At 58.5% G+C, this 55,395-nt stretch carries 54 protein-coding genes and 2 pseudogenes (2 of these 56 running past the window's edge); 19 read left to right on the top strand and 37 right to left on the bottom strand.

What is annotated here, in order from left to right; genetic code table 11:
- Nucleotides 1-832, top strand: the 3' portion of a protein-coding gene (locus J8G15_RS08100) for an HD-GYP domain-containing protein (protein ID WP_240538484.1). The gene continues 326 nt to the left of window position 1, outside the view; 832 of the gene's 1,158 nt are visible here — the last part of the coding sequence; the start codon falls outside the window, past its left edge; its stop codon occupies nt 830-832.
- Here the strand turns inward: J8G15_RS08100 and J8G15_RS08095 are convergent.
- Nucleotides 829-1,299 carry an SRPBCC family protein gene (locus J8G15_RS08095; RefSeq protein ID WP_210546985.1) on the bottom strand — a complete coding sequence of 157 codons (471 nt, stop codon included), beginning with the start codon at nt 1,297-1,299 and terminating at the stop codon, nt 829-831. The two genes, J8G15_RS08100 and J8G15_RS08095, sit on opposite strands and share 4 nt — an antisense overlap.
- 85 nt (nt 1,300-1,384) lie before the next feature.
- Here J8G15_RS08095 and J8G15_RS08090 point away from each other — a divergent pair, with 85 nt between their 5' ends.
- Complete coding sequence (locus tag J8G15_RS08090) at nt 1,385-1,924, top strand: Crp/Fnr family transcriptional regulator (RefSeq protein WP_210546984.1); 540 nt, start codon at nt 1,385-1,387, stop codon at nt 1,922-1,924.
- Nucleotides 1,925-1,943: 19 nt separating this feature from the next.
- On the opposite strand, the gene J8G15_RS08085 is transcribed toward J8G15_RS08090, so the two are convergent.
- On the bottom strand, nt 1,944-2,330 hold the full coding sequence (locus J8G15_RS08085; RefSeq protein WP_210546983.1) for a translational machinery protein: 387 nt from the start codon (nt 2,328-2,330) through the stop codon (nt 1,944-1,946).
- 113 nt (nt 2,331-2,443) lie between these two features.
- Between J8G15_RS08085 and J8G15_RS08080 the strand changes: the two genes are divergently transcribed.
- The 4 genes from J8G15_RS08080 (at nt 2,444) to J8G15_RS08065 (ending at nt 6,086) form a co-directional block, all read left to right on the top strand.
- A complete protein-coding gene (locus tag J8G15_RS08080; protein WP_210546982.1) occupies nt 2,444-3,448 on the top strand; it encodes a tRNA-dihydrouridine synthase in 1,005 nt (334 codons plus the stop codon).
- A gap of 99 nt (nt 3,449-3,547) precedes the next feature.
- Nucleotides 3,548-4,654 (top strand): S-(hydroxymethyl)glutathione dehydrogenase/class III alcohol dehydrogenase, encoded by a 1,107-nt coding sequence (locus J8G15_RS08075; RefSeq protein ID WP_210546981.1) that lies wholly within the window; start codon nt 3,548-3,550, stop codon nt 4,652-4,654.
- A gap of 108 nt (nt 4,655-4,762) precedes the next feature.
- Nucleotides 4,763-5,635, top strand: a complete 873-nt coding sequence (gene fghA, locus J8G15_RS08070) for an S-formylglutathione hydrolase (protein WP_210546980.1) — start codon at nt 4,763-4,765, stop codon at nt 5,633-5,635.
- A 34-nt stretch (nt 5,636-5,669) separates the two neighbouring features.
- Entirely contained in the window at nt 5,670-6,086 is a 417-nt protein-coding gene (locus J8G15_RS08065) for a VOC family protein (protein ID WP_210546979.1), read from the top strand.
- Between the two features lie 7 nt (nt 6,087-6,093).
- On the opposite strand, the gene J8G15_RS08060 is transcribed toward J8G15_RS08065, so the two are convergent.
- Nucleotides 6,094-6,870 (bottom strand): hypothetical protein, encoded by a 777-nt coding sequence (locus J8G15_RS08060; RefSeq protein ID WP_210546978.1) that lies wholly within the window; start codon nt 6,868-6,870, stop codon nt 6,094-6,096.
- 113 nt (nt 6,871-6,983) lie between these two features.
- Between J8G15_RS08060 and J8G15_RS08055 the strand changes: the two genes are divergently transcribed.
- Nucleotides 6,984-8,210 (top strand): 6-phosphofructokinase, encoded by a 1,227-nt coding sequence (locus J8G15_RS08055; RefSeq protein WP_210546977.1) that lies wholly within the window; start codon nt 6,984-6,986, stop codon nt 8,208-8,210.
- Between the two features lie 489 nt (nt 8,211-8,699).
- Here the strand turns inward: J8G15_RS08055 and J8G15_RS08050 are convergent, their stop codons facing one another.
- Together J8G15_RS08050 and J8G15_RS08045 are read right to left on the bottom strand one after the other, a co-directional pair.
- Nucleotides 8,700-8,915 (bottom strand): hypothetical protein, encoded by a 216-nt coding sequence (locus J8G15_RS08050; RefSeq protein WP_210546976.1) that lies wholly within the window; start codon nt 8,913-8,915, stop codon nt 8,700-8,702.
- A gap of 330 nt (nt 8,916-9,245) precedes the next feature.
- On the bottom strand, nt 9,246-9,404 hold the full coding sequence (locus tag J8G15_RS08045) for a hypothetical protein (protein WP_210546975.1): 159 nt from the start codon (nt 9,402-9,404) through the stop codon (nt 9,246-9,248).
- Between the two features lie 163 nt (nt 9,405-9,567).
- Between J8G15_RS08045 and J8G15_RS08040 the strand changes: the two genes are divergently transcribed.
- Nucleotides 9,568-10,146: a hypothetical protein gene (locus J8G15_RS08040; protein WP_210546974.1), complete on the top strand. Its 579-nt coding sequence runs from the start codon at nt 9,568-9,570 to the stop codon at nt 10,144-10,146.
- A gap of 433 nt (nt 10,147-10,579) precedes the next feature.
- Here the strand turns inward: J8G15_RS08040 and J8G15_RS08035 are convergent, their stop codons facing one another.
- From J8G15_RS08035 to J8G15_RS07995, 9 genes are all read right to left on the bottom strand, one after another.
- Nucleotides 10,580-11,221, bottom strand: coding sequence for a glutathione S-transferase family protein (locus J8G15_RS08035; protein ID WP_210546973.1), 642 nt, complete (start codon nt 11,219-11,221; stop codon nt 10,580-10,582).
- Between the two features lie 199 nt (nt 11,222-11,420).
- Nucleotides 11,421-12,062, bottom strand: a complete 642-nt coding sequence (gene udk, locus J8G15_RS08030) for a uridine kinase (protein WP_210546972.1) — start codon at nt 12,060-12,062, stop codon at nt 11,421-11,423.
- 319 nt (nt 12,063-12,381) lie between these two features.
- Nucleotides 12,382-12,660 carry a KTSC domain-containing protein gene (locus J8G15_RS08025; protein WP_210546971.1) on the bottom strand — a complete coding sequence of 93 codons (279 nt, stop codon included), beginning with the start codon at nt 12,658-12,660 and terminating at the stop codon, nt 12,382-12,384.
- Between the two features lie 91 nt (nt 12,661-12,751).
- Complete coding sequence (locus tag J8G15_RS08020; RefSeq protein WP_210546970.1) at nt 12,752-13,135, bottom strand: hypothetical protein; 384 nt, start codon at nt 13,133-13,135, stop codon at nt 12,752-12,754.
- Between the two features lie 6 nt (nt 13,136-13,141).
- Entirely contained in the window at nt 13,142-13,780 is a 639-nt protein-coding gene (locus J8G15_RS08015; protein WP_210546969.1) for a transcriptional regulator, read from the bottom strand.
- Between the two features lie 93 nt (nt 13,781-13,873).
- A complete protein-coding gene (locus J8G15_RS08010; RefSeq protein WP_210546968.1) occupies nt 13,874-14,770 on the bottom strand; it encodes a GIY-YIG nuclease family protein in 897 nt (298 codons plus the stop codon).
- 40 nt (nt 14,771-14,810) lie between these two features.
- Complete coding sequence (locus tag J8G15_RS08005; RefSeq protein WP_210546967.1) at nt 14,811-16,142, bottom strand: ATP-binding protein; 1,332 nt, start codon at nt 16,140-16,142, stop codon at nt 14,811-14,813.
- Between the two features lie 177 nt (nt 16,143-16,319).
- Complete coding sequence (locus J8G15_RS08000; RefSeq protein WP_210546966.1) at nt 16,320-18,131, bottom strand: glutamine--tRNA ligase/YqeY domain fusion protein; 1,812 nt, start codon at nt 18,129-18,131, stop codon at nt 16,320-16,322.
- 47 nt (nt 18,132-18,178) lie between these two features.
- Nucleotides 18,179-19,135, bottom strand: coding sequence for a glutaminase (locus tag J8G15_RS07995; protein WP_210546965.1), 957 nt, complete (start codon nt 19,133-19,135; stop codon nt 18,179-18,181).
- A 103-nt stretch (nt 19,136-19,238) separates the two neighbouring features.
- Here J8G15_RS07995 and J8G15_RS07990 point away from each other — a divergent pair, with 103 nt between their 5' ends.
- Nucleotides 19,239-20,522: a DUF2157 domain-containing protein gene (locus J8G15_RS07990; RefSeq protein WP_240538483.1), complete on the top strand. Its 1,284-nt coding sequence runs from the start codon at nt 19,239-19,241 to the stop codon at nt 20,520-20,522.
- Nucleotides 20,523-20,530: 8 nt separating this feature from the next.
- On the opposite strand, the gene J8G15_RS07985 is transcribed toward J8G15_RS07990, so the two are convergent.
- The 6 genes and pseudogenes from J8G15_RS07985 to J8G15_RS22050 all read right to left on the bottom strand — a co-directional run.
- The gene (locus J8G15_RS07985) at nt 20,531-21,118 is read right to left on the bottom strand and encodes an AAA family ATPase (RefSeq protein ID WP_210546964.1); all 588 of its coding nucleotides are present in this window, start codon (nt 21,116-21,118) and stop codon (nt 20,531-20,533) included.
- Between the two features lie 110 nt (nt 21,119-21,228).
- Nucleotides 21,229-22,962 (bottom strand): AraC family transcriptional regulator ligand-binding domain-containing protein, encoded by a 1,734-nt coding sequence (locus J8G15_RS22055; protein WP_370627516.1) that lies wholly within the window; start codon nt 22,960-22,962, stop codon nt 21,229-21,231.
- Nucleotides 22,963-22,990: 28 nt separating this feature from the next.
- Nucleotides 22,991-23,665, bottom strand: a complete 675-nt coding sequence (locus tag J8G15_RS07970) for an SDR family NAD(P)-dependent oxidoreductase (protein ID WP_255555754.1) — start codon at nt 23,663-23,665, stop codon at nt 22,991-22,993.
- Between the two features lie 7 nt (nt 23,666-23,672).
- Nucleotides 23,673-23,864, bottom strand: coding sequence for an SDR family NAD(P)-dependent oxidoreductase (locus J8G15_RS21840; RefSeq protein ID WP_255555753.1), 192 nt, complete (start codon nt 23,862-23,864; stop codon nt 23,673-23,675).
- Between the two features lie 135 nt (nt 23,865-23,999).
- Nucleotides 24,000-24,146: pseudogene (locus J8G15_RS07965) on the bottom strand (LytTR family transcriptional regulator DNA-binding domain-containing protein); the annotation flags it as partial.
- Between the two features lie 56 nt (nt 24,147-24,202).
- A pseudogene (locus J8G15_RS22050) lies at nt 24,203-24,427 on the bottom strand (DUF6622 family protein); the annotation flags it as partial.
- 314 nt (nt 24,428-24,741) lie between these two features.
- On the opposite strand from J8G15_RS22050, the gene J8G15_RS07960 reads away from it, so the two are divergent.
- Nucleotides 24,742-25,575, top strand: coding sequence for an undecaprenyl-diphosphate phosphatase (locus J8G15_RS07960; protein WP_210546962.1), 834 nt, complete (start codon nt 24,742-24,744; stop codon nt 25,573-25,575).
- 19 nt (nt 25,576-25,594) lie between these two features.
- On the opposite strand, the gene J8G15_RS07955 is transcribed toward J8G15_RS07960, so the two are convergent.
- The 4 genes from J8G15_RS07955 to J8G15_RS07940 all read right to left on the bottom strand — a co-directional run bounded on the left by J8G15_RS07955 (nt 25,595) and on the right by J8G15_RS07940 (nt 29,536).
- Nucleotides 25,595-26,923: a diguanylate cyclase domain-containing protein gene (locus J8G15_RS07955; protein WP_210546961.1), complete on the bottom strand. Its 1,329-nt coding sequence runs from the start codon at nt 26,921-26,923 to the stop codon at nt 25,595-25,597.
- A gap of 293 nt (nt 26,924-27,216) precedes the next feature.
- Nucleotides 27,217-27,510, bottom strand: a complete 294-nt coding sequence (locus tag J8G15_RS07950) for a GYD domain-containing protein (protein WP_210546960.1) — start codon at nt 27,508-27,510, stop codon at nt 27,217-27,219.
- A 378-nt stretch (nt 27,511-27,888) separates the two neighbouring features.
- On the bottom strand, nt 27,889-28,704 hold the full coding sequence (locus J8G15_RS07945) for an alpha/beta fold hydrolase (RefSeq protein ID WP_210546959.1): 816 nt from the start codon (nt 28,702-28,704) through the stop codon (nt 27,889-27,891).
- Nucleotides 28,705-28,708: 4 nt separating this feature from the next.
- Complete coding sequence (locus J8G15_RS07940) at nt 28,709-29,536, bottom strand: proteasome-type protease (protein WP_210546958.1); 828 nt, start codon at nt 29,534-29,536, stop codon at nt 28,709-28,711.
- Nucleotides 29,537-29,749: 213 nt separating this feature from the next.
- Between J8G15_RS07940 and J8G15_RS07935 the strand changes: the two genes are divergently transcribed.
- Nucleotides 29,750-30,229 (top strand): VOC family protein, encoded by a 480-nt coding sequence (locus J8G15_RS07935; RefSeq protein WP_210546957.1) that lies wholly within the window; start codon nt 29,750-29,752, stop codon nt 30,227-30,229.
- A 91-nt stretch (nt 30,230-30,320) separates the two neighbouring features.
- On the opposite strand, the gene J8G15_RS07930 is transcribed toward J8G15_RS07935, so the two are convergent.
- Together J8G15_RS07930 and mutS are read right to left on the bottom strand one after the other, a co-directional pair.
- Nucleotides 30,321-30,479 carry a hypothetical protein gene (locus J8G15_RS07930; protein ID WP_210546956.1) on the bottom strand — a complete coding sequence of 53 codons (159 nt, stop codon included), beginning with the start codon at nt 30,477-30,479 and terminating at the stop codon, nt 30,321-30,323.
- A gap of 71 nt (nt 30,480-30,550) precedes the next feature.
- Nucleotides 30,551-33,142: a DNA mismatch repair protein MutS gene (mutS, locus tag J8G15_RS07925; RefSeq protein WP_210546955.1), complete on the bottom strand. Its 2,592-nt coding sequence runs from the start codon at nt 33,140-33,142 to the stop codon at nt 30,551-30,553.
- 231 nt (nt 33,143-33,373) lie between these two features.
- On the opposite strand from mutS, the gene J8G15_RS07920 reads away from it, so the two are divergent.
- Genes J8G15_RS07920 through J8G15_RS07900 form a run of 5 tightly spaced genes read left to right on the top strand, consistent with a single transcriptional unit; the run spans nt 33,374 to nt 37,051 of the window.
- Nucleotides 33,374-34,150, top strand: a complete 777-nt coding sequence (locus J8G15_RS07920; protein WP_210546954.1) for a GntR family transcriptional regulator — start codon at nt 33,374-33,376, stop codon at nt 34,148-34,150.
- On the top strand, nt 34,147-34,947 hold the full coding sequence (locus J8G15_RS07915) for a transporter substrate-binding domain-containing protein (RefSeq protein ID WP_210546953.1): 801 nt from the start codon (nt 34,147-34,149) through the stop codon (nt 34,945-34,947). Before J8G15_RS07920 ends, J8G15_RS07915 begins: the two co-directional genes overlap by 4 nt.
- A 15-nt stretch (nt 34,948-34,962) precedes the next feature.
- Nucleotides 34,963-35,646 carry an amino acid ABC transporter permease gene (locus J8G15_RS07910; protein ID WP_210546952.1) on the top strand — a complete coding sequence of 228 codons (684 nt, stop codon included), beginning with the start codon at nt 34,963-34,965 and terminating at the stop codon, nt 35,644-35,646.
- A 3-nt stretch (nt 35,647-35,649) separates the two neighbouring features.
- Complete coding sequence (locus J8G15_RS07905; RefSeq protein ID WP_210546951.1) at nt 35,650-36,300, top strand: amino acid ABC transporter permease; 651 nt, start codon at nt 35,650-35,652, stop codon at nt 36,298-36,300.
- A complete protein-coding gene (locus tag J8G15_RS07900) occupies nt 36,287-37,051 on the top strand; it encodes an amino acid ABC transporter ATP-binding protein (RefSeq protein WP_210546950.1) in 765 nt (254 codons plus the stop codon). The genes J8G15_RS07905 and J8G15_RS07900 overlap by 14 nt, the downstream gene beginning before the upstream one ends.
- A gap of 71 nt (nt 37,052-37,122) precedes the next feature.
- On the opposite strand, the gene J8G15_RS07895 is transcribed toward J8G15_RS07900, so the two are convergent.
- From J8G15_RS07895 to J8G15_RS07845, 11 genes are all read right to left on the bottom strand, one after another.
- Complete coding sequence (locus J8G15_RS07895) at nt 37,123-38,619, bottom strand: tripartite tricarboxylate transporter permease (protein ID WP_210546949.1); 1,497 nt, start codon at nt 38,617-38,619, stop codon at nt 37,123-37,125.
- A 34-nt stretch (nt 38,620-38,653) separates the two neighbouring features.
- Nucleotides 38,654-39,157 (bottom strand): tripartite tricarboxylate transporter TctB family protein, encoded by a 504-nt coding sequence (locus J8G15_RS07890; protein WP_210546948.1) that lies wholly within the window; start codon nt 39,155-39,157, stop codon nt 38,654-38,656.
- Nucleotides 39,158-39,228: 71 nt separating this feature from the next.
- Nucleotides 39,229-40,209, bottom strand: coding sequence for a tripartite tricarboxylate transporter substrate binding protein (locus tag J8G15_RS07885; protein ID WP_210546947.1), 981 nt, complete (start codon nt 40,207-40,209; stop codon nt 39,229-39,231).
- Between the two features lie 74 nt (nt 40,210-40,283).
- Complete coding sequence (locus J8G15_RS07880; protein ID WP_210546946.1) at nt 40,284-41,378, bottom strand: D-glycerate dehydrogenase; 1,095 nt, start codon at nt 41,376-41,378, stop codon at nt 40,284-40,286.
- The gene (locus tag J8G15_RS07875; RefSeq protein WP_210546945.1) at nt 41,375-42,325 is read right to left on the bottom strand and encodes a sugar kinase; all 951 of its coding nucleotides are present in this window, start codon (nt 42,323-42,325) and stop codon (nt 41,375-41,377) included. Before J8G15_RS07875 ends, J8G15_RS07880 begins: the two co-directional genes overlap by 4 nt.
- Nucleotides 42,318-43,202, bottom strand: coding sequence for a sugar phosphate isomerase/epimerase (locus J8G15_RS07870; RefSeq protein ID WP_240538482.1), 885 nt, complete (start codon nt 43,200-43,202; stop codon nt 42,318-42,320). Before J8G15_RS07870 ends, J8G15_RS07875 begins: the two co-directional genes overlap by 8 nt.
- Nucleotides 43,183-43,977 (bottom strand): amino acid ABC transporter ATP-binding protein, encoded by a 795-nt coding sequence (locus J8G15_RS07865; RefSeq protein ID WP_304621857.1) that lies wholly within the window; start codon nt 43,975-43,977, stop codon nt 43,183-43,185. The genes J8G15_RS07870 and J8G15_RS07865 overlap by 20 nt, the downstream gene beginning before the upstream one ends.
- A 50-nt stretch (nt 43,978-44,027) precedes the next feature.
- Entirely contained in the window at nt 44,028-44,834 is an 807-nt protein-coding gene (locus J8G15_RS07860) for a transporter substrate-binding domain-containing protein (RefSeq protein WP_210546944.1), read from the bottom strand.
- A 43-nt stretch (nt 44,835-44,877) separates the two neighbouring features.
- Nucleotides 44,878-45,531: an amino acid ABC transporter permease gene (locus tag J8G15_RS07855; RefSeq protein ID WP_210546943.1), complete on the bottom strand. Its 654-nt coding sequence runs from the start codon at nt 45,529-45,531 to the stop codon at nt 44,878-44,880.
- Complete coding sequence (locus J8G15_RS07850) at nt 45,531-46,202, bottom strand: amino acid ABC transporter permease (protein ID WP_210546942.1); 672 nt, start codon at nt 46,200-46,202, stop codon at nt 45,531-45,533. Before J8G15_RS07850 ends, J8G15_RS07855 begins: the two co-directional genes overlap by 1 nt.
- Before the next feature lie 130 nt (nt 46,203-46,332).
- The gene (locus J8G15_RS07845) at nt 46,333-47,412 is read right to left on the bottom strand and encodes a LacI family DNA-binding transcriptional regulator (protein WP_210546941.1); all 1,080 of its coding nucleotides are present in this window, start codon (nt 47,410-47,412) and stop codon (nt 46,333-46,335) included.
- Nucleotides 47,413-47,693: 281 nt separating this feature from the next.
- On the opposite strand from J8G15_RS07845, the gene J8G15_RS07840 reads away from it, so the two are divergent.
- From J8G15_RS07840 to J8G15_RS07830, 3 genes are all read left to right on the top strand, one after another.
- Nucleotides 47,694-48,002, top strand: a complete 309-nt coding sequence (locus tag J8G15_RS07840; RefSeq protein ID WP_210546940.1) for a hypothetical protein — start codon at nt 47,694-47,696, stop codon at nt 48,000-48,002.
- A gap of 23 nt (nt 48,003-48,025) precedes the next feature.
- Nucleotides 48,026-50,683 carry a bifunctional diguanylate cyclase/phosphodiesterase gene (locus J8G15_RS07835; protein ID WP_240538481.1) on the top strand — a complete coding sequence of 886 codons (2,658 nt, stop codon included), beginning with the start codon at nt 48,026-48,028 and terminating at the stop codon, nt 50,681-50,683.
- Nucleotides 50,684-51,377: 694 nt separating this feature from the next.
- A protein-coding gene (locus tag J8G15_RS07830; protein WP_210546939.1) for a leukotoxin LktA family filamentous adhesin crosses the window boundary here: on the top strand, nt 51,378-55,395 show its start. The gene runs 10,370 nt beyond the window's last position; the window shows 4,018 of its 14,388 coding nt (coding positions 1-4,018); its start codon is at nt 51,378-51,380; its stop codon lies beyond the right edge, outside the window.

The following is a 55,395-nucleotide window of genomic DNA, read 5'->3' as shown; positions in this document are numbered from 1 at the left end:
CGAATTCGCACGCCAACTCTGTGAGTTGATCGACATCAATGCGGACGTCGCCACTTACCGCATTGTTCGCCAGGACAATGCCAAGCACTTCTACTATGGCTATGCGCATTCGGTGCACACCGCCATCCTGAGCGTTCTCATGGCCCGCTACCTGAAATGGGAAGACGGCCCCATGATGAGCCTGGTCAAGGCCGCGCTCACGATGAACCTGAGCATTCTTGATCTTCAGGGTCAAATGGCCGGCCAGGACGGTCCAATGAAGGATTCACAACGCGCCGCGATTCAAAAACACCCCGGTGAGGCCGTGGAGCTGCTGGAAAAAGCGGGCGTAACGGATACCGACTGGTTGACCGCCGTTGCCCAACACCATGAACGCCAGGATGGAACGGGTTACCCTCTGCAAAGCACCGAGATTGGGGATTTGGCCGTCGCCTTGCGGGTGGCTGATGTGTTGATGGCCAAAATCAGCCCGCGGGCGCTGCGGGCAGCGCTCTCACCGCAAGAGGCCATTCGGGAGCTGTACCGTGAAGACAAAGGCGGGCCAATTTCAACCGCCGTGATCAAGGTGCTTGGCATCTTCCCGCCGGGTGATTTTGTCAAGTTGGCGTCGGGGGAGTTGGGCATTGTGGTGGAGCGCACCGCCAATGCCCGTGCGCCCATTGTGGCGGCCATCACCAACACGAGCGGGCAACTGGTGTCCACAACCCTGCGCCGCGACACCAGTGCGGCCGCCTATGCCATTGTTGGCAACGCGTCAGACAAGGCTTTGCTCAAGCGCTTGCCGCCTGAGCGGCTGTACGGCTACGCGCTGTCCCCCACCGCTGTCGTTTAGACCTCGCCGCCAAATTGTTTGGTCAGGTTGGTGAGGTATTGCTCCACCATTTTTTCAAATTCGACCTCCACCACCGGGGCTACCACCATTTTCATGAGGCCGGGCAGGGGGATGGACAGATCGCCGTTGATCTGCAAAACAATCTTGGTTGAGGTTTTCTTGTCCTCAATCTTCCAGTGGCCTGACACCAGCGCATTGCCTTCGCCTTTGACGGGCGTCCAGACGACGCTGCCTTTGGCGCGGTTGGCGACGTATTTGGAGGCGTAAATGGTTTGCAGATTGATCTGGGCAATGCCAATTTTCTCCATCTCCCAGCGGTAAACGCCGTCGCCCAGGTCCACCAGCTCATCCACCTTGGGGAAGTAGCTGGCAGAGGCTGGCACGTCGGACAGCAGGTCAAAGACCTCTTTTGCTTTGGCCTTGACTTCCAGCTCGTAGCCAAGGTCGATGCTCACATTGATAGCCATGGGGCTCCTCCAGGTGGTGTTGAGAGACGCTTCTTCAGCGCAAAGTATAGGGTCCACATGGCACTTGCTGTTTAATAGGGCCACCATGAAAGTTGACCCCGCCATTGCCCAGTTTCAGGCCGAAAATGTTCGAGCCCAAACGATTGTTCGTCCCGCCGAAAAGAAGATGGGCCCCGCAACGGTGCTTAAAATCCGCGAGAAAGTGCCCCTCTTTCGGGACATGCCCATGGAATTGTTGATGCGAACACTGGCCATTTGTGAGCAAGTCACGGTGGAGGCCGGGAGCGACGTGTTCAAAGAGGGCGACATGGGTGACTCCTTCTTTGTCCTGATCTCCGGCGAGGTCATTGTTGGAAAAGAGCGGGGCGACAAGCTCATCGAGTTGGCCCGTTTGGGAGTGGGCGACTGTTTTGGTGAAATGGCCCTGGTCGGAAAGCATGTGCGCACCGCAACGGTTCGCGCCAACCGCGACGCCGTTGCCATGCGCTTTTACCGTGACGCCGTGGACGCAGAAGTTGAAAGCGCCCACATGATTTACCGCAACATGGCCCGGATCCTGGCCATGCGCCTGGAAGAGGCCAGTGCCACCATGGCGGACCTGCTGGCCCAAAATAGCCGGAGCTGAGCCCAGCTGCTCGCTGGGGTCAGGTGAGCATGCGGTCCTTGGCCACAAAATACTTGCGGGCGTAGGCCACCACTTGAGCGTCGCTTGGGTGGTCCACTGTTTCCACCCCCACAACGCGCTCCACCATCGCGTGGTCATGGGTATGAATGTGCTTGATCAAATTGAGTTTGGCATGGGCCGGGCCGACGACCAGAATTTCTTGGGTACCCTTCAGGGCATCGACGATCGCGTGATAATAATGCTGGTCTTCGGCTGAGCGGCCTGATCCGATGACGCCACTCTTGGAATGCAGATTGACGTGCTTCTTGGCGGGGTGGATGACCGACTTTTCCACATCCTCTGCTGTGAAATGCATCACATGGGCTTCAGAGTGATCCAGCCAGACAACCGCGTGATAGTGAGACATTGATTTCCTTTTTTGCTGATTAAGTTTTCAGCTTATGCCTTTGGGGATGCGCAGGGTTGATCCATGTCAATGCCGTATGGATCACGGTCTGCCGCCTCCCGGAACCCAGTTTTATGACCATTCTTCTTGCCCCGATGGAGGGGCTGCTGGACTTTGTGCTGCGTGACATTCTGACCCGGGTGGGCGGGGTGGACCGCTGCGTGTCCGAGTTCATTCGGGTCACCAACACCTTGCTGCCGGACCGGGTGTTTGAGCGCGTGATTCCTGAGCTGCTGCAAGGCGGGCGCACCTTGTCTGGCGTGCCGGTGCGGGGCCAATTGCTGGGCTCTGATCCGGTTTGCCTTGCTGAAAACGCCGCCTGCCTGGCCGCACTGGGGCCAGACGGCATTGATTTGAACTTTGGCTGTCCCGCCAAAGTGGTGAACCGCCATGGCGGCGGTGCGGCCTTGCTGGACGACCCGGAACTGCTGTTTCGCATCGTCTCCGCCGTGCGTCGCGCCGTGCCGGCGCATATGCCGGTGTCGGCCAAGATGCGCTTGGGCTTTAACGACGACACCCGCGCCGAGGAGTGCGCGCAAGCGATTGAAGCCGGTGGCGCCAATGAGTTGGTAGTGCATGCCCGCACCAAGGCCGACGCCTACCGCCCGCCCGCCTACTGGGAGCGCATTGCTGACATTCGCGCGCAGGTGCGCCTGCCCTTGGTGGCCAATGGCGACATTTGGACCGTGGAAGACGCGCTGCGCTGCCGCGAGGTGTCGGGCTGCCACAGTCTCATGCTGGGCCGGGGCATCGTGGTCGACCCCGGCTTGGCGCGCGGCATTCTGGCCGCCACACAGCCGCGTGGTGCCGCAAGCGATGAGCCCGCCAGCGTCGAAGTCACCTGGGAGATGCTGCAACCCCTGATTGCCGACTTTTGGCACATCGTCTGCGCCAGCCTGGACCGGCGCCAGCAAGCCGGACGTCTGAAGCAGTGGCTCAATTTTTTGCGCCGGCGCCACTCAGAGGCCGACACGGCCTTCATGGCGGTGCGTACGCTGGACGACCCGGTGGTCGTGACCCAGTGGTTGTTGGCACACGGCGTGCCGGTGCATCAACCCACAGCGGTGCGCGGGCATTGAGATTGCCATTAAAGTTGGACTGTTCTGTCGGTTGACACCGAGATTGACGCAGCCAAAGCGTCAATCTCCTGATTTTTAAACTAGCAAAGAGACTTCCCCATGCAAACCAAAGCAGCAGTCGCCTGGAAAGCAGGCCAACCCCTGACCATTGAAACCGTGGACCTGCAAGGCCCCAAGTTTGGCGAGGTGCTGGTCGAGATCAAAGCCAGCGGTATTTGCCACACCGATTACTACACCTTGTCGGGCGCTGACCCCGAAGGCATCTTCCCCGCCATCCTGGGCCATGAAGGCGCCGGCATTGTGGTGGACGTGGGCCCGGGCGTGACCACGCTGAAAAAAGGCGACCACGTTATTCCGCTTTACACCCCCGAGTGCCGCACCTGCAAGTTTTGCCTCTCCCGCAAAACCAACCTCTGTCAGCTCATTCGCGGCACCCAAGGCAAGGGCTTGATGCCTGATGCCACCAGCCGCTTCAGCCTGAACGGCGACCCCATCTTTCATTACATGGGCACCAGCACCTTCAGCAACTACACCGTGGCGCCCGAGATCTCGCTGGCCAAAATCCGCAAGGACGCGCCGTTTGACAAGGTCTGCTACATCGGCTGCGGCGTGACCACCGGCATTGGCGCCGTCATCTTCACCGCCAAGGTCGAAGCCGGCGCCAACGTGGTCGTGTTCGGTTTGGGCGGCATTGGCCTGAACGTGATTCAGGGCGCCAAGATGGTCGGCGCCGACAAGATCATTGGGGTGGACATCAACCCCGCCCGCCAAGAGATGGCGCGCAAGTTCGGCATGACCCACTTCATCAACCCCAAAGAGGTCGAGAACGTGGTGGACAGCATTGTTCAGCTCACCGACGGCGGCGCCGACTACAGCTTTGAGTGCATTGGCAACACCCAGGTCATGCGCCAGGCGCTGGAATGCACGCACAAGGGCTGGGGCCGCAGCATCATCATTGGCGTGGCCGAAGCCGGCGCCGAGATCAGCACCCGCCCGTTCCAGCTCGTGACCGGGCGCAAGTGGGAAGGCTCCGCTTTTGGCGGCGCACGCGGCCGCACCGACGTGCCCAAAATTGTGGACTGGTACATGGACGGCAAGATCAACATTGACGACCTCATCACCCACACCATGCCGCTGGAAGACATCAATAAAGGGTTCGAGCTGATGAAAAGCGGCGAGTCGATTCGCGGCGTTATTTTGTTCTAACTGGTTTTATATGCCAAATAGGGCTCTGGCTCCCGCAATAGCTGCGCAAGCAGCTATTGCATTGATAGTAGATTGATTGTGAATTGTTTGAGAGATGAAGCCAGCCGTATGACCTCCAACACCCCCAACCTGGCCCCCGGCCTTGAGTTGCTCAGCGAACACGCCTGCTTTGGCGGCGTGCAGCGCTTTTATCAGCACGCCTCCCGCGAGATTGGTCTGCCCATGCGTTTCTCGGTCTACCTGCCCCCGCAAGCCGCGCAGGGGCCGGTGCCGGCGCTGATGTTTCTGGCCGGGCTCACCTGCACCGAGGAAACCTTCATGGCCAAGGCCGGTGCACAGCGCCTGGCGTCCGAGCTGGGGATGGCCCTGATTGCGCCCGACACCAGTCCACGCGGCGCGGGCGTGGCCGGCGAGGCTGAGAGCTGGGACTTTGGCGTGGGGGCTGGGTTTTACCTGGACGCCACGCAGGTGCCCTGGGCCCAAAACTACCGCATGGAAAGCTACCTCACCGCCGAGTTGCTGCCGCTCTTGGGGCAATCCTTGCCGGTGGACTTGGCGCGGCTGGGCGTTTTTGGCCACTCCATGGGCGGCCACGGTGCGCTCACGCTGGCGCTCAAGTACCCGGCACTGTTCAAGTCGGTGTCGGCCTTTGCGCCCATCTGCGCACCCAGCCAATGCCCCTGGGGCGAAAAAGCCTTCACCGGCTATCTCGGTGCTGACCGCACCACCTGGGCCGCCCACGATGCCATCGCCCTCATGGCCGCCCAGATGAAGGCGCCATTCCCAGCCGGCATCCTGATCGATCAAGGTCTGGGCGACAAGTTTTTACCCACGCAATTGCATCCCGGCTTACTGGAAGCCGCCTGTGCCCAGGTCGGCCAGCCTTTGACGCTGCGTCAGCACGCCGGGTATGACCATGGGTACTACTTCATCTTGACCTTCATGGCCGATCATTTGAAGTTTCACGCCGCGCAACTCTGACCAGTACCACAAGCGTTTTTCAAGAGGTCCGCCCATGCAACAACAACTCGGTTTGGTGACCCTCGTCGTCGGTGACTATGACGAAGCGCTGGCTTTTTATGTGGGCAAGCTGGGCTTTGCGCTGGTCGAAGACATCGCCATGCCCGCGCAAAAAAAGCGCTGGGTGGTCGTGTCGCCACCCGGCTCGGTGGGCGCGGGGTTGCTGCTGGCGCAGGCCAAAGGCGAAGAGCAAGACCGCTTTGTGGGCAACCAGGCCGGCGGGCGAGTCATGTTCATCCTCTACACCGACGATTTTTGGCGCGACCATGCCACTTATGCAGCCCAGGGTGTGAAGTTTCAGGAAACCCCGCGCGACGAGCCCTATGGCATCGTCGCTGTGTTTGCCGACCTCTACGGCAACCTCTGGGACTTGATTCAGCGGCGCCAACCGCCCGCCACTAAGGCCCAATGAGGCCAAGTTAGGCGCCTGCGCGCAACTCTTCCAGCTTGGCCTTTAACGCGGCGTTCTCGGTCTTCAACTCTTCTACCTGCTGGCGCAAGCGGGCAATCGTGCCCTCGGTGGACTCGGCGGTGGTGCGGGCCACGGCTTGGGCGTTGCGCACCTGGCGGGCGGCTTGTTGCAGCTCTTTCTTGCCACCGGCGGCCGCCGCGACTTGCTCTTCAGCGGGCAGGGACGCCACGGTGGCGGCGGCGTTGATGGAAATAGTGCCGGCCTTCACCGCGTCCACCAGTTCGGGCGTGGCTGACTTTTGAATCTTTTCAATCTGCTGAATGGTGGCACTACTCACCCGTGCCGCTTTGGCCATGGCCTCACGCGTCACCATCGGCTCCAGGCCGTCTTCCCAGGGCTGCAGCTCAGCCACGGGTTCGTCGCCCACGGCGGCACGCGGTGGCTCTTTGGGCGTTTGCGCGCGTGTGTTCAGAATGTCTTTTTTGCGCAGGGCCAGCACCCCGCGCTGAAAGTCCGACACGCTGCGACGGCCCAGGTGCTGGTCAATCATCCACAGGTGCACGTCGTCCAGCGTTTTGAATTTGGTGTTTTGCACCGTGTTGAAGGCAATGCCGTGCTTCTGGCAAATGCCGTAGCGGTTGTGCCCGTCCACCAGCACCTCGCCCCACAGCACCAGCGCGTCGCGGCAGCCCTCGGCCAAAATGCTGCGCTCCAGCGCGGCGTGTTCGTCGGCGGTCAGCGGGTCGATATAGGCAAGCAGGTCGTCGTTGACGGTGATATTCATGAGGGGCGTTGTCAAATTTGGGAAAAGGGCGCCATTCTAAGAGAGGCCCCAAAACGCCCGGTGCAAAATGACACGGTAGCCCTTCAGATGACCTTATTCACAAGGAGACACGCATGCCATCCGGAAAAATTCTTGTTGCCCAAGGCGGCGGCCCCACCGCCGTCATCAACCAGTCCCTGGTGGGCGTGGCGCTGGAGGCCAGGCGCTTTGGCAACATTGAGCGCATTTACGGCGCCCGCCACGGCGTGCGCGGCATTGTCAACGAAGACTTTGTCGACCTCACCCAGGAGACCCATCACAACCTGGAAATGGTGGCCAATACCCCGTCTTCCGCGCTGGGCTCCACCCGCGACAAGCCCGACCTGCCTTATTGCCAGGAAATTTTCAAAGTGTTGCAGGCGCATGAGATTGAGCACTTTTTCTACATTGGCGGCAACGACTCGTCCGACACCGTGCGCATCGTCAGCCAGGAAGCCGCCAAGGCCGGCTACCCGCTGCGCTGCATCCACATTCCCAAAACCATTGACAACGACTTGGTGGGCAACGACCACACCCCCGGTTTTCCCTCGGCTGCCCGCTTTGTGGCGCAGGCCTTTGCTGGGGCCAATCTGGATAACGCCGCCTTGCCCGGCGTTTACGTGGGCGTGGTCATGGGCCGCCATGCCGGGTTTTTAACCGCCGCCTCGGCCTTGGGGAAAAAGTTTCCCGACGACGGCCCCCACCTCATCTACCTGCCCGAGCGCACCTTTGTGCTGGAGCAATTTTTGGCCGATGTGAAAGCCATCTATGAGCGCTATGGCCGCTGCGTCATCGCCGTGTCTGAGGGCATTCACGACGCCTCTGGCACCCCCATGGCCGCCTTGCTGGCCAAAGACCTGGAGCATGACGACCACGGCAACGTGCAACTCTCAGGCAACGGTGCGCTGGCCGACTTGCTTTGCCAGGAGATCAAGTCCAAGCTCAACATCAAGCGCGTGCGCGGCGACACCTTTGGCTACCTGCAGCGCTCCTTCATCGGCTGCGTGTCTGATGTGGACCAGCGCGAAGCTCGCGAGGTCGGCGAAAAAGCCGTGCAATTCGCCCTGTGGGGCGCCACCAGCGGCTCGGTCGCCATCAAACGCACCGGCTTTTACTCGGTGGACTACGAATTGCTGCCCTTGGAGGCCGTGGCCGGCAAAACCCGCGTTATGGAAGACGAGTTCATCTCCAGCAGCGGCACCGACGTGACCGACGCCTTTCGCATGTACCTGCGCCCCTTGCTCGGCTCCGGCATGCCAGACGCCTTCAGGCTGCGCCACAACCCGGTGGAAAAGGTGCTGCGTCCCGGCACGGCTCGGTAGGCGCCTCGAATTTCATGGCGACGGCCCAAGCCTGTGCAGCCAGACGGCCGCCTTACCACACCAGGAAGCCGCTGAATTCGGCGGACAGGGGTCTGCTTAATATTTAAGCGCACCCGGCAAAGCCAACAAGCACGCGGCTTGGGCGGCTTGTGAACATGCTTATCCACAGGTCCGCCCACAGGGGACGGGGGTAAGTATTTTTATGAAGTTTTGCCCTGACTGGCGGGCGATGTTGCCAAAATCGGGTTGTAGCGAACGTTGCGCATGCGGTAGTAGCTATCAAAACCGCAGCACTTCTGGCTACCACCTGGCGCCAACTGTCAAACAGCTGTGCTGCTTGAGGGGTGGTGGTCATGCAGGGATCGACTGGGGAGGAACCCCGTGCTCAATGTGCCTGTGCGGTACAAGACCAGAGCAAGAGGTAGGGTGAAAGCCGTGCGGCGCGGGCGGTTGCTTGCTTGCATCGCGAGGCGACGCAGGGCCAATGCGCTAGCCGTTCAGTGTGATCTGCTTGCTCTCCACATAGTCGTTGTACTGGGTTATTGGAATCGCCGCCAAACCGGGGGTGCCGTTCTCTTCCGTCCAACTGAGTGTCGCGCTGTCGATGCTCAGGTCCACCTCCACCGGGCCAGGTGGAATCTCGATCGGTGCGCCGTCTCCGGGGGTGTAGGTGACGTGGTCTTTGATGGTGGCTTGAAGGGTCATTTTTTGGCTCCTAAAACTCCATCCTAAGTCCTATGGCCGCGTTGATCTGTGCGGTAGCACCCTAAACCGTTTCATTTGGAAAGGTTAATACCCAATAGGCCTGTAGCCCTTATTCTTTATGTTCGGGCTGCTTCTAAAAAAACAGCAATATTTGACGGTCGCGCCATCTTGTCTGACGCTTGTTGGAGGTCAAAGCCCAAAAAGAGGTCACCAGGGGCATCAACATGCCAGGCCAGAAGCACTTTTTTTGACCCGCAGTCGCTCATCGACCTCCAGAAGACCCTCATATCCAGCCAGGTTGCGGACGCTTTGGGCGCCAAACACGTCGGCTTACCCCACTGCCGACAGACCCGTCAACTCACGTTGCACCGCCCCTGTGTTGGACTGCGCCAGGGCGGTCACCTTATTGGCGAAAAAGCTGCGGTCGGACGCCCCAAACAACACCGTTGGCGCGCGCTGGCGCAACTTGGGAAAAAGCGCATCGGCCATGCGGGTGGCGGCGCAGGCACAACCCGGTGGGAAAAGTGTTGTGGCTGGGCTGCAGCGCTAGTTGCTGCTCCGTTCGGGTGAACTTGTTACAACTCAAGCAGCCCGGTACCCCGGTTCGCCACTAGACTGAGCGGCGTTCCCGCTTTAACCCCATGGAGATTTCATGCGACCCACTGCCCATGTATTGATCAAGGCCCTTGCCTCAGTTGCCCTGCTCACCAGTCTGGGCGTCCAGGCCCAGACGGCCGTCACGGTGGAGGCAACGGTCACGGCCGCGCCAACCATCACCGCGCCGGCCCCCAAGCCTGCCACGAAAACCTCGAAGCAAGACTTTGCCACCCAGATCGCGCTGGCTGACTTGAACAAGCAAGGCATCACCAACCCCACCAAAGCCGAGTTGGCCGCAGCCGTTCAATCCATTGACGCAAAGCGCACCAGCGGCATGGGCTGGGGCGCAATTGCCAACTCACTGGGCCTCAAACTGGGCCCCATCGTGAGCGCGGCCAACCGCACCAAGCACGCCGATGACCCCAAACGCGTCGAAATGGCAGAAAGCCGCACAACCAAAACCATGGCTCGCGCTGAAGCCAAAGCCAGCCGCGAGCGCACCGAGCGCAGCGAAACCATGAGTGGCAAGGGCAGCAATAGCAATAGCAATAGCAATTCCGGCGGCAATGGTGGTGGCAATGGAGGCGGAAACGGCGGCGGCAATGGCGGTGGTGGCGGAGGCGGCAAGAAGTAACGCCAGCAATTGACTTTTCAGCGCCCGCGACGCCCCACGCCGTCGCGGCGCAACTGGATTGGCCCAGCGCAGCGCCACCCAAAATCCCCCCGTTTGACTTGGTTTGCACCCACGCCGCGTGCAGTCGCGATTTATATGAGTAATTCGCCTCTGGCCCCCGTTCAGTAGGCGTATGAAGCTACGGTAAACATAGCAATATCGCACGTCCCGGTCTAGTGGTGTCAATGAAAATCCTGCGGCCACAATTGCTCGTGCGCCGGTCGGGAAAATGGGCTGGCCTTCATTGAGTGCTTTGATGACGCCAATTCGCGCATGACACCCAGTCAAGTGGGCGAGCGCTGCGGCATGACCCGCACCGATGCCCGCACCATGCGCAACATGATTGGAGCCGGTCGCCCGCCCGCCAGTCGGGGAGGTTGCAGGCGCCGCGGCCTCAGTTCGTGGCAGGGCGGCGCAGCGGCACCGCAAACCCACGCGCCACCGCTGGGCGCGCCATCATCGCCAGATACCAGCGGTGCATCTGCGGAAAATCAGCCAGATCGATCTGGTGCCGATGGGGGCGCCAGGCACAGCCCAGAATTGCAAAATCGGCGATCGACAACTCGTCCGCGAAAAACTCCCGGCCCTGAAGTCGTCGTTCCACCACCCCATACAGGCGCCGGGTCTCGGCCATGTAACGCTCAAGCCCATAGCGGCGGTCCACCTCGTTCTCCAGTGCCAGAGAATGGTGTACCTGCCCAGGTATCGAGCCGAAGTCGCCCATCTGGAACATCAACCACTCCAGGGTGGCAATTCGCTTGCGCGCGTCGCGTGGCAGAAATTTGCCCGACTTCTCGGCCAAAAAAATCAGGGTGGCGCCAGACTCGAAAACGCTGATTGGCTCGCCGTCCGGTCCCAGCGGGTCAACGATGGCCGGGATCTTGTTGTTGGGGCTGATCTTCAGAAACTCCGGCGCGTTCTGCTCGCCTTTGCCAATGTCGACCACCTGAACGTCGTAAGGCAAACCCATCTCTTCAAGGGCCACGCTGATCTTGCGGCCATTGGGCGTGTCGAATGCATACAACTGGATGTTCATGGTGCGTGTGGCGCCTCAGGCAAGGCGCAGGAGTTGGGTTGAAGCCATGCCGGCAATGTAGCAGTACAGCAGCACAGGCGCCGGCATCTTTCCCTTGGGCCCACGTCGAACGGATGCATTTTCTTAAGCGAAATTGGCTTCTGGCGCTAGTGCAGCCTGAGAAACCAGCTGCTAAAAGCGTAGCAAGTTGGTCGTGGCGTCAGGCGGGCTTTAGGTCGCGAATCAGGCTGCTGACTTTGGTGGTGATGATGTCAACCGCCGGGCCGTTGGCCCCGTGCGGCAAGATCACATCGGCGTTGCGCCGGGTGGGCTCAATGAACTGCTTGTGCATGGGGCGCACGGTTTCAAGGTACTGCTGAATCACGCTGTCGGCACTGCGGCCGCGCTCGGCCATGTCGCGTTGCAGGCGGCGAATAAAGCGCACGTCAGAGGCGGTGTCCACAAAAATCTTCAGCGACATCATCTTGCGTAAATCAGCGTCAAACAGCGCAAACAGTCCCTCAATCACGATCACCGGCGCAGGCTTCACCGTGATGGTCTGGCTGGAGCGGTTGTCCGCTGCAAAGTCGTACATCGGCATCTCAATGGGCTGGCCGCTGCGCAGTGTGCGCACATGCTGCACCATCAGCGGCCAGTCAAACGCCTTGGGGTGGTCGTAATTGGTCAGGCGGCGCTCCTCGGGCGACAGGTGCGTCTGGTCCAGGTAGTAGTCATCCTGCATCACGATCGCCACCATCTCCGGCCCCACCGAAGCTAGCACCTCGCGCGTCACCGTGGACTTGCCGCTGCCACTGCCCCCGGCGACACCGATCACGAAGGGTTTGTTTTGGGTGGTGGGCATGCAGTTTCCGTATCCAGGCTAAAAAAGGCGCGATCTTACAAGCCAGAGGGGCAGCGCCAGTCTTCAGTTTGACGGAGTGCTGACTAAATGCAAACCTGCTGCCTTAGCTTCGCCCGCCGTTCGCCGCGACTGGCGGCACATGAGACCCCAAATGGGGTTGGATAACGCCCAAAGGGGGTAGGGTCGTGAATTACAAGAGAAATAGGCCTATAGCCCCCGCAATACCTGAGCAAGAAGCTACTAAAAGCGTAGCAGTTTCAAGTCCGAAACACCCATCGCAGGCAGCACCCACATGGCCGCAAACCGTCGGTCGGCTGGTTTAAGCGTCCGGTCCAAACAAGTCATTGAGGGTTTTGGTGCCTGCGGGCACGGCGACAGAAGTCATGGGCCGGCCCTTGGGGTATTCCTCGGCAATGCGGTCTTCCCAGTAAGTCGTTGGGTTGGGCGCGCTGCACAGGCGGCGAAACACCTCTTGCGGCACCTGCTTGTAAGCCAGCGTGCTCTTGTTGTCCCAATGCAAGTCCAGCTGCTGAGACTCGGCGTTGTAGTCAGCCAGGCGGATGCGCCCGCTGGTGAATGTTTTGCTGAGCAGGGTCATGGTTCCCTTTGGTTGGAGATCAAGGAGGTGCCGGCGGGTGAGGGGATAAACGGTGTCGCCTGCACATCCGGCGCAAAACAGCCAGCGCTCGCTAAGGCTGTATCGCCTTGGCAACCGCTGCCGTAGCCTCAATCAGATCGTTGACCAAGCGCTCATCGACATCCAGAAGGCCTTCGTACTCGCCAAGGTTGCGGGTGTTGTGGCATTTGTCCAGCACACGCCACACCTCGGGGCCCAAGCCCAGCGTGTGCGGCAAGACCTGAAACACGATATAGCGGTGGGCAGCGCGGTAGCCCATGCGCCTCAGAGCCGCCAAGCACAAGGCATGCGCCGCGTTGTAGGCTAGGTCGAAACGGCTCTCTAATGCCAGCGTGGTGTTGCGAGCATCGTGCAAGCGGGCTGTGCCGGTGCGCAGCAGGCCTGCCAGTTCATTCGCGTCTGGCGCCTCTGGTTTGAGGGACTTGCCGGGCCGCACAGGTTGTCAAGCGCTGGGTGCATGGAGTTGTTCCTCGTTGCCGATGAGCCAAATTTTGGGCTGTGACAGGACGCGGGTGATGAAAGCGCTGTCTAGGGCAATGCGCTTGTCCCATTCGGCAGGCGCGTAAAGCGTGGGGTTGACCTTTCGGCCCAGCGCCAAAGTGGCACTTTCCAATGCACCAAACAGCTCGCCATAGCCCAGGCTGGAGCTGACGACCATCAGGTCCACATCGCTTTGGGCCGTGTCTTGCTGCCGCGCAACCGAGCCGTAGACAAAGGCCAAGTCAATCTGCCCGGCCAGCGGTGCAAGGCCGGCGCGCAGGGCGTCAGCCAGGCCAACCGTCTTGAGCACCAAGCCGCGCAACTCGGCAAACACCGGCGCGCCGGCATTGGCCTGGTAATGCTTCTGGTTGCCCTGCCGGGTCACCGTCAGCAAACCCGCCTCGGACAGACCGGCCAACTCCCGCTGCACCGCGCCCGAGCCAGATTGGGCCAAGGCGATGACCTCTGTGGCGTAAAAACTGCGATCTGGCGCGCCAAACAGCACCGCCAGCACGCGTTGGCGCACTTTGGGGAACAGCGCATCCGCCAGTGACGTTGATGCGGGGGGAGAGATTGAAATACCCATATTGGGTTTGATCATACCCTTATTGGGTATTTTTGAGAAATTTCTTAATGAAATAGGCCTCTATCCCTTGTAGGATATGCGCAGGCAGCTATGAAAAGCGGAGCATACTCAGCTGAGGTCTGCCACCGAGCTAACCACTTGCCGCTTCACTTCATCCATCGTCTTTCCATTCGCGGCCTTCCACTCTGTCCAGCCGTTGGCGGGGCGGCCCATCAGGATGCAGGCGGCGCTGCTGGGGCTGGCAAACAGGTGGTCGCGGGTGAATTCAAGCATGCTGCCCACGGGGGACATGATTCCCTCGGAAACCAATTGCTTGCGCAGCCGCTCATTGGATGTGCCTCGAATGGAGGGCGTCACCTCTGCGCGGCCTTGTGAGCCTTTAAGCACTACAAAGCCTTCACTGGTGTACTCGCCCACGCCATCTGCGTCTGAGCTTTTGCAATAGAACAACTCTTTGGGTCCTGCCGAGGCCGTTGTATTGCTCAAGGGTTCAAAAATGGGCTGACCCAGTGTGGCCAGCAGGGTGGCAGCAGTTTCGTGAATCTCGTGGCAGTCTGCCTCCAGCGGGGCTGGTGTGTGGGGCCGGGCGCCCGTGTTGCCGTTCTCCAGGCTGTAGCGCCCGGCCTTGGTTGCCTCACCAATGGCGAACCACTCCAAAAACAGCGCATGCGTTTGCGTCAGGCTGTTGGTGATTGACACCACCACCAGCGCCCGGTTCCAGAAATCCTTGCCTCTGTCGTTCTCTTGGTTGTGCTGAGACAACCGTTTGCCCACGTTGCCGGACTGTCCGATGTAGGTGCGCGGCAGTCCCGCTTCAGACAATTCGCCGATCAAAAAGTACAAACTCACCTGTTGCGCTTCGGGCATCTTCAGGAAGTCTTGCAACTGGCTGCGCGGAATTTCGATCACACGAACAATGCGCGTCGTGATCTCGGCGACGCGAACACCGCGCGGATCGCCAGCGGGGAGGTAGATTTGGATGGTTTTGGGGCGGAGCTTTTTCAAAAATACTACTCAGAGATCAATGGGAAACTGTTGAAGATATTCAAACCGCTCTCTGAACGCCGCGCTTTTGGAGTTCCTTTTCCAAAAGTCTAACTAAGGTTGGAAAATCCAAGTCGATATTTTCAATATCAATTTGTGAGTTATCAACTTTATGAAAAATAGTCATTGCATATGCATGATAAAGTGGATTTGAAAATGCATAGAGGCCTGAATTTTGACTATGACGAATCACTTCGCCTGATGTTGGTAGTGTTAGAGTGCTCAACATACGACGCAGACTAGAGTCAGTGTAAGTTGGAATTTCTCGCTTTATTTTTTGAAGTAACTCAAATCTACTTGCTCCTGAATCTGAGTAATCACTAAGTAGTTGAATAATATTTTTTGCAATATTATGCTTTGAATTTCTATTTGGTTTTAATGCTTTTTCAAATCGACTTCTAATGCTGTCTGATGTTTCTTCGACGTAAGTTTCAACAGCTTTTTTAATATCATCATTGGATATTTTAACAACGGTTGAACCGGTTTCCATAATCCCACTGGCGTGGCAGGCATTTAGACAGAGTTGATGGCATGCAGCTGGCAGGCCTGCAGAGTATTTTGCGATCAGTTTTTTTATTTTATCTGAGAATTCAATATTTAGTCTTGTTTCTCCGGTTGAGATTATTTTGAGAATTTCATCATGTTCCATTAGATGAATTTCAATTTCAGAAACGGGATTTCGCATTTCATCGTCGTATTCGACGACTTGTCGTGCAGTTTGGACTGCTCCCAAAGTAATTATTTTTAGTAGAGGGTATTCAGCTCCGCAATCCATGAAAATTTTCATGACTTGGGAGAGTTTTTTCTTTTCTGGATCATCCACCTTATGAAAATCTTCGATGACCCAGTATAGACCTTTTACCCCAAGCAACTTCGCAAGCGCATGCGCTGTAAGTTGAGGCTGAACCAATCTTTGAGATTTTGTTTCTTGATCGGTTCCTTTAGAACTGTTTATGCTAGCCTTGATCGTCTGAAATGATGCTTCAATTGCATAATCCTCTGAGCTTTTCTTAGTAGTTGTTACCTCAACTTCATAAAATGGAGCTAGCTGAGAGAATGCATCCTGAAGTAGCAAATCCACAGTCATGCCTTTCATGCAGCGACTAGTGAGGTGATTCTCATAAACCTCATTTAGTTTATTTAGAAGAAGCGTCGTTTTTCCCGAACCACTGTGACCGTAAACAACAATTTGTTTTCCTCTTGTTTTTAGGGCGTTCACCAATTTATCGTTTGTTCTCTCATCACGGGGCACATAGCAGGCGATGGCTGGAGAGGAGGGTGTGAAAACCTCATCCACTTGAAATATTTTCTTTTCTTCGAGCGCTTCATTCATTTTTTTTTAATCCCTTGTATGTGGTTTTCGAATTTAGCGGCTAATCGCCGTGGGCGAGCGTTGACAGAGGTGGGAGTGTCCAGTCCCTCCAGACTGGCGTCCGCATGATTCAGTTTTTCAGCGCCTTTAGGGCAGGAAAGAATTGCAACACAAGGCGGCGCAGGTTGGGTTTTACGATCACTTCCCCCAACTATCCTTCAAACCTACCGAAAAGTTAAACACCGGCTTCTTCGTCGTGTGGTCCACACCGTCAGCCACAAAGTAGCCGTGGCGTTCGAACTGGAACTTCTGGTCGGCGCGGGCACGGCCCAGGGACGGCTCGATCTTGGCTTGCACCACTTTGAGGCTGTTGGGGTTCAGGGCTTCGATGAAGTCTTTGCCGCCGGCGTCGGGCTGGGGGTCGAGGAAGAGGCGGTCGTACAGGCGCACTTCTGCGTCCAGCGCGTCGGCCACGCCTACCCAGGTGATCACGCCTTTGACTTTGACGGAGTCGCTGCCGGGTGTGCCGCTCTTGGTGTCGGGGATGAGGGTGGCCAGCACTTCGGTGACGTTGCCGTCGGCGTCTTTATTGGCGCCGGTGCACTCAATGACGTGGCCGTATTTCAGGCGCACTTTGTTGCCAGGGAAAAGTCGGAAGAAGCCTTTGGGCGGGGTTTCTTCGTAGTCGCTGCGCTCAATCCAGACTGCTTTTCCGATAGAGAAGGTGCGCGTGCCCAGCTCGGGGTGGTGGGGGTGAATGGGGGCGGTGCATTCGTCTTGCACATCCGCGCCCATGACCTCGTCCCAATTGGTAAGCACCAACTTGATGGGGTCCAGCACAGCCATGGCGCGGGTGGCGCTACCGTCCAGGGTTTCGCGCAGGCAGCCTTCCAGGGTGCTGTAGTCGATCCAGCTGTCGCTTTTGGTGACGCCAATGCGGTCGGCAAACAGTTGCAGGCTTTCAGGGGTGTAGCCCCGGCGGCGCAAGCCAACTATTGTGGGCATGCGGGGGTCGTCCCAGCCGTTGACTTTTTGGTCGTACACCAGTTGGGCGAGTTTGCGTTTGCTGGTTATGACGTAGGTGAGGTTGAGGCGGGCAAATTCATATTGCCGGGGCGCGGGGCCGGCCAGCAGGCCGCCGTCAATGAGGCGGGCGAGCAGCCAGTCGTAAAAGGGGCGCTGGTCTTCAAACTCTAGTGTGCACAGGCTGTGGGTGATTTGCTCCAACGCGTCCTCAATGGGGTGCGCAAAGGTGTACATGGGGTAGATGCACCATTTGTCGCCGGTGGCGTGGTGGGTGGCGCGGCGAATGCGGTAGATGGCGGGGTCGCGCAGGTTGATGTTGGGCGAGGCCATGTCAATCTTGGCGCGCAGCACCATGGAGCCGTCTTCGAGGCGGCCGTCGCGCATTTGGCGAAAGCGGGTCAGGTGGTGCTCGATGCTGAGGGCGCGAAACGGGCTGTCGGTGCCGGGTTTGCTGAAGTCGCCGCGGTTGACGCGCATTTGGTCAGCGGTTTGTTCGTCCACGTAGGCGTGGCCGGCTTCAATGAGATATTCCGCGGCGCGGTACATGAAGTCAAAGTAGTCGCTGGCCTGGTAGGGCGGGGCGGTGGGTGAGCCGTTCCAGTCAAAGCCGAGCCAGCGCACAGAGTTTTGAATGGTGTTGACGTACTCCAAGTCTTCTTTTTCCGGGTTGGTGTCGTCAAAGCGCAGGTGGCACACGCCGCCGTAGTCGCGCGCCAGGCCAAAGTTGATGCAGATGCTTTTGGCGTGGCCAATGTGCAGGTAGCCGTTGGGCTCGGGCGGAAAGCGGGTGCGAATTTTGGCGGGGTCGGGCTGGCCGGTGGCCTGGTGGGCGGCGTCGCCGGGGGTGCCGGCCCAGCGGCGCTGGGCGTAGGTGCCTTTTTCCAGGTCAGATTCGATGATCTGGCGCAGAAAGTTGCTGGGCTTGACGGTTTCAGACGCTGCATTGGCGGCTGGCTTGGAGTTGGCGGGGGTGGGGTGGCTCATTTTGGTGATTTTAGACCTCGAACCTCCCTATTTCAGGAGCGCGCGGGTCAGGCGTGGTGCAGGCCGGTGAGCTGTACCAGCCGCTCAAGCGCAAAGCTGCCCAACACGGAGTTTCCGGTGCTGTCCAGCTCGGGGGACCACACGGCCACGGTGCCTACGTGGGGCACGATGGCCACGATGCCGCCGCCGACCCCGGTTTTGACGGGCAGGCCAATGCGGTAGGCGAAGTCACCGGCGGCGTCATAGGCGCCGCAGGTGAGCATGAGGGCGTTGACGCGGCGCGCGGCGCTGGGCGAAAGGTACTCTTCGCCGGGGTGGCCGTGGCGGGTGATGTCTTGGCCGTCGTTGGCTAGAAACATGGTGGCCTGGGCGAGCTGCGTGCAGGTCATTTCAATGGCGCACTGGCGGCAGTAGTTTTCCAACACGAGTTCGGGGGCGTTGTTGAAGTTGCCGTAGCTTTTCATGAAAAACGCCATGGCGATGTTGCGGTGGCCGGTGTCGATCTCTGATTTGGCGACCTTGCTGTTCCAGCCTAAGTGGGGGTTGTCGGTGAGGCGGCGCAACTCGCTCAGCAAGGCGTTGGGCATGGAGGTGTAGCGGCTGGTGAGGATGTCGGCAATGACCAGGGCGCCGGAGTTGATAAAGGGATTGCGGGGCTTGCCGTTTTCGGGTTCCAACTGAACCAGCGAGTTGTAGCGGGCGCCTGACGGATCACGGCCCACGCGTTCCCACAGGTCGTCCCCCACAAGTTTGAGCGCCATCACAAAGGTGAAGAGCTTGGTGACGCTTTGGGTGGAGAACGGCGTGAATGCATCGCCCGCCGAGTAGGTGCTGCCGTCAATCAGTGCCACGCTGATGCCAAACTGGTGCGCCGGCACCTGGGCCAATTCGGGAATGTAGCTGGCGACTTTGCCGCGCCCATACAGTGCCTGGGCTTCGGTGTGGATTTGCTTCAGTATTTTGGGAAGTTCGGCGGGCTGAATGGGGGAGGTGCGTTCTTGCATGACGCGGATTTTAGAGGCCCGTTTGTTCTTTGCCTTGTCATGGCTTTGCGGTATCGTTGCGGCCAGTCGTTTGACGACTGAATAATAAGAAAGATTCATTTCTATGAGCAAAGACAACCCGGACACGATGCCGCTGAATGCGGCCACCCGCTGGGCAGACACGGATCAGGACGATGTGTTTGCCCCGGCGGTGCGGGTCACCTTGAGCTGGAAAGATGTAGAAGAAGCGGTGGAGCAGGGGGCGGTGATGCCTTCCATGGCGCACACGCTGTGGGCCTACTGGGCCACGCCGGGCAGCCCAACGCGGGTGGTGGCCGCCGTCCGTGAGCAAGTGCCTTTTGAAGCGGTTCCCGTGCCGAAGCCCGTGGCACGCCGGGTGGCCCCCGTGGCGGCTGCGCCCAGTGGCCCGCGCTTTAGTTTTACCAACACGCTGTATTACTTTGGTGGCATGTTGGCCATTGGCGCCATGTCGCTGTTCATGACCTTGGGCTGGGAGAGTTTTGGCGCCTGGGGCCTGCTGGCCATCAGCGCGGCTTATTTGCTGGCCTGCCTGAAGGTGGCCGACCATTTGAAGGAGCGCCAGTTGCCGGTGCCTGCGGGCATTTTGGCCACGTTGGCAGTGGTGCTGGTGCCGCTGGTGGTGTGGTGTGGGCAGCAGCTGATGGGGCTGTGGCCACCGGGTGGGCCGGAGAGCTATTCGGCGTATCACACACACATCAACTGGCGCTGGATCACGCTTGAATTTGCCGCGCTGGCGGCCGGCGTGGTGATGTTGGGGCGCTACCGTTTGCCGTTCATGGTGATGCCGGTGGCGGTGACGCTTTGGTACATGAGCATGGACCTGGCCAGCGCGTTGATGCAAAACGACGGTTTCAGCTGGGAGTTTTCCCGGGATGTGTCGCTGGTGTTTGGTTTGGCGACCTGTGCCATGGCCGTGTGGGTGGATTTACGCTGCCGGGCGGCCACCGAGCCGGACTGGCGCCAGGACTTTGCGTTTTGGCTGTATCTGTTTGGCGCCCTGATGTTCTGGGGGGGCTTGAGCTTGCGGGACTCTGGCTCGGAGTGGGGCAAGTTGGCCTACGCGGCCATCAATGTGGTGTTGGTGTTTGTGGGCGCGGCCATTGGGCGGCGGGTGTTCACCGTGCTGGGCGCTTTTGGGGTGGCGGGTTACCTGGGCTATTTGTCGCACCGGGTGTTTCAGGACAGTCTGCTGTTTCCGTTTGCGCTCACGCTGCTGGGGCTGGGCGTGGTGGCTTTGGGTATTTGGTGGCAGCGCCACGAAGACGCCATTCATGCCAGCTTGAGTGCCTGGGTGCCCGCCGGGCTGCGGGGTGAGGCAGCGCAGACCGAGTTCGACACCGAGCCACCGGTGAAAGTGCCGGGCTGAGCCGGTAATCAGTTCAAAGTGTTGGCAAAGGCGGTGATGGCTTCAAAGTCCGGAGTCAGCACCGTGTAGGGAATGTCTTCTTCGTCCAGCATGTTCTGGATGGAGCGGTCAATTTGGCGCGCTTCGTCTTCGGACTGAAAGCGCCCGGCCTGCATATATTTCTTCTCGCCGCGCTGCGTCAGCACATTCACATTGTTGTGTTGCTTGTGCCATTCCAGAATTTTGAGCCGGGTTTTGGCAATGTCGCAAATGTTGTCGGGGTAGTGGGCGTTGTAGTGCAGCAGTTGGGGCAGCGGGCACTCGGTCACCAAATACTGCACCTGCCCGTCCAGCACCTCTAACATTTCGTTTTGCCGCTGGGCAATCTGGTACTGGTTTTTAAGCGCCTCATGGTCTTTGTGCCAGACCAGGGTTTTGGCGTAGTCGGGCAAAAACTCCACCGTTTTGTGGCGCAGATTCAGGTTCAGGATGATGGCAGACGAGTACAGCGTTTTGTCGCAGCCCGGTCCGCCAATGATGTTGATGACCTGTGTGGGGTATAGACGCATCTTGTTTTCCGGCGCGTGTTGGGCCGCGGTGGTGTACATCATGGACATGGCAGGTCTCACTCTCTGATTGGTTTTGACATTGGGCGGGGCCGACGGCTTTAGCGCACATTACCAGATCAACCCGCGCAGCGGCAACTATTGCGCCGGTGTGCACCGGTTCAGGATGCAATGCCAGTGCGCTGCAACACGTCGCTCACCAGTTCCAGCCGAACCAGGGGGTTGTCCAACGCCATCATTTGCTGGCGGATCAGTGGGGGCATGGGCAGCAGCTCGCACCAGCGGTTGGCGACCCAGGCGCAGTCGTCCAGCTGGTAGGGCGTGGTCACCGGCGGCGGCTCTGACGCGCCTTGCCGTGCGTTCAAAGAGTCGAGTACGTTGCCAAGTGCGGTGGCGACGTTTTGCAAATCTGGCGGAATGGGCACAGCCATGTCCGGGGCGATCAAGGTGACGTTGGCCGTCCACAGGCCGTGTTTGAGTTGCTCGCGGTGGGTGATCTGAAAGCGCTGCTGGCCGGTGCAGCGAATCACCATCAGCCCGGCTTGGGGCTCGGTGAATTCGGTAATGGTGGCCAGAGTGCCAATACCGTGAAAGGCCTCTTGCACAAAACCATCGCCGCCCTGCGAGCCGTGGTCGGGCTGGCGCACTTCGGCGCCTTGCGTCAAGGTGACCACCCCAAACGGCGCGCCAGTGCTGTGGCACTTGCCAATCATGCTGAGGTAACGCATCTCAAAAATGCGCAGTGGCAGCAAGCCACCAGGGAACAGCGTGGTGCCCAGCGGAAACAGGGGAAGCAAGTCGAGAGTGAGGGGTTCAGACATGGTCGTGCCAATAGTGGTCATTAAAACCATCTTCCCATGAACCCGAGCATCCGAGCTTGGGGCCGGGTTTTTTAGTGGCCGGGGTGCAGGCGCGCGCGTGGCCTCAGGGGTGGCCCCCGTCCATTGTTGACAGGCCCTGAAAAACGACTTGGGGTCTTCAAAACCCAGCAAAAAAGAGATTTCCGCGCCCGACAAGGCCGAGTGGGCGAGGTAGTGGCTGGCGAGCTTCTCCCGCGTCTGATTGAGCAGACCCTGAAAACTCTGCCCCTCGTCTTGCAGGCGGCGCTGCAGTGTGCGTGTGCTCACCCCCAGCTGACGGGCCATGGCGGCCATGCTGGCGCCGCCGCTGGGCAGGCGCTCCAGCAGGGCGGCGTTGACGCGCTCGCTCATCGAGGCGCCCAGGCTGAGTTCGTTGAGCCGTTTTTGCAATTCGGGCTCAAAGAATTGCCACATTTTTTCATCCGCTGTGAGAAACGGGCGGGCTGCGTCGGCGGCCGAAAACACCAGTTGGTACTGGGGCGCCCGGCGCACCGGCACGTCGAAATAGGCGGTGTAGGCCTCTGTTGGCTGCAACGCGACGGGGCTGCTGATGTCCAGCGGCTGCACGCGGGTGCGGGTGGCCAGCCGGGCGAGTTGCACAAAAAACACCAGTTCTGCGCCGATGAGCGAGGCGGGCGGGGTGTCGGCTTGTGCCAACCACTCTATTTGCATGGATGTGTGATCGGGCTGGATGTCGATGGTGAGCGCCACTGGGCAGGTGAGCGCCTTGTAGCGGGCAATGCGCTGCAGGGCGGTGTTCAGGTTTGGGCTGCACAGGGCCGCAAAAATGGGCGGATCAAACGCCTCAACCGAAATCCCCGAACCCAGCCGAATGGGCAGGGTGGGCTCACCGGACTCGTCTTGCAGGGCGCGCCAAAGCCGAAAGTACTCGGCCGTGCTGAGGTTGGCCTGGGGGCGGACGAATAAGTCGCCCGGCAGCTCGGCGCGCCGCAACACGTCGGACGGATCGAGCCCAAAGTCGCTGAGCAGCACCCGCCAACCAGGGTTGACGGCAAAGGCGTTGGCGTGGTTCATGGGTGGCTCCGGTGGTGGGTTGATGGGGTCAGGTGGTTTGCCCGGCTTTTTTGGCAGCGCTTTGCGCGGCAGATTGAACGGCCGTGCGCACCAATGCCTCCCACGCAAAGGTGGGCAGCAGCCAATGCAGAAAGATGAGCGCTTTGGCGTCCATGGGCGTGGCGTAGCGGCGTCGGGGGTTGGCGCAGTTCACGGCGCGGGAGACCGCGTTGGCGACCACGTCCGGGCTGGCGGCGTTGGCGTAGTTGCCCAGCAATGCCGCCATGGGCTGGATGAGTGCGCTGTAAACCGAGCCCTTGGAGTTGGCCAGCAGGTTGCGCGCGGAGATGCCTGACCATTCGCTCTCGATGGCGCCGGGCTGAACCACCACCACGTTGACGCCAAAGGGTTTAACCTCAACCCGCATGGCGTCTGACAGGACTTCAACGGCGTATTTGGTGGCGTGGTACCAGCCGCCCACAGGCATCCAGATGCGTCCGCCCATGGAGCTGATGTTCACAATGGTGCCGCTTTTGGCTTGGCGCATGGTAGGTAAAACCAGCTGGGACAGGCGAGCCAGGCCGAACACGTTGACCTCAAACTGGCGGCGGGCCTCGTCCAGCGGCACGTCTTCGATGGTGCCGTAAGAGCCATAACCGGCGTTGTTCACCAAAGCATCCAGGCGGCCTTCAGCCTTGAGCAGTGCGTCAATGGCGTCTTGCATGCTGGACTCAACCCGTGACATCCAGAGCCAGCACTTTGGCACCCTCAGCGGCGATGTCGGCCATTTGCTCGGTGCGGCGGGCGGCGCCGTAAACTGTCCAGCCGTCTTTGAGCAAGCGGCGCACGGTGGCTTTGCCAATGCCGGCGGAAGCGCCGGTGACCAGGGCAACTTTGCGGGAAGAGGGAGGGGATGAGTTCATGGCGTGGCTTTCTGTGGACTGGAATGGTGCCCAGTTTAGAGAGCAAATCACGCCGTGGAACTAGCCAAACGCGCCAATCTAAAAGCCAAACACGCCAACCGGGCCAATCGAGCTGGTCTGGGGACGCCGTTCGATTTACATCGCTTTGAAGCGGTGGGCGTAAAGCCGGCTAACCGGCAGTTTGTCAGCGCGGCCCCGCAGGGTGAGGCTGAGTTTGCCGGTGTCGTCTCGCGTGACCGATTCCACGGCCAGGGCTTGCACCACGGTGCCCCGGTGGATTTGGTGCAAAAAATGCCCAGAATCAGCCCCATGGGCAGCCAACTGCCGGCCAAGTCAAATCGTTGGCTGGCGGCGTCATAGCGGGTCGAGTCGGGCAAGGCCTGGCCCATCACCAGCGCCATCGCGATCAGACCCGCTATGGCCCGAGCGCCAAGCACCAGCGGCTGCAGTCCGAAAGCGTGGATGGTGCCCTGCAGTGACAAGCCCACCATGACGAGTGGAAGAAGGGCCACTTTGCCCAGGGATGCGATACGGCGCTTGCTTTGGCTGTGGCCCAGCCACACCAGGGCAAGGAGCAAAAACCAAACCTAGAAGGGCGTGTGGCTGGCGATTTGAGTGAGCATGGCGAGCGCTTTCTAAATTTTAGGGTTGTCGTGGTTGGTTCCAGCCACGCCGGCCACAGGTCAACGGGGTGTTGGGCCAAGTAGCGATGGCTGAACTTTGCTCTTCCAACGGAATGCTGGCGAGCGGCATGCGACGAGATGCCGAGTGAGCGGTGTGAAGGGCTTGTGTAAAGCGCGAGTGGCGGGCTGAAGGCCCGCCAAGCCGGGGCGATAATTGCCGCCAATCAACATTGACAACATCAGGGAGTGATCACTTGGATATCGTTTTGCTGCTTAAAGCCGCCATCATGGGCATCGTCGAAGGGTTGACGGAGTTTTTGCCCATCTCGTCCACCGGACACTTGATTCTGGCCGGCTCACTGCTGGGGTTTGACGATGACAAGGCCAAGGTGTTTGACATTGCCATTCAAACCGGCGCCATCTTCGCAGTCATCTTGGTTTACTGGCAAAAGATTCGCGACACCGTGGTGGCGCTGCCAACGGAAAAGCAGGCCCAGCGCTTTGCCCTTAACGTGCTGATTGCGTTCTTTCCGGCGGTGATTTTGGGGCTGGCGTTTGGCAAAGCCATCAAAGCCAATTTGTTCACCCCTGAGGTGGTGGCCAGCGCCTTTATTTTGGGCGGCTTCATCATTTTGTGGGCCGAGCGCCGCCAGGCCAACAACCCCAATGTGACCCGCGTGCACAGCGTGGATGCCATGACGCCCATGGACGCCCTCAAGGTCGGCTTGGCGCAGTGCCTGGCCATGATCCCGGGCACCAGCCGCAGTGGTGCCACCATCATCGGTGGCATGCTGCTGGGCCTGTCGCGCAAGGCGGCCACCGACTTTTCGTTTTTTCTGGCCATTCCCACGCTGATTGGCGCCGGGGTCTATAGCCTGTACAAAGACCGCGCCTTGCTGGCCATAAGCGACGTGCCCATGTTTGCCGTGGGGCTGGTGTTCTCGTTCATCAGCGCGTGGATTTGTATTCGGTGGTTGTTGGCTTACATTGCCACCCACAGCTTTGCCGGGTTTGCCTATTACCGCATTGCCTTTGGCGTGGTGGTGCTGGCCACCAGTTGGAGCGGCCTGGTCACCTGGGCCGCCTGACCGGCTGTGTCAGGCGCTCTCAGGGCGGGCTGAAAACAACGACTTGATCGCTGCCGGCGCGCTTGGCGCGGTACATGGCGCTGTCGGCCAGCGACAAGAGCTGGTCCGCATCGCTGGCATGGTCAGGAAAGAGCGCCACGCCGCCGCTGCACGAGATGTTGACCTCGTGACCATCAATCAGCATTGGCATTGCCAAATCTGCCCGCACTTTCAGGGCGACTGTGATGGCATCCTGCTCACTGTCTACCAGCGGCAGAAGCAGCACGAACTCATCGCCACCAATGCGAGCCACCGAATCTGATTCGCGCACGGACTGGCGCATCCGGGCGGCGGCCTCTTGTAACACCCGGTCGCCCATCAGGTGGCCATAGCGGTCGTTCACGGGTTTGAATTTGTCCAGATCAATAAACACCAGCGCCAGGCGCGTCAATTGCCGCCGCGCCGTGGCCAAGGCCTGTTGGAGGCTGTCTCTGAACAAGGCCCGATTGGGCAAACCCGTGAGTGGGTCGTGTTGGGACAAATGTTGCAGCATTTTGGCACTGGCAATCAAGGCGTTTTGGGTGCGCACTAGCTCACTCACGTCATCAACCACCATGACCAAGCCGCTGATATGCCCATCGTGGGTTTTGCGGGGTGCCAAGGTCACCTGGAGGTGCTGGGTGGTGCCGTCGATGCCCTGGTGGTCTTTCTGGAAGCGCACCACTTCGTCAGTCAAGGCTTGTGTGGCGTGCTGCAATATCAGTGCTTGGGCGGGCATGGGGTAAAGCTGGCTGACATGCGCGCCTTTCAAGCTGGCGGTCGAACATGCAAAGGTGTTGGCCAGGGTGAGGTTGGCATACTGGATCTCCAATTGCCCGTTGAGCACGGCCAGTCCGCAGGGCAGGTTTTCGGCGATGACCGCGTTTTGAGAACGACCCTCCTGAATCTGCAGCTCCAGGCGCTTTCGTTCGGAAATGTCTTCCACCACGGAAATGAAATAGTCCGGGTCGCCCGCGGGGGTGCGAATCAGTGACACGGTTAACTGGGCCCAAACAATTTTCCCGGACTTGTGAAGATAGCGTTTCCCCATCGAGTAGCGCTGAATTTCACCGGCAAGCATGCGCTGCACATTGGTCAAATCCTCGCCCAAGTCGTCGGGGTGGGTCAGTTCTTGAAAGGTGAGTTGTTTGAGCTCACTCGCGGCGTAGCCCAAAGTTTCGGACAGCATGTTGTTGATGCGCAGCCATTGACCTTGGGGGCTGACGTGGGCCAGTCCGACTGCGGCATTCTCAAACGTGTCACGAAACAAGCGGCCCTCGGTGGCCAATGGCATTTCCGGGGGCGCAGCTTCAGTGGATTCACATGGCATAGGCACACTCCGTATGACTGCAGGTGTAGACGCCCATCATAAGGAGAACTGACCCAGGCCCCCATGATTGGCTGATAAATATCAACCAGGACGGAAACAGTTCACCCTAAAACTGCGCCCATTTATTACAAATTATTCACCCTGGAAAAGTCCGGAGCGAAGACACGAAAAGTGCAGGTGTGGGCCATTGCTCGTCAAATGAACCCCGAGGCAGCTTTGGCAGCCAAGTACTTGGCTGGCATCGCTGTTGGATTGACCTTTTTTCTTGGCCCTCACTGCTTGAGTTCAGGTCGTCAACCCAGTTTCGCAAGAATGGTGTTCATCGCGGTTTTGTCAAACGCGCGCAAGGTTTGCATTCGGACGTTGCCACCCGCAGCAATGGCCAAACCCAGGGCGGTAGCCGACTCTTCATCAGGCGCCTCAATGATGGCAATCAAGTCGAACTGGCCTTGCGTCCAGTAGAGGTGAGTCATTTTTGATCCGAATTTGGATGCCGCCTCCATTGCCATGTCCGCCCGTTTGGTGCTGTCTTTGATGGTGCGGATGCCCTGATCGGTAAAGGTGCAGAGCGTAATGAACGTAAGCATGATTGATCTCCTCGAAAAATGAGTAGACGGGTCTTTCAGAAACCAAGGGGTTGAACAAACCCGGGCGGTGCCGGTTGTTGAATACAACCCGCGATGTCAGGCTACGCCTGTTCATGGCCTCGATCAACCCTCAGTGCTGCGTGGTGTTGATTGTTCACGCGAAGGAAGAAACATCCAGTTTCACATTGGCGAAAACGGGCCCCAACCCAAGCAGGTGCTTGGTCGCGCGCCGACGTTTTCTGCCCTAGAGGCGAACAGAACCGCGGCAAATTTGCCTGCGGTTGGTGGCTCTTGGCGTCGCTTTGGAACGGCTGAACGGGCGATGGAAAGCAAGACGTGTTCGGCTTTGCATCCCGATTGCGGGCCGGTGGCGTGGGGTTACGCCGCCATGTTCAGCAGTGCGGCTTCGATCGCAGCAGCCGTGGCCTGTGGCTTTTCCATGGGGAACAGGTGAGTGCCGTCCAGCATCATCAGGCGGTTTTTACAGACCTTTTCCGTGAGTGCCATGCCGACTTGTTTGATTTCGGCGCTTTGCAGCCCGCCGATGAAGGCCACCGGACATTTGATGGGGTGGCGCCTGAACAGGGCGTCCATGTTGTGGGGCAGCCCGTTGTAGATGGCCGTTTCGATCTCTCGGTTAAAGCTTAAAACTCGGCTATTTTCACCGTTTGATGGCTCGTCGCGGGTGCCAAGGTCCACGTAGTCTTGCAGCACCTGCGGGTCCCATTTGGTAAAAGATTTTTTGTGCTGGAAGTGGGCCATGACCGCCGCCTTGTCGGCCCAGCTGTTGCGACGTTTGCGGCTGACCGAGGCGGGCGAAAACGTTTGATACAGCGGTGTCGTTTTGGCCGCACCCAAGGCGGTGGCGCGCCAGCCGCCAATGAGGGGCGCATCCAGCAACACCACGCCGCGCACCAGTTCAGGTGCCTTGGATGCCACCATGGCGCTCAAAAATCCGCCCAAAGAGTGGCCGGCCAGATAAACGGGGCCTCCGGCCTGATCGGCTTGCACCTCGATGAAGTCCACCAGGTGCTGCACCAGGTGGGGCCAGTTGTTCGTCACCGGGTAGCGGGGGGCATGGCCGAGTTGATCGATGGCGCTGACCGCAAAGCCTCGTGTTTTCAGGGCCTTGAAAAGGACACGATAGGTACTTGCGCCAAAACTGTTGGCGTGCGAGAAGACAAGAGGTGTCATGCGCTTAGATCAACTTTTCCTGGGGATTGCTTATTTTCTTGAGCGGCAAATGGCGGCTCAGGGGCGCCATCAGGGGAATATCGGTTTGGCCACCGTCCCATAGCGGGTCCTCAAGGCTGTCAAAGACTTCGCGCAGCTTCTGTCCCCAGGTGTTGTGCAGCATCTTGAAATAGGGGTTGTCTTCGTCGATGCACACCACTTTGTCGGTCTGAAAGCGGTTGGCCTCGTAGATGACCATGTCCAGCGGCAGGCCCACCGACAGGTTGGACTTGAGCGTGGAGTCCATGGACACCAATGCGCATTTGGCCGCTTCATTGAGCGGTGTTTTGGGGGTAATGACCCGGTCCAGCACCGGCTTGCCGTATTTGGACTCGCCGACCTGAAAGTACGGGGTCTCTGGCGTGGCTTCAATGAAGTTGCCGGCGGAGTAGACCTGAAACAAGCGCATGCCTTCACCCTTGATCTGTCCACCAAACAGCATGGATACATTGAAGTCCACGCCCGCTTGCTTGAGTGAGGCGGCGTCGCGCTCAAACACACGGCGAACGGCCGCACCCAGAATGCGGGTGGCGTCAAACATGCTCTTGGCATTCCAGATCGTCAGGGCTTCGCCGCTGTCCTGATCCTTGATCTGCTCCACCTGAAGAATCTCGCGAATCGACTGGGAAATGCTGAGGTTGCCCGCTGAGAGCAAGACCATGAAGCGGTCATTGGCCTTCTCGTAAACAATCATCTTGCGAAAGGTGCTGATTTGGTCCAAACCCGCGTTGGTGCGGGAGTCCGACAGGAAAACCAGTCCGGCATTGAGTTTGATGGCGACGCAGTAGGTCATTTTCTGGTCCGATAGGGGAAACCCTGAAGTGTATCGAGCCAGAGCTGCAATCCACCGCGAGAGATTGACGGCTTCATGACGGAGTTGGGAGTCCTCCCGGTCCGCCACCGCCCGAGCGCTGGCCCGTCTTTACGGATACGATTTTTCGGTCGCGCATCGCCTGAGGCGAGCGCCCGCCAATGTGCTTGTTCATCAATTCTCTGGAGAAGCAAGATGCCTGCCAAAAACACGATTTGTCTCTTGTACGACGGCACCGCATTGGACGCCGCTAATTTTTACGCTGTCACCTTTTCGGACAGCTTGGTGCATGCGGTTCATCGCGCGCCCGGCGACTATCCGGCAGGGAAGCAGGGCGATGTCCTGATGGTTGAGCTCACCGTGATGGGAATCCCTTGCCTTGCCCTGAACGGGGGGCCGGAATTCAAGCACAACGAGGCTTTCTCGTTTCAGGTTGCCACCGATAGCCAGGCCGAAACCGACACACTCTGGAGTGCCATTGTTGACAACGGCGGCCAGACAAGCTCATGCGGTTGGTGCAAGGATAAGTGGGGGCTGTCGTGGCAGATCACGCCCCGCGCCTTGATGGCCGCGATTGCCGACCCGGATCGTGCGGCGGCCAAGCGCGCCTTCGACGTCATGATGGACATGACGAAGATTGACATTGCGGCAATTGAAGCGGCTCGGCGCAGCTGACGGCCCGGTGTCCAGCCACTGGGGCAATTTCTTGATCCATGAGAAAGCCCCTTGATAGGGGCTTTCTAGCGTGCACCAGCGCGGGCTGGGTTTAGGATTTTTCGTCAGCTTTCGGTGCTGGCGTGGCTTGCTTCAGATTGAACTTTTGCGCTGCCAACGCCAGTTTCTTTTTGCGCTCTTCGTTGAGCCGTTGCAATTCTGCCTGCGTGCTTTTTCCCTTGTGGGGGTCTTTACCAAAGATATTGGCCATCGTGGGTTCCTTTAGAGATTCAAATTAAATGCCGGTGGGCGGAGTGTCGCCCATGGCGGTGTCTGCGAGTATCAGGCCTTGCTTGCCAAGGCTTTCAGTTGGTAGAGCGCGTCCAGCGCTTCACGCGGGCTCATTTCATCAGGTTTTAGGGCTGCCATGGCTGTATCCAGTGCAGAAGTAGCTATGGTTTCAGTAGCGGATGGTGCGGCGAACAAATCCACCTGCGCGTTGTGTTCAGAGGCTTGCGCCTCCAGCGTGGCCAGGGTGTGGCGGGCGTGGTTGAGCACGGCAGCCGGCATACCTGCCAAGCGGGCGACCTGAATGCCGTAGCTGCGGCTGGCCGGTCCGGGTTGAATTTCATGCAGAAACACAATGTCGCGCCCCGACTCGGCCGCACTCACATGCACATTCACCGCCGCGTGGTGGGTAGCCGGAAACTCAGTGAGTTCAAAGTAGTGCGTGGCGAACAGCGTGTAGGCCTGGGTTTTATTGTGCAACTGGGTGGCAATGGCCGATGCCAGTGCCAGGCCGTCAAAGGTACTGGTGCCACGGCCAATCTCGTCCATCAGCACCAGTGAATGCGGGGTGGCTGAGTGCAAGATCTGCGCGCCTTCCAGCATTTCCAGCATAAAGGTGGACTGGGCGTTGGCCAGGTCGTCTGCCGCGCCAATGCGGGTGTGAATGGCGTCAATGGGGCCAAGGCGGCAGGCGCTGGCCGGTACATAGCTGCCCATGCTGGCCAGCAGCACGATGACGGCAATTTGCCGCATATAGGTGGATTTACCGCCCATGTTCGGGCCGGTGATGATTTGCATGCGCTGCTTGGGGCCCATGCGCGTGTCATTGGCAATGAAGGCGCCATTGCTCAGCTCGGCCAGTCGCGCTTGCACCACCGGGTGGCGGCCCTGGGTGATGTCCAGGCAGGGCTCTTTGGTGAACTGCGGCGCGTGCCAGTCGAGGGTGAGGGCGCGCTCGGTCAGGGCGCATAGCGCGTCCAGCGTGGCCAGGGCGCGGGCCAAGCGGGTGAGGGCGGGCACAAAGGGCTGCAACTGGTCCAGCACCTGTTCAAACAAATACTTTTCGCGCGCCAGGGCGCGCTCCTGTGCGCTCAAGGCTTTGTCTTCAAAGGCCTTGAGTTCAGGGGTGATGAAGCGCTCGGCGTTTTTCAGGGTCTGGCGGCGGCGGTAGTCATCGGGCACCTTGTCCACCTGACCTTGGGTCACCTCAATGAAAAAGCCGTGCACTTTGTTGAACTGAACGCGTAAGTTGGCGATACCGCTGCGGGCTTTTTCGCGGCCCTCTAGGTCCAACAAAAACTCATCGCAATTGGTTTGAATGGCGCGCAGCTCGTCCAAATCCGCATCGAAGCCATTGGCAATCACCCCGCCGTCGCGCACCAGCACTGAGGGTTCCAGGTCAATGGCGTCGCGTAACAACTCGCCACAACCGGCCGGGGGCAGCAGGTGATCTGATATTTGAGCCAAATAGCCCTCTAGCGCTTGTACGACGGGCGCGATTCGCTCTGTTTTTTGTAGCGTGATTTGCAAGGCGACCAGTTCACGCGGTCGCACCTGGCGCAGCGCAATACGGGCCGTGATGCGCTCCACATCGGTGCTGCCTTTGAGGTGCTCGCGCAGCATAGTCCAAGGGCCTTTTTGCAGGGCGGCAATGGCATCCAGGCGCTGCTGGGCTTCACGGCGGTCACGTCGGGGGCTGAGCAGCCAGTTCTTCAACAGGCGGCTGCCCATGCCGGTCATGCAGGTGTCCAGCAGCGAAAACAGGGTGGGTTTGTCCTCGCCGCGCAGGGTCTGGGTGAGCTCCAGATTGCGCCGGGTGGTTTGGGGCAGGTCAATCAGTTCGTCGTTGCGTTGCACGCGCAGGCTGTGCACATGGGTCAGTGCCCGGCCTTGGGTATGTTCGGCGTAACCGAGCAAGGCGGCGGCGGCTGCATGGGCCTGGGGCAACTCTTGGGCCTGCCAGGGCGCCAGACTGGCGGCCTGTAACTGGGCCAGCAACTGGCGCTCGCCCAAGCCAGTGTCAAACTGCCAGTCGGGCCGCACGGTGATGGACAGGGCGCCGTTGACCGGCGCCTTGCGCAAGCGGGCCTCAAACGCGGGTGTGGCACCGGCGCTGAAAATCAGTTCGCCGGGGTTGATGCGGGCAATCCACTCGCCAATTTGATCAGGCGAGCACTCGGCCAGATGTACTTCACCCTGCGTCACACTGACCCAGGCCAGTCCGCAGGTATTGCGCGGGCCTTGGTGCACGGCTAGCAAGAGCGACTCGGTCTTGTCGTTCAACAGCTCCAAATCGGTCAGGGTGCCCGGTGTGACCACGCGCACGACCTTGCGCTCCACCGGGCCTTTGCCGGTGACCTCGCCCACCTGCTCGCAAATCGCCACCGACTCACCCAGCTTGATCAGCCGCGCCAGGTAAGTCTCAATGGAGTGAAACGGCACGCCGGCCATGACCACCGGCTGCCCGCCAGATTGCCCACGCTGCGTGAGCGTGATGTTGAGAAGGCGCGCCGCCTTCTCTGCGTCGGCATAAAACAGCTCGTAAAAATCACCCATGCGGTAGAGCAGCAAAGTGTCAGGATGGTCGGCTTTGAGGCCGAGGTACTGCTGCATCATGGGAGAGTGCTGGCTGGCCTTGTCGATCATGGGAAGGAGTCCGTCGCTTTCAAATACAGGTCAAAAAATCGCCTGAAAGTAAGCCTCCCAGGTACCACCTCTCGATTGGCAGGGCACCTATTGTCACTTGTTCGTCGTCGCCCTTTGGCGCCTGGGCTATGCATTGATTGAGAGGGTTGCCCGCCAATCGGGCATGTTCGTCCTATTTCGGTGCATATGTCTTGTATACAAGTGGCACAAATTCTGCATGGTGTGCTCACCATGACCAACGCCGCCGAGATCAGCCAACGCATTACACAAGCCGTGATGGCGCAGCAACTTCAGCCAGGAGGGCGACTGGGAGAGCAGCAGCTCGCCATGTTGTTTGATTGCAGCCGAACGGTGGTTCGGGAGGCGCTGATGCATTTGTCGGCGCGCGGCATTGTGACCGTGAGCAGCCGGCGCGGCTGGTACGTGATTGAACCCTCGTTGCCAGAGGCGAGGGAGGCATTTGAAGCACGCCGTGTGATTGAGTTGGGACTGATCCGGTGCGCGCCAAAACTGAGCGCGGCGGCGGTCAAAAAGCTCAAATCACACGTGCGCCGCGAGCAGGTCGCAGTGAAAGGTGATGACGTTGGCTTGCGAAGCTTTTTGCTGGGAGAATTTCATGTGTGTCTGGCGGAGTGTCTGGGCAATCAGTTGCTGGCAGACACCTTGCGTGATTTCACCGCACGAACCACGCTGATTGCCATGCTTTTTCAGTCCACCCATGACGCCACCAAATCCTGCCAGGAGCATGGGGCCATCGTCGCCGCGCTGGAAGCCAGTGACTTGGTGCTGGCAGAGCGACTGATGCAAGAGCACATCGGCAACGTCCAGTCCGCACTGAAGCTACAGGCCCCCAGCGAAGATCCGCTGGCTGGCTTGAGAAACGCCTTGCGCCCCATGGTGTCACGTGCACCTAAACGGGGAGTTAAAACTGCGGCACAAGACTTGCATACAAGTTCATACCCGGAATCCACCGAATCTTCGTCAATCTACTTAGGAGCTTTGTTATGACATTTTTCACCACCACCAAACGCCAATTCACACTCAGCCTCGCTGCAGCCGCTTTGTTGTCCGCGACCGGCGCGTATGCCCAAACTGCATTGGACGACATCATGAGTGCCAAGGTGATCAAGGTCGCCGTGCAGACGGACTCAGCCCCCTATGGCTATGTTGGAACTGACTTGAAGCCTATTGGCCTAGACATCGACATGGCGAACTACATTGGCAAAAAAATGGGTGTGGCTGTTGAGTTGGTACCCGTGATCAGTGCCAGTCGCATTCCCGCCCTGCAGACCCGAAAAGCCGATTTGGTCATTGCCACTTTGGGCAAAAATGCAGAACGCCAAAAAGTCATTGACTTCACTTCCGCCTATTCACCGTTTTTTCAGGCGGTTTTTGGCCCTAAAAACCTGAGCGCCAAAACCTTTGCTGATCTGGCCGGTAAAACAGTGGGCGTGACGCGAGGCGCCATGGAAGACCAGGAATTGGGCAAGGTCGCTCCATCGACGACCGATACCAAGCGGTTTGAAGACAACAACGCCACCATCGCAGCCTTCGTGGCCGGGCAGGTGCAGTTCGTGGCCTTGGGCGCATCGGTTGCCGGCAACATGATGGCCAAGAACCCACAGTTGTCCAGCGAGTACAAATTGTTGTTGAAAGACAGCCCGAACTTCATTGGCGTGGCCAAGGGCGAGGACAAGCTGCGCACTCGTGTCAACGACATTCTGGCTGAGGCAAAGAAGTCTGGCGAACTTGACGCGATGTCCAGCAAATGGCTGGGCCGCTCCGCTGGCGACCTGCCGCTGTAAGCGAAGCTTCACGCTGTGAGAATACAACTGGATTTTGGAGCCGTGCTGGCGGAGTGGCCCTTGCTGCTCACCGGCGTCGGGTGGACTTTGGCCCTGACCCTGGCCGCCGTGCTGGTTGGCACGACGTTGGGTCTGGCCTGTGCATGGGTTCGCGGTCGGGGTTTTGGTGAGGCCTTGGCGCCACGCTGGCTCTCCGCTATGGTTGGGGCTTATGTTGAGGTGATCCGCAACACGCCGTTCATCATCCAGTTGTTCTTTATTTTTTTTGGACTGCCCGCAGCGGGATTCAGGCTTTCGGCGGAATCGGCTTCGTTCATCGCCATGGTCGTGAACCTCGGTGCTTATGCCGCTGAAATCATTCGCGCCGGGTTGGAGGCTACGCCCAAAGGGCAAATTGAGGCGGCGGTGTCGCTGGCGCTAACACGGTTGCAAATCTTTATTCGGGTGGTAGTTCCCCCAGCGATGAAGAAGGTTTGGCCCGGCCTGGTCAGCCAGATCATCATTGTCATGTTGGGGTCGTCGGTCTGTGGACAAATTTCCACGGAAGAACTGAGCTATGCGGCGGACCTGATTCAAAGCCGAAACTTCCGGTCCTTTGAGGCCTTCATCGTCATTGGTGTGATCTATTTGGTGCTGTCCATGGGGTTGAGATATGCCTTGAATTGGTTGGGCCCGAAGTTTTTGTTTGGAGGGCGGTAGACCATGGTTGACTTCACTTTGTGGGACATTGTGCGCAATCTAGTGTTGGCGCTGCGGTGGACGGTGGGTTTGTCACTAATTGCCTTTGTGGGGGGGGGCTTGGTGGGACTCTTTTTGTTGATGCTGAGACTGGGCAAGCGGCCCTGGGTTGGGAGACTGGTCGCCGCCTACGTCCAGATATTTCAAGGAATACCGCTGTTGGTGCAGCTCTTTTTGGCGTACTACGGTTTGGGATTGTTTGGTATCAATACCTCCCCTTGGGTTGCAGCAGGTGCAGGTCTGACGCTCTATGCGAGTGCGTTTTTGACAGAGATTTGGCGAGGATGTGTGGCGGCCGTGCCCAAAGGGCAGTGGGAGGCGTCTCAGAGTTTGGCCATGAACTTCGGCGAGCAATTGCGATACATCATCTTGCCCCAGGCCCTGAAGATCGCGATCCCGCCAACGGTCGGTTTTTTGGTCCAGGTGATCAAAGGAACGGCCTTGGCGTCGGTGATTGGATTCATGGAGTTGACCAAAGTGGGCAAGACCATTGCCAATGCGACCTTCAATCCGTTTTTGGTTTTTTCCTGCGTGGCAGTGATGTATTTTTTGCTGTGCTACCCGGTCAGTCTCTACGCGAAATCCCTTGAGAGGAAAGTCAATGTCCCGTCCTGAGCCCTCCGTGGCGCGCGCGCCTGTTGTTCAAATCAAGGGGCTGCGAAAGTCCTATGGTGCCAACGAAGTTCTCAAAGGCATCGACCTGGACGTCGAACCTGGTGAAGTCATCGCAATCATCGGGAAAAGTGGCTCTGGCAAAAGCACCTTGTTGAGGTGCATCAATGGCCTCGAGGAGTTTCAAGGTGGCAGTTTGACGGTCGACGGCCGCCCCTTGAATTACAAAGATCCCAAAGCCATGCGTGAATTGCGCCAACACGTCGGCATGATTTTTCAGGGTTTCAATCTCTTTCCACATCTGACAGTGGGAAAGAATGTCATGCTGGCGCCAAGCTTGGTGAAAAAGCAAGAAGGGGAGGCCGGGCAGGCCCAAGCGCGCAAGTTGTTGGAACGCGTTGGCCTGAGTGAAAAGTTTGACGCCTATGCCGACGAGTTGTCAGGCGGGCAGCAGCAACGTGTTGCCATTGCCAGAGCGCTGGCAATGGAGCCTGCCGTCTTGTTGTGTGATGAGATCACCAGCGCGCTCGATCCCGAACTGGTAGGGGAGGTGTTGCGTGTCGTGGAGAGTTTGGCAGATGAAGGGATGACCTTGTTGATGGTGACCCACGAAATGAATTTTGCCCGCAAGGTTGCCGATCGGGTGATTTTCATGCATCAGGGTTTGGTGCATGAAATGAACACTCCTGATGTCTTGTTTTCGAACCCCACAACTCCGGAGTTGAAACAATTTCTGTCTTCACTTAGCGACTAGGCGTCAGTAAGCGGCGATCAGCATTAGTGTGCCAGGCCGTGCTGTTGCAGGGGCCGGCACTGTCACTATTGCTAGTTCTCCCTTGGCTTGCCTGACTGACGGATGCCTTTAATCAGCGGCACGAGGAGGGTAATGGCCGCCACCAGCAAAAGGCCGGTTGTGATGGGACGGGTGTACAGGAAGTCATAGCTGCCGCTGGAGAGCGCCAGGGAGCGGCGGAAGCTGCTCTCGGCCATGGGGCCCATGATCAGGGCAAGCACCATGGGTGACGCCGGAAAGTTGGACCGTTGCATGAAATAGCCGATGACGCCAGCGACCAGCATGATGCCAACATCGAACATGCTGTTGTTCAAGGCGTAGGTGCCCACAATACACAGCACCATGATGGTTGGCGTCATGATCGACTTTGGGGTTTGCAGAATTCGACCAATAAATCTAAAGCTGGAAAAACCCAAAATCAGCATGACCACGTAACAAAACAACATGCCGGCAAACAGGGTGTAGACCATGTCGCCGTGTTCCTTGAACAGCAGGGGACCCGGTTGCAGGCCTTGTAGCGTCAACGCGCCCAACATGACTGCGGTGACGGCGTCGCCTGGAATACCCAAGGTCAGCATGGGCAACAAGGCGCCGCCCGTGCAGGCGCTGGCACCGGATTCGCAAGCGGCCACGGCTTCCAACTCGCCTTTGCCGTAGTTTTCGGGTGTTTTGCTAAAGCGCTTGCCTTCGCTGTAGGCAACAAACGCCGCAATGTCCGCGCCCGCGCCGGGGATGGCGCCAATGGTCGCGCCCAAGCCAGCCGAGCGCATGACCGTGCCAAAAAGCCGCCTGCAATCTTTGAGTGAGGGAATCATCTCGGTGATGATTGTTTTTTGGGTGCTTAACAGGTTCCCTTCGGCCATGGATTTGAAGGCCTCGGAAGCGGCAAACAGGCCAATCATCACAGGAATGAAGGGCACGGTCATCAGTTCATTGAAACCGCCTGTGAAACGGGGAAAGCCACCCATCGGGTCCAAGCCCACGGTAGAAAGCAACAAGCCCAGAAAACCGGCGATCAACCCTTTGAGCAATGACTCGCCCGCGATGCTGGCAATGATGCTGAGGCCAAAAACAGCCAGTGCAAAGGTTTCCGGTGCGCTGAACTCCAGTGCAAATCCGGCCAGCACGGGTGCCAGGAAGACCAGCAAAATAATGCTGAGGAAGCCACCAATAAAGGACGAGATGGTGGCTGTTCCCAAGGCGAGGCCGGCTTTGCCTTGCAGCGTTAGTGCATAGCCGTCCATGGCGGTGGCCGCCGCAGCGGGCGTACCCGGAATATTGAGCATGATGGCGGTGATGGAGCCGCCATAAATTCCGCCAAAGAAAACGCCGGAGATCATCAGCAAGCCGGGCACGGGGTCCATGCCAAAGGTGAAGGGCAGCAAGATCGCGACCCCCATGGTGGCGGTGAGGCCGGGCAGGGCGCCAATCACGATGCCCAGGGCGACGCCCAGCACAGACAGCAGCAGCGACAACGGTTGGTTTAGCAGGGCGCCGAACCCTGAAAACAACATATTCAGTTCTTGCATGGATCAATTTCCGAAAAGGGTGCGCGATGGGCGCCTATTCAAACCAAGCGCCCTTGGGCAGGGGAACACCCAAACCGAGGGAGAAAACAGCGTAGAGAACGCCCGCGATGGTGATTGCCAAAACCAGGTTGAGCCACCAGTTGAGTCGCCCCAGCAAACGCATCATGAGGGTCAAAAAGAGGGTCACTGAGAGGCCATAGCCTGCGATGGGAATCAACCAGGTGCAGCCGATGCTCAGAAGCACGCCTAAAAAAGAGCGCAGGGGGCGGGTGTCCGCTGCCTGGTCGGCGGTTGTGCTCGATATGGCGGCACGGAACTTTTGCCAAAACAGCAAAACGCACAGCAGAATCAAAATGCCGGCGTAGATCAATGGAAAACGGGCGGAGCCGATATCGGTCGCCAGTGAGGTGCTGGGAAATTGGCGAGACACGGCGATGGCCGTGCACGCGATCACGGTCAGCAGAACAGTGATGACGAGATCAGCGAAGCGATCAGCGGGCGAGATGCGAGCTGATGGTTGTTTGTCAGTCGGTTGCATGACTTACTTCTTTGTTTTTGAAAGAGAGAACGCGCACCGGTGCCCAATGCACGGTGTGCGCGTCAATGTCATTACTTGGCCATGCCCAATTTGGTCATCAAGGTTTTGAAGCTGACGTTGTCGGTGTCAATCGTCTTTTGGAAGGCGGCTGCGTCTTGGTAAGCGTATGTCATGTTCATCTTGATCAAGGCCGCTTTGTAGTCGGCGTCTTCAACGACCTTTGCCGCAGCAGCGCGAAGAGTGTCTTGTGCTTCTTTGGGTGCTTTCTTGGTGACGACAATGCCGCGCCAAGTGCCAACACTCAGGTCAATGCCTTTTTCTTTCAAGGTCGGGACCTTGTCAAATGAGGGTAAGCGTTGATCCGACATGACTGCGAGGATCTTGACTTTTCCAGAGGCGACATGGTTGGAGACCTCAGCGGCACTCACGGTCACCATTTCAATGTGTCCACCCAGCAAGGCGGCGATGGCAGGGTTCGCGCCGTCATAAGGAATGTGGCTGAACTTGACGCCGGTTTTGTCGCTCAGAGCCTCTGCGGCCAGATGCCAGATGGCGCCAGTGCCGGAGTTGCCGATGCGAATCTTGCCGGGATTGGCTTTGGCATAGGCCATGAGCTCTTCAATGGATTTCCAAGGCGCATCGGCACTCACGGAGATGGCGCTGGGTTCAGCGCTCAGGCGGGCAATGGGCGCAAAGTCTTCGGCCTTGAAGGACGCCAGACCCATGTGTGGCAGCATGGTCAGTTCGACCGTGCCCATGCCAATTTTGTAACCATCGGGGCGGCCGATGGTCATTTCCGAAAAGCCAAGCGCACCGCCTGCACCTGGTTTATTGATGACACCCATGGATGTCGGCAAGTACTTTTTGGCGATATCTGCAAAAGTGCGTGCCAGCAAGTCCGTTCCGCCGCCGGGAGAGTAAGGAACGATGAGTTCGAGCGGCTTGGTGGGGTATTCGGCATGGGCTGAGACGCCGACCAGTGTGGCCGACAGCACCGTCGTGACGCAGAGAATGCTCTTAACGAGGCGCGGTAGAAATTGAACAGTTGTCATGGATGTCTCCTGGTACCTAAAAGTTATCGTGAAAAACGGTTGCATGCTGCAGATAGCGCGGCAAAAAGGCCGCCTCAAAGGTGTTTCAAGGGTTCGTCTGTGGGCTCCTTGTCAAATAAAAGTGGGGGTAGTTGATTCTTGCCCTGGCGTTGCCTTAGGCTTTTCATCGAGGGCGCCATGTCAACCGCTGCCAGCGGTGGTTTTCCGGCCAATGCCAGCAAAAGATTGGTGGTGGCCATGACGGCCATGGCGTGACGGGTTTCAAAAGTCGCCGATCCCACATGGGGCAGTGCCGTGACTTTGGGATGGGTTCTGAGCTGTGAGTCGAGTGGCAAGGGTTCTGTGGCAAAGACATCCAGTCCCGCTGCACGCAACGCACCGGAGTTCAATGCGTCAAGCAGCGCGTGCTCGTCCACGATGGGGCCGCGAGCACCGTTGATGAAAATGGCGCCAGGTTTCATGAGCGCAAACGCCCGGGCACCTATCAAGCCACGGGTGTGCTCAGACAAGGGCAGCATCAGCACCACGATGTCGGCTTGACGCAGCAGGTCGTCCAGCGGCGTTTGGATGGCTTTTCCAAGCAGGTCGGGGCAGTCCTTTTCCAACGCGACGGGTCGACGCGCGTGGTACAGCACCGGCATGCCAAAGCCCAATGTGGCGCGCGTGGCAAGGGCTTGCCCGATGCGGCCAAAGCCCACAATGCCCAGTGTCTTGCCGTGCACGTCCCAGCCAAACAAGTTCTCTTCGATGTTGCGAACCCATCGACCCTCTCTGACATGGTTGGCGAGTTCAACAATTCGCCGACTGGTGGCCATGATCAACGCGAACAAGGTGTCCGCGGTGGTTTCAGTTAAGACACCGGGTGTGTGACACAAGGCAATGCCTCGGGCTTGGAGTGCGGCCTGGTCGTAGTTGTCAATGCCCACAGAGATGCTGGAAATGACTTTAAGGCGAGGCGCTTTTGACAGCACGGTGTCGTCAATGGGGTAGCTTGCGCCAATGAGGGCGTCCGCCGTGCCCAACGCTTGGTGAAAGGCGTCGGACTGATCGGCCTGGCGAGGGTTGGCAACTGTCACATCGTGCTCCGCTTCAATTCGCGCCAGCTGGTCAGGCGGCAATGGCCGAAAGACCAGCACGTGCTGTCGCCGGGTCGGGGCGGTGATGCTCATGCGGGCAACTGCGCAGCGTCAAGTTCAGCCCGTGTGGGCAAGCCCTCGCTGTCACCCAAAACCTGTACCGCCCGTGCGCCGATCCAGGCGCCGCGCTGGGCGGCGGCTCGGGGTGACAAGCCCTCGAGCAGCGCGCTGATCACGCCCACCGCGAAGCCATCTCCGGCGCCAACGGTGTCCACCACCGTGGCCACGGGAAACCCCGCCACATAGCCTGACTCCTGGCGGCTTTGAAAATACGCGCCCTTGCTGCCCAGTTTGACGATCACAAGTTTGGCGCCCAAATTCAGATAGAACTGGGCTATGCCTTCTGGCGTGGACTCACCCGTGAGAATGAGACCTTCCTCAAGCCCAGGCAGTACCCAGTCTGCGTGGCTGGCCAATTCGTTGATGGTGTCGCGCATAACCTCGGTCGACGGCCACAAACCCGGGCGCAAATTGGGGTCGTACGACACGGTACGACCGCCGGTACGCATCAGCTCCATGGCCAGGCGAGCGGCGGGCAGTGTCGTAGGCGAGAGGGCTGGGAATATGCCGGTGGCATGAAGGTGACGTGCGCCTAGCAACCACGGTGTATCAACGTCCGCCACACCCATGTGGCTGGCGGCAGACTCCTTGCGATGCGACTCCACAAAGGGGTCGCTGCCATCGTTGACGCGGGTCTTGAACTGGAAGCCAGTACGCTGAAGTGGGTCAAAAACGACGTGGGAGCAATCGATGCCCTCACCCTGCATGGCGGCAATCAAGTACTGGCCCATGGAGTCGGTGCCAAGCCTGCTGGCCCAACCGACGCGAAGCCCCAGTCGGGCCAGGCCGATGGCGACGTTGGTCTCAGCGCCAGCCGTTCGTTTGTGCAAGGTGTCGGCTTTTTCAAGTGGGCCGGCTTCGTGGGCGACCATGAGCAACATCGCTTCGCCAAAGGTGACGACGTCTAATGAATCAGGCATGGTGAGTAATTTCTGGAAGTGTCAAAGCCACTGGCGCGGGGCCATGCAGCGTGGCTGCAATGTGCCGAAGCTGTGCAATTTCGTCACGAGTGACTTGAAGCAGGTCATCGCCGATGAGGGGGTATTCAATGGCCCAAGGCGTGCCCTGGGGCAGTGCGCGGAGCACCGCACGCCACGGCGCGCTGGAGTCCGACAGGGGCACTGCCACCCACTGGCGTGGCAGGCGTTGCACGCCTTTGCAGTGAATGTAGGCCACGTAGCAGGACAAGGACTGGGCGGCCAATAGAGGGCATTCACCCGCCCAATGCCAGTTGCCCACGTCGAACGTCATGCCGGGTTTAAAGGGGCTGGCGCGGGAGGCGACAAAAAAGTGCTGCAAAGCGGGCAGGCTGCCGGCGGCGACGGTGTGATCGTTCTCGATCACCACATCAAAGGGCAAGCCCTTGAGCATGGCATGCACGGTATCAAGGGTGCTGCGGGAGCTGGGTTTGAAGCCGCCAATCGACATTTTGAGTCGGGTAGCGCCCAAGGTCAGAGTCGCCTGGATGGCGCGATTCAATGCGTTGCTGTCCAGCTCGCCGATGGGGTCCCAAAGGGGAAGGGCACAAGAGTAAACCAGCGCCTTCTGTTCTTCGCAGGCCAGTTGCCGAATGGCCGCCAGCTCATGCAGCTCGTCAACGATCAACTCGCTTCTGACTTCGACCCCATCGGCGCCCGCATCAAAACTGAGTTGGGAAAACCAAAGTTGGCCGTGTCGTCGCACCTCGGCGGCGCCAAATGACGACAGGGAGATGAGCACTGTCAGTGCCCGAATCGGCTCAGGCAGGGCAGGAGGCGCCAGGTCGGGGGTGAGCCGGTCAATGAGCGTACTGAGCATTCAAGACCTGACCGAGGAAGTTACGCGTCATTTCGTTCTGCGGATTGGCAAAGAACTGCTGAGGTGGGGCTTCTTCTATGATTTTTCCGTTGGCCATGAAGATCACACGATCCGCCACGCTGCGGGCAAATCCCATTTCATGGGTCACGCACAACATGGTCATCCCGTCTTCTGCCAGTCCAATCATGGTGTCCAGCACCTCTTTGACCATCTCAGGGTCCAGCGCCGAGGTGGGCTCGTCGAACAGCATGATTTTGGGCGTCATGCACAGGGCCCGTGCAATGGCCACACGTTGTTGCTGGCCGCCTGACAGTTGGCTGGGGTACTTGTGCGCTTGCTCGGGAATGCGAACGCGGGTGAGGTACTTCATGGCGGTCGTCTCAGCTTCTTCCTTGTTCAGGCCTCGTGAGCGCATGGGTGCCAGCATGCAGTTCTGCAAAATGGTCATGTGCGGGAACAGGTTGAATTGCTGAAAGACCATGCCGACCTCCTGACGCACGGAGTCGACGTTGCGCCCTCCGGCGGTGAGGTCGATGCCATCGACCTCAATCCGGCCTTTTTGCACGATTTCCAGCCGGTTGATGCAGCGAATCAGGGTTGACTTCCCCGAGCCGGAAGGCCCGCACACCACAATGCGCTCTCCAGCCTTCACGCTGAGGTTGATGTTGGTCAGCACCTGAAACTGGCCATACCATTTGTCCACCGCTTCGATGCGGATGATAGGGGCGGCTGTGTCAGCGCGGGGCAGGCGTGAAGAAGGTTCTGGAGAGTGCATGGTGTCAAACGTGGTGGTGCATGGGGCTGAAGAAACCGCTGTAGCGGCAGTTACTGCATGGCGGGCAGGTCAGTCTCCAGCCATTTGCGGTACAACTTGTTGAGTTCGCCGTTGGCGGTGTTGCGCGCCACAAAGCTGTCCACTGTTTTCAGTAAATCGTCCTGGCCGGGGCGCATGGCAACCGCCATGACCTGCTGGCGCAACAGGAATTTGTTTTCAAAGGTGTTGGCTGGGGCGCGCTTGTCGATTTGGGCGGCAACCGTGGTAGAGCAGCCGATGGCGTCAACCTGGCCGGACATCAATGCTTGCATGGCAGAGGCGTCGTCGTCAAAGCGGCGGATTTCAGTACCTTCGGGTGCGACTTTGGTCAGAGCAACGTCTTGGGTGCTGGCGCGGGCCACACCGACACGCTTGCCTTTGAGGTCGTCTGCTGATTTGATGGCTGCCTTTTTGTCGCCGTACACGACGATGCTGGCTGCTGCGTAGGGCTTGGAGAACTGAACCTGCTTGGCGCGCTCTGGCGTGATAGCCAATGAGGCCACCAGCAAATCCACTTTATTGGTCAACAGAAAAGGAATTCGGTTGGGACCTGTGACAGGCACTAAATTCACTTTGACGCCGAGGTCTTTTGCCATCAAGCGGGCCACGTCAGCGTCGTAGCCGTCGGGTTGATTGCTGGAATTCATTGTGCCGTAGGGAGGGAAGTCCACCAGCAAACCGACGGTCAGCTCGCCTTTTTTCTTGATGTCATCGGTGGATTGGGCGTGGGCCGCTGGCAGCCAGGTGCCCAGGGTCGCTGCGACACCCAAAGCGAGTGCAGTTGCGGTGAAGGTGCGGCGTTGAAAACTCTTGATCATGGTGATGTCTCCTTGCAGTGGTTGAAAATGACGGGCGAGATGCTTAACGGGCCAGCGCCTTGGCGTGCTGGCGTTCCATACGAGCGGCCAGCAGGGACAGCGGCCAGCACAACAGGAAATAGATGGCGGCCACCACGCTGAAAACGATCAGTGGTTGGAACGTGGCGTTGTTGATGATTTGTCCGGCTCGGGTGATCTCGGTGAAACCGATGATGGCGGCCAGCGACGTGCCTTTGATGATTTGAACCATGTAACCCACCGTAGGCGCCAAGGCAATCTTCATGGCCTGCGGCAAGATCACGTCTTTCATGCGCGCTGTGTACGACAGGCTCAAAGCTTGGGCAGCCTCGGTCTGACCCAGCGGAATCGCCTGAATGCATCCGCGCCAAATTTCACCGAGGAAGGCGCTGCTGTTCAAAATCAGGGCGACGCCCGCTGCCACCCACGGGTTGATGTCAAAACCCAGCACAGGCGCACCGAAAAAGACCAGAAACAACTGCAGCAGCAAGGGGGTTCCCTGGAAAATTTGAATAAAACCGCCGCTCAGCAGTTGCAGGGTTCGGTTCTCGGATGTCCGGCTGAGCGCAATGATCAAGCCGCCGATGGCACCGCCAACGAAGGCCATCAGTGAGAGCGCGATGGTCCATTGCGCTGCTTCAAGAATGAACAGGAATTCGGGTAAGGCAAAGGTACGCATTAGCGACGATCCGGATAGTTCAGGGCAAGGCGATAAATGGTGCGAAACAGGGCGGAGAACGCCAGGGCCAGCAACAGGTAAATCACGGCGACAACGATGTAAATCTCAAAGCTTCTGAAGGTTTGCGACTGCAGGTTGGCGGCGACCGAGGTCAGGTCGTCTGCGGAAATCGCTGACACCACGCTCGAGCTGAGCATGAGCAAAGTGAACTGACTGGTCAGCGCCGGGTAAATGGCTTTCAGTGCCGGCTTCAGGATCACAAAGCGGAATATCTCGTGCTTTTTGAGGTCGAGCGCGAGGCCGGCTTCAATTTGACCTTTGGGGATGGACTCAATGCCGGCTCGAATGATTTCTGTAGCGTAGGCCCCGAGGTTCACCACCATGGCGGTGAGTGCGGCGGTGTAGGCCGACCAGCGAAGTCCCAGAGCGGGCAAGGCAAAGAAGAAGAAAAAGAGCTGCACCAGAAATGGTGTGTTTCGAATCAGCTCGATGTAGACGTTGATCAGGAACTGGAGGGGCTTGGGTCCGGCAGTCTTGCCCCAGGCACAAAGGATGGCGACCGCCAACCCAAACACCATGGCCAGCAGCGACAGCTCAATCGTGCTCAGAGTGCCTTTGAGCAGCAGGGGCCAGGCGGCAAATACATCAGCAAATTGAAACGTGTAGTTCATGTCGTGGGATGGCTTTCGCGATTTGAGGCACGGTGGTTTTTAGATCGTTCCTGTTGATTTTTGATGATTAAATGAAACCGGTTTCAGTTAATTATAAAAATTTACCAAGGCCCTGCAATCATGGAAAACCCTAATTGGCGCTGGGTGCGTCGGATCGCGAACTGCCGCGTGAAATCAGTTCACCCGAGAGCAAAATTTGTCGTGGTGGTGGGGTTTGCCCTTTGAGGCGTTCAATCAGACTGTTGGCGGCGATGCGACCCAATTCACCGGTAGGTTGGGCGATGGTGCTGAGACCTGGCCCAACATAAGGAGCCCAATCTGTCTCGTCAATGCCAACCAGGCCAATGTCCATGCCCAGACGCAGTTTCAACCGGGCCATGGACGCAACCACTCGCAGCGAGGTGACGGCATTGCTGGTGACTACCGCAGCCTGACCCCGTGGCGCGCTGGCATGCAGCGCACGCAGTCCTTCATCCAGCTGTTCTGCCTTGTCGCTGGGGCATTCCAGCGTGCGACCCACGATCTTGCTGTCACTACTTTGTTGATTGAGTATCCAGCGATGAAAGGCGGATTCACGCTCCTCCCGCGTGCTGACCCCCTTGATGGGATCCGTGACATACAGCATGTTGCTGAACCCGCGCTCCACGAGGTGATCGATCGCCAGACGCATGGCGCCAGTGTTGTCCAATGACACGAAGTCCACCTGCAAGTCATGGTGGCGCCGGTCAATCAGGACCACGGGTTTGCCGTGCCGAATGGCGGTGGCCGCAGCACCGCCGTCGTGCCCCAGTGTGTTCAAAATGAAGCCTTCCACTTGGTAGGCCGAGAGCGTTTCTATGGCCTCTTGTTCCCGGGCGTCGTCGTCGGCCAGGTTAAACAGCATGATCAGGTAGCCGGCCTGTTGACACGCCTTTTCTGCACCTCTCAGAAGGGCCACGGAAAAAGGGTTGCTGACATCGGCAACGACTAACCCAATGAGTTTGGAGCGTCCGCGTTTGAGGGCCTGGGCCATGGGGCTTGGACTGTAGGCCAGCGCAGCAATAGCGACCTCAACTCGGGTTGCGATGTCTTTGGAAAGCAGCGTATCCCGGTGGTTGAGGAATCTGGAAACCGTGGCCTTGGACACGCCCGCAGTGCGAGCGACATCGGCAATGGTTGCCTTCGCAGGGGGGCTTGTGGAAGCCGGTGCATTTTTTAGGTTTTTCTTCATCTCTTCCACGGATATTGTTGGTGTTTATGAAACCAGTTTCAAGAAGATGGTAGCACTGTGCTTTGTTTTTGAGGTCGAAGTAAGGCCTGGCGCTGAGGCTCAGTGCCCGGCTTGGCTGCCCCGATAGGTATCGTATTTGAAAGCCAATACGCAATAAGTTGGCAAGTGAACAGGTCGTGCATGGCTTGTGCGCCAGGCTGGTCTGGGGCGCTCTGCTTGCTGCACAGTGACCGCTTCCATCACTCCCTTTGCAACGGCCTTGTCTTGACATGAGTATTGCCTTGGATAAATCCGACGACATCGAAAGTTTGCGAGCCGCCCTGCTGGCGGTGCAGCAACGACTTGCGGCCCTCAGCGACGCAACGGCTTCTTTGATTGGGGACGTTTCGATTGACCCGTCAACGCACGGCGACTTTGTGTTGCGATCAAGTCCAGTCGCGATCTCTATTTCCCGCGAGTCCGATGGTTCGTACATTGACGTGAACGAGGAGTGGGTGCGGCTCACAGGCTATTCGCGTGTTGACGTTGTGGGTGTCGCTCCATTGATCTCGGGTTTTGGGCCAGCTCGGTGCAGCGAGACCGGGTACTGAGAGCAGCGTTCCAGACGAGTCCCATGCGTCCTTTGGACGTGCCTTTGACGCGGTCGGATGGTGTCACCCTGGTGCTGCAACTGAACGTGTCGCGAATTGACCGTGCCGGAACGACCTATCTTTTGAGTTATCTCGAGGATGTGACCTCAAAACGATCGGCAGAGGTTGCCTTGTTGGCCAACGAGCAACTCCTGAAAGCCGCCAATAATCGACTGAACCGCCAGGTCGCGTTATTTGGTGCTTTGCAGAGTTTGGCGTCAGTAAGGTATTGGACCTACGACGCGCAATTGCAGGATCTGCAGTGGTCTAACGGCTTGAGCTGGCTGGCTGGATTGGCGCCTGGCACGGTCAAGAATGCGGAGGTGGGTCGTCGCCGCATTCACCCCGACGATCGCGCTCGATTTGAGGCGGCTCGTGAGGCTTTGGACGGGACAATGATCCAATACCGCTGGCAGCACCCAGATGGTCGCATCCGATGGTTACGATCCCAGATGTTGCGCTGGCCTGGTTCAGAAGGTGACGCTGCTATTGATTTCGGTGTGATTCAGGACATCACAGATGAGTGGGAGGCTGGGCTGGCCTTGGAGGGGAAACTCGCATTTATTCAGCAGATTACCCATCGGGTGCCTGGTGTGATTTTTCAGTTTCGACTTGACTCGCTGGGCCACTCAGCCTTTCTATTCATAAGTGACCATGTGCAGTCACTGTACCGGGGAATCTCCAGAGAGGAGGCAATGGAAGACCCCACCTGTATATTGAAGCCGATTCATCCTGAGGACAGAAAGCTGTTTTTGGCTGCGATTCAAACCTCAGCGAAGACTCTCTCTGTCGTGAACGTCGAATTTCGACTGTTGTTTGAGGATGGAAAGGTGCGCTGGCTGCTGGGGCAGGCGATACCCGAGTGCGAATCAGATGGATCCATTCTCTGGAGTGGATTTGCCAGCGATATCACCCAGAGAAAACTGGCAGAGGAAGAACTGCGAAACAGTGAAGGCCGATTCAGGGCGTTGACCGAGTTGTCATCGGACTGGTATTGGGAGCAAGACGACTTGTTTCGATTGACTCGCCTTGAGGGCGCGGCCCAGGCGTTTAGCCAGCTCCCGACGGAGAGCTATTTAGGGCTGACTCGCTGGGAGGTTGGTTCAGAGAATCTCAGTCAGGGCCAATGGACGGAGCATCGCGCCACCCTGGAAGCTCATCAGACTTTTCACGATTTTGAGTTTTTGCGCACGGGTCGGGATGGTACTTTGCTGTGGGTCTCCCTCAGTGGCGCGCCAATCTTTGATGATGAGGGGCAGTTCAAAGGGTATCGGGGTATAGGAAGGGATATTTCAGAGCGCAAGCGGGTTGAGCAAACGGTTGAGCAACTTGCCTTCTATGACCCGTTGACGAGTTTGCCGAATCGGCGACTGCTGTTGGACAGGTTGCAACAAGCCTTGGTCAGCAGTGGACGGGAGGGTGAAATTGGCGCCTTGTTATTTATAGACTTGGACAACTTCAAAGACCTGAACGACACCCAAGGACACGATGTGGGTGACTTGTTGCTTCAACAGGTAGCGCAGCGTTTATTGGGCAGTGTGAGGGAAACTGACACCGTGGCCCGGTTCGGCGGCGATGAATTCGTGATCATGTTGCAAGGACTGGGCGGGGACATGCTCGCCGCAACCGCTCAGATTGAGCGCGTGGGGCGTAAGCTTTTAACGCAGCTCAATGAGCCCTATCTGCTGCGTCAGTTTGAGCACCACAGCACGCCCAGCGTCGGCGTTACCCTGTTCCAGGGCAACCGAAAAACAGTGGATGAATTGCTCAAACAGGCTGACTTGGCGATGTACGAATCCAAGGCTGCGGGGCGCAACACCTTGCGATTTTTTGACCCCGAAATGCAGGCCTTGGTGGCCGCACGCACTGAGCTTGAGTCAGATCTTCGCCTGGGCCTGCAGCGCCAGCAATTGGTTTTGTTTTACCAGCCGGTCGTGAATGAAATGGGCGGAACCGTTGGCGTTGAGGCCTTGGTTCGGTGGCAGCACCCCCAGCGAGGCATGGTGTCGCCCGTCGACTTCATTCCGATGGCGGAGCAGACAGGTCTGATTTTGCCGCTCGGGCGTTGGGTGTTGGAGGCCGCCTGCCAACAACTGGTGGTGTGGTCTGAACAGGCAATGACACGTGACTTGACCATTGCGGTCAACGTGAGTGCGCGGCAGTTCAAACACCCTGAGTTTGTGCAGCAAGTCAAGGCGTTGTTGGCAACTTCAGGCGCGAATCCACAGCGACTGAAACTTGAGCTCACGGAAAGCCTTTTGTTGGGAGATATACAAGACGCGATTCTGCGGATGACGGAGCTCAAGACCATCGGCATCAGTTTCGCGTTGGACGATTTTGGAACCGGGTATTCATCCCTTTCCTACCTGAAGCTGCTTCCCTTGACGCAACTGAAGATTGATCAGTCATTTGTACGCGATGTCATGACTGACCCCAACGACGCGGCGATTGCCCGAACCGTTCTGACCTTGGGCCATAGCTTGGGGTTGACCGTTGTCGCTGAAGGCGTGGAGACAGAAGCGCAGCGGGCATTTCTGGCTCAACACGGATGCCGGCTCTTTCAGGGCTATTTGTTTGGGCGGCCTGTGCTCATTGATCAACTGCGGTTGACGCCGACGTCTGGAATCGGCAGCGCTGATTAAGGCTGTTGGCACAACAGTGCGAGGTGCGCAGAGCTTGAAACTTGCTGTGCTCCATCGGCCTACTTTCTGTTGCGTCAGTTACGCCTTCCGTGCGACGCGGAGTCAATTGCGTGGCGTGTAGTTCAGGTACATCAAAGCCAATTTCATCTGGCCTGGATGTTCACTCACCATTTCTCACCTTTGACGTCCGCAAAGGTATTAGGGCAAACGAAACCTTTGGCGACGTGAAAAACTCGTAAAAATTAAAGACACCTTTTCTCAGCAATAAGAAAAGGGTCGTGTGAAGCCGCGAGAGATCTCTGTAGGCGCGACCGGGTCGTGATTTGAAACGATTCAATTTCGACTTGCGGTCAGAAAAAAATGACCGCAACTCCCATCCGATTTTGTTTTTTGGGTGTCGATATTCTTTACATTCAATCGCCTCCCCACTGTGTGTTTTCGATCAAAAAGTGTGTAACGGCTTGATACATATTGTGTTTTTCCAAATGTATTTCGTCGGCACGATTTTTGCATTCAAGCAAATGTATTGAGAGTGAGTAGGGTTTACGCCAACTACTTTCCCTGCCTTCCATTCGCGACGAAAGACTCAGTTGACCTACTTATTCCTACTCTTTTTCTCCTCGTTGGCCCGTCGGCCATTTCTGGCAACGAAGCAATGTCAGCAAGTCGTTGCGATAGCAGTCAAGGAGTCAAAATGAAGTCAGCAGAAGGTTATCTCCGTCGTCAATACATATGTTTGCTGCGCCGCTGCGCATGGAACGATGCGATCAGCGCATTCATCGGCTTCATGGCCGCGATTCACGGCGCACCTGCGGTCGCACAGTCGATCGTGACTGATGGGCGAACACTCACTGAGCTGTCAGTGAATGGCGCCGTCACCGACATCACGACCCAAACGATTCGGGGCAGCAACGCGTTCAACTCGTTTTCCCGCTTCAATGTTGATGCCGCCAACACCGTGAATCTGCATTTGCCGGGTCAAACCAGTAATTTGCTGAACCTGATTCAAGGCGAGCAGTCCAACATCAACGGCCTGGTCAACGCCTACAAGGTTGGTCAGATTGGTGGCAATGTTTTCTTCCTGAATCCGCATGGCATTGTGGTGGGGGCAGGTGGTGTCCTCAACGTCGGTAGCCTGACGATGGCCACACCGACAACACAGTTCATGGATGGTTTGATGAGCGCAACCGGCGTCATCAATGACGCGGTAGTTGGCCGGGCGCTGTCCGGTGACATTCCTTTGACAGACAGCGGGCTGATCCAGGTCAAAGGGCTGATCAACGCGGCGGATGCGGTCCGCCTTGCTGGCGGTAGAGTGGATACCGCTTCAGGCGCTCAGGTTTTCGCTGGCGCCAAAGCCAGCGTGGCGTTTGGAGATTTGGTCAACGTGCAAGGGGTGGCGCCAGCGGCTGCCGTTCAGGTGCATGGTGGCGTGATCACTATCGTGGCAGCACAAGATATTGAGGTTGCGGGGCAATTGTCTGCCGACGGTCTGGGCGAGCATGCCGATGGCGGCAGCGTGTTGGTTATGGCCGAGAGAAACGCTACTTTGAAAACCGGAGCAAATGTGTCAGCCAATGCCGGAGCTAGCGGTGATGGTGGCGCGGTTGAATTCAGTGCAAAAGACACGGTTGACCTCGCCGGTGGACGTTTGAGCGCCAGCGCTGCGCAGGGAAAGGCGGGCACAGTCCTGATAGATCCCGCGAACTTGCTGCTTAACGCGGATCTGCTGCTCAGCCAGGACGAATTGCGCGATGCATCGGGCAATGTAAGCAAAGCGGGCGTGACATGGAACGCTGGCAGTTTGACCCTGCAAGCCGATATTCAGTTGACCGTCGGCAACGGCGTGATGATTTCGACGAGGGATGTGGCGGGTGGTACGCGCGATGATCACCTCACTGGTCCGTCCCAAGGCGACTCGGGCAACCTCACGTTGCAGGCCAAACACATCGCCATCCAGGACGACGCGCAGTTACTGGCCAATGCCAGCAACGGCAGGGCCGCTGGCAACATCAGGATTGAGGCCGCGGACAACCAGTCCACCCCGGTGCTTGGCTCGCTGGACGATGCCAACGCCAGTGTCACGATTGGCAAGGCTGTCATCAAGGGCGGCAACGTCAGCATCACCGCCACGGCCAATGACAAGTGGGTGTGGACCGGCAACGAATACGCGGTTAAGACTATCGAATTCCTGGACAGCATCAGTGTGGGGGCCAATGTCACCATTTCCCGTGCAAAAGCCACGGTGGATGTGGGCAATGGGGCGCTAATCGACGCCACAGGTTCGCTCGACATCAAGGCGCACGCCATTGCTGATGCCAGCATGAAAGTCGTGAGCACCCTGGCCGGCTTTGGTTATGGCGAGACCGACGCTGTCGCCAAGGTCGCGATCGGTGACGCCACACTGGGCTCTGACGGAGCCATGACCTTGAGCAGCCAGGCCGACAGCACACTCTCTGTGGAGGTGGACACGGTCAATACCGGGGCGCTGAACAACAGCGCGTCGTCGGCCAGCAAGTACGCCAACGTTTCGCTAGCCATCGGCGTGGGCAAGCAAGATGCGGTGACGACCGTGGGCACCGACGCCAAGATCACTCGGGCCAGTGCACTTGAAGTGAGCGCCAGCGGCGAGAAGAAGCATAAAGTCTCCGCCAGCGGTGGTTCGTTCAAGGACGGAACCGCAGCCTCAGGTGTCGCGGTACTAAGCAGCGACACCACCATCACGGCCAGCTTGGGCGGCAATGTTTCAGCCGAACAGGTGACGGTCAAAGCCGAGTTGGCCGAAGCCGAATCAGAGGTGAAAGCCTCAGCGGGCACAGGCGGTGACCCGGACGTGACTGACGCCATCAGCAGCGGTAAAACGCCAGACGAAATTCTGTTCGAGAAGCTGTCCGAGAAGGTGGCCAAAGCCCCAAGCACCGATGCGCGCAGCGGCTCGTCTGGCAAGCTGGGCTTGTCCGCCACGTTTGTGTGGGCGGACAACACCAACGACGTGACCGCTGAAGTTGCCGATTCGGCGCGCATCACCACGCCCGGCAGTCTCAACGTGCTGGCCAAAGCCGAAGAAAAGGTGAGCTTCGAGAGCTCGGCCGAGGTGGATCAGCGCGAGCTGGACAAGAAGGCCGAGGGCGACACCAAGACCCCAGAAGAAAAAAAGAAGATTGCCATTTCCGCCGCGGTGGTGGTTGCTGATATGAGCCACCAAGCCAATGCCCTGATCGGCAATGGGTCGATCATCAATACCGGCGGAGCGGTCAACGTCAATGCACTGTCTGCGATCAGTCCGTTTTGGTCCGACTGGTCCTCGATCATCGACAAGTTCAAGGCCATGGACTGGTCCTCGCCTGATGCATGGGCCGATCTTGGAGCGGCCGCCAAAGAAATGGTGGCCAACCCCGTCGGTGCCACGACCTGGTCAAAGACCTCAATCGAGAGCGAAAAACTCGGATTTGCGGGTTCGGTCAATTTCTTCACGCTGAACAACGAAGCCACGGCTCGAATTGGTGCGGCCAGCATCAATGTCGGCGTTGGCCCCGCGGCCGCCGGCCAGGACGTCAATGTGATCGCCCGCGCCACACAAGGCATTCTGAACTTGTCTGGTGTACCTGAGAAGGTGATCGGCCAGCCTATTGACGGCGGCTCCGCCGGTTTTGGCGGCTCGTACCTGCAGTTCGACCTCAGCGGCGGCACCGACGCCAGCATCGCTCAGGGGGCAACCGTGCGCGCCGATGACGTGGTGGTGCAGGCTCATACCAGCTTTGATCAGGTTGATGTGACTGAAACCGCGGGCAAAGCCGCCAAAGAATCCATCAACGGCGCGTTTTCTCTGCTCAATGCAGACCTGCACACCATCGCGCAGATTGGTGCGGGCGGAAGCATGAGCGCTGATGACGTGTTTGTGCAGGCCAAGGACGACAGCCTGGTGATTAACGTCGCGGGCGGCGTGGCCCGATCCGCGAGCGTAGGCATTGGATTCTCTGTCGCGATCAACGAGATCAAGCGTGAGGTGCTGGCCATCGTCGGCAACCGTGACGGTGAGAACGGCGTGGGCGGCACACTGACAGCAACGCGCAACGTACTGCTCGACGCGCAGGCCAGCAATGCTCTGGGCGCATTCACCGTGGCCGGGTCCGGGCCTTCCGCCAAGGAAGATGACGCTGGAAAGACCGGTGGCGACGGCACCAAGACCAATTCGAAGGACACCGGCGGTCAAGGTAAGTCTGGCGTAGGAATTTCTGGTGCCGCGTCGGTCAATCTCGTGAACCAGACCACCTCCGCAGGCATCGCCGATCTTGCCAGTGTGACTGTGAACGGTGGCACAGGCAGCAGCGTTGGCGTGGATGTCGATGCGGACGGCACGGTCGACGAAACGATCATATTGGCTGCAGGCCTCAAGTCAGCAGCGCAAGACCGGGCGCTGGCCATCGCCGGGGCGGGTAGTCTCACGGTAGCCAAGGATAAATCGGCCGGTCTGGCCGGTGCCTTCACCTGGAACCAGCTCGGCAAGAACACCAGCACCTACCTCAGCGATGCGAGTGTGGATGCCTCCAACGGTGCCGTACAACTGAATTCGCTGAACACAGGCGCGATGTGGTCCATCTCCGCAGCAGGGGCTGCCGGGGACAAGCAAGGCATTGCGGGCTCGGTTTCGTACAGCGACGTTAACAATGTCAGCGCGGCCTCGACGAATGACGCCAGTGTGAACGCTGGTG

Source organism: Rhodoferax sp. PAMC 29310, from assembly GCF_017948265.1.
Taxonomy (GTDB): domain Bacteria; phylum Pseudomonadota; class Gammaproteobacteria; order Burkholderiales; family Burkholderiaceae_C; genus Rhodoferax.
This window is presented reverse-complemented; position numbering and strand designations above follow the sequence as displayed.

What these genes read in the sequence shown, in the direction of transcription:
- J8G15_RS07905 (WP_210546951.1), top strand. Translation starts at nt 35,650, where the DNA reads ATGGTTGACTTCACTTTGTGGGACATTGTGCGCAATCTAGTGTTGGCG.
- J8G15_RS07885 (WP_210546947.1), bottom strand. Translation starts at nt 40,209, where the DNA reads ATGACAACTGTTCAATTTCTACCGCGCCTCGTTAAGAGCATTCTCTGC.
- J8G15_RS07900 (WP_210546950.1), top strand. Translation starts at nt 36,287, where the DNA reads ATGTCCCGTCCTGAGCCCTCCGTGGCGCGCGCGCCTGTTGTTCAAATC.
- J8G15_RS08045 (WP_210546975.1), bottom strand. Translation starts at nt 9,404, where the DNA reads ATGGCCGATGCGCTTTTTCCCAAGTTGCGCCAGCGCGCGCCAACGGTG.
- J8G15_RS07850 (WP_210546942.1), bottom strand. Translation starts at nt 46,202, where the DNA reads ATGAACTACACGTTTCAATTTGCTGATGTATTTGCCGCCTGGCCCCTG.
- J8G15_RS07835 (WP_240538481.1), top strand. Translation starts at nt 48,026, where the DNA reads ATGCGTCCTTTGGACGTGCCTTTGACGCGGTCGGATGGTGTCACCCTG.
- J8G15_RS07920 (WP_210546954.1), top strand. Translation starts at nt 33,374, where the DNA reads ATGACCAACGCCGCCGAGATCAGCCAACGCATTACACAAGCCGTGATG.
- J8G15_RS08025 (WP_210546971.1), bottom strand. Translation starts at nt 12,660, where the DNA reads ATGACCCTGCTCAGCAAAACATTCACCAGCGGGCGCATCCGCCTGGCT.
- J8G15_RS08050 (WP_210546976.1), bottom strand. Translation starts at nt 8,915, where the DNA reads ATGACCCTTCAAGCCACCATCAAAGACCACGTCACCTACACCCCCGGA.
- J8G15_RS07870 (WP_240538482.1), bottom strand. Translation starts at nt 43,202, where the DNA reads ATGCTCAGTACGCTCATTGACCGGCTCACCCCCGACCTGGCGCCTCCT.
- J8G15_RS08080 (WP_210546982.1), top strand. Translation starts at nt 2,444, where the DNA reads ATGACCATTCTTCTTGCCCCGATGGAGGGGCTGCTGGACTTTGTGCTG.
- J8G15_RS08095 (WP_210546985.1), bottom strand. Translation starts at nt 1,299, where the DNA reads ATGGCTATCAATGTGAGCATCGACCTTGGCTACGAGCTGGAAGTCAAG.
- J8G15_RS07895 (WP_210546949.1), bottom strand. Translation starts at nt 38,619, where the DNA reads ATGCAAGAACTGAATATGTTGTTTTCAGGGTTCGGCGCCCTGCTAAAC.
- J8G15_RS07970 (WP_255555754.1), bottom strand. Translation starts at nt 23,665, where the DNA reads ATGCAAGACGCCATTGACGCACTGCTCAAGGCTGAAGGCCGCCTGGAT.
- J8G15_RS07990 (WP_240538483.1), top strand. Translation starts at nt 19,239, where the DNA reads ATGAGCAAAGACAACCCGGACACGATGCCGCTGAATGCGGCCACCCGC.
- J8G15_RS08015 (WP_210546969.1), bottom strand. Translation starts at nt 13,780, where the DNA reads ATGATCAAACCCAATATGGGTATTTCAATCTCTCCCCCCGCATCAACG.
- J8G15_RS07855 (WP_210546943.1), bottom strand. Translation starts at nt 45,531, where the DNA reads ATGCGTACCTTTGCCTTACCCGAATTCCTGTTCATTCTTGAAGCAGCG.
- J8G15_RS08040 (WP_210546974.1), top strand. Translation starts at nt 9,568, where the DNA reads ATGCGACCCACTGCCCATGTATTGATCAAGGCCCTTGCCTCAGTTGCC.
- J8G15_RS07995 (WP_210546965.1), bottom strand. Translation starts at nt 19,135, where the DNA reads ATGCAAGAACGCACCTCCCCCATTCAGCCCGCCGAACTTCCCAAAATA.
- J8G15_RS07945 (WP_210546959.1), bottom strand. Translation starts at nt 28,704, where the DNA reads ATGACACCTCTTGTCTTCTCGCACGCCAACAGTTTTGGCGCAAGTACC.
- J8G15_RS07950 (WP_210546960.1), bottom strand. Translation starts at nt 27,510, where the DNA reads ATGCTTACGTTCATTACGCTCTGCACCTTTACCGATCAGGGCATCCGC.
- J8G15_RS08035 (WP_210546973.1), bottom strand. Translation starts at nt 11,221, where the DNA reads ATGAACATCCAGTTGTATGCATTCGACACGCCCAATGGCCGCAAGATC.
- J8G15_RS07860 (WP_210546944.1), bottom strand. Translation starts at nt 44,834, where the DNA reads ATGATCAAGAGTTTTCAACGCCGCACCTTCACCGCAACTGCACTCGCT.
- J8G15_RS07935 (WP_210546957.1), top strand. Translation starts at nt 29,750, where the DNA reads ATGCCTGCCAAAAACACGATTTGTCTCTTGTACGACGGCACCGCATTG.
- J8G15_RS08065 (WP_210546979.1), top strand. Translation starts at nt 5,670, where the DNA reads ATGCAACAACAACTCGGTTTGGTGACCCTCGTCGTCGGTGACTATGAC.
- J8G15_RS07915 (WP_210546953.1), top strand. Translation starts at nt 34,147, where the DNA reads ATGACATTTTTCACCACCACCAAACGCCAATTCACACTCAGCCTCGCT.
- J8G15_RS07890 (WP_210546948.1), bottom strand. Translation starts at nt 39,157, where the DNA reads ATGCAACCGACTGACAAACAACCATCAGCTCGCATCTCGCCCGCTGAT.
- J8G15_RS08085 (WP_210546983.1), bottom strand. Translation starts at nt 2,330, where the DNA reads ATGTCTCACTATCACGCGGTTGTCTGGCTGGATCACTCTGAAGCCCAT.
- J8G15_RS08060 (WP_210546978.1), bottom strand. Translation starts at nt 6,870, where the DNA reads ATGAATATCACCGTCAACGACGACCTGCTTGCCTATATCGACCCGCTG.
- J8G15_RS07880 (WP_210546946.1), bottom strand. Translation starts at nt 41,378, where the DNA reads ATGAGCATCACCGCCCCGACCCGGCGACAGCACGTGCTGGTCTTTCGG.
- J8G15_RS08005 (WP_210546967.1), bottom strand. Translation starts at nt 16,142, where the DNA reads ATGAATGAAGCGCTCGAAGAAAAGAAAATATTTCAAGTGGATGAGGTT.
- udk (WP_210546972.1), bottom strand. Translation starts at nt 12,062, where the DNA reads ATGCCCACCACCCAAAACAAACCCTTCGTGATCGGTGTCGCCGGGGGC.
- J8G15_RS21840 (WP_255555753.1), bottom strand. Translation starts at nt 23,864, where the DNA reads ATGAACTCATCCCCTCCCTCTTCCCGCAAAGTTGCCCTGGTCACCGGC.
- mutS (WP_210546955.1), bottom strand. Translation starts at nt 33,142, where the DNA reads ATGATCGACAAGGCCAGCCAGCACTCTCCCATGATGCAGCAGTACCTC.
- fghA (WP_210546980.1), top strand. Translation starts at nt 4,763, where the DNA reads ATGACCTCCAACACCCCCAACCTGGCCCCCGGCCTTGAGTTGCTCAGC.
- J8G15_RS08000 (WP_210546966.1), bottom strand. Translation starts at nt 18,131, where the DNA reads ATGAGCCACCCCACCCCCGCCAACTCCAAGCCAGCCGCCAATGCAGCG.
- J8G15_RS07985 (WP_210546964.1), bottom strand. Translation starts at nt 21,118, where the DNA reads ATGTCCATGATGTACACCACCGCGGCCCAACACGCGCCGGAAAACAAG.
- J8G15_RS08090 (WP_210546984.1), top strand. Translation starts at nt 1,385, where the DNA reads ATGAAAGTTGACCCCGCCATTGCCCAGTTTCAGGCCGAAAATGTTCGA.
- J8G15_RS07955 (WP_210546961.1), bottom strand. Translation starts at nt 26,923, where the DNA reads ATGCCATGTGAATCCACTGAAGCTGCGCCCCCGGAAATGCCATTGGCC.
- J8G15_RS07930 (WP_210546956.1), bottom strand. Translation starts at nt 30,479, where the DNA reads ATGGCCAATATCTTTGGTAAAGACCCCCACAAGGGAAAAAGCACGCAG.
- J8G15_RS22055 (WP_370627516.1), bottom strand. Translation starts at nt 22,962, where the DNA reads ATGAACCACGCCAACGCCTTTGCCGTCAACCCTGGTTGGCGGGTGCTG.
- J8G15_RS08075 (WP_210546981.1), top strand. Translation starts at nt 3,548, where the DNA reads ATGCAAACCAAAGCAGCAGTCGCCTGGAAAGCAGGCCAACCCCTGACC.
- J8G15_RS07845 (WP_210546941.1), bottom strand. Translation starts at nt 47,412, where the DNA reads ATGAAGAAAAACCTAAAAAATGCACCGGCTTCCACAAGCCCCCCTGCG.
- J8G15_RS08055 (WP_210546977.1), top strand. Translation starts at nt 6,984, where the DNA reads ATGCCATCCGGAAAAATTCTTGTTGCCCAAGGCGGCGGCCCCACCGCC.
- J8G15_RS07940 (WP_210546958.1), bottom strand. Translation starts at nt 29,536, where the DNA reads ATGACCTACTGCGTCGCCATCAAACTCAATGCCGGACTGGTTTTCCTG.
- J8G15_RS07875 (WP_210546945.1), bottom strand. Translation starts at nt 42,325, where the DNA reads ATGCCTGATTCATTAGACGTCGTCACCTTTGGCGAAGCGATGTTGCTC.
- J8G15_RS07865 (WP_304621857.1), bottom strand. Translation starts at nt 43,977, where the DNA reads ATGCACTCTCCAGAACCTTCTTCACGCCTGCCCCGCGCTGACACAGCC.